57 protein-coding genes (1 of these 57 cut by a window edge) are annotated in these 54640 nt (G+C 62.5%); 31 read left to right on the forward strand and 26 right to left on the reverse strand.

From position 1 onward, the window contains the following. Window positions 1-26: 26 nt before the first annotated feature. From mdcE to BFQ01_RS00505, 6 genes are all read right to left on the reverse strand, one after another. Window positions 27-797 (reverse strand): biotin-independent malonate decarboxylase subunit gamma, encoded by a 771-nt coding sequence (gene mdcE, locus BFQ01_RS00480; RefSeq protein WP_065923833.1) that lies wholly within the window; start codon window positions 795-797, stop codon window positions 27-29. After that, on the reverse strand, window positions 794-1636 hold the full coding sequence (locus BFQ01_RS00485) for a biotin-independent malonate decarboxylase subunit beta (protein WP_065923834.1): 843 nt from the start codon (window positions 1634-1636) through the stop codon (window positions 794-796). Before BFQ01_RS00485 ends, mdcE begins: the two co-directional genes overlap by 4 nt. After that, window positions 1629-1928, reverse strand: a complete 300-nt coding sequence (locus tag BFQ01_RS00490) for a malonate decarboxylase subunit delta (protein ID WP_065923835.1) — start codon at window positions 1926-1928, stop codon at window positions 1629-1631. Before BFQ01_RS00490 ends, BFQ01_RS00485 begins: the two co-directional genes overlap by 8 nt. Continuing rightward, the gene (locus tag BFQ01_RS00495; RefSeq protein ID WP_065923836.1) at window positions 1928-2761 is read right to left on the reverse strand and encodes a triphosphoribosyl-dephospho-CoA synthase; all 834 of its coding nucleotides are present in this window, start codon (window positions 2759-2761) and stop codon (window positions 1928-1930) included. Before BFQ01_RS00495 ends, BFQ01_RS00490 begins: the two co-directional genes overlap by 1 nt. Next, entirely contained in the window at window positions 2762-4432 is a 1671-nt protein-coding gene (mdcA, locus tag BFQ01_RS00500) for a malonate decarboxylase subunit alpha (RefSeq protein ID WP_065923837.1), read from the reverse strand. A 306-nt stretch (window positions 4433-4738) separates the two neighbouring features. Further along, a complete protein-coding gene (locus BFQ01_RS00505) occupies window positions 4739-4999 on the reverse strand; it encodes a DUF6124 family protein (RefSeq protein ID WP_065923838.1) in 261 nt (86 codons plus the stop codon). 560 nt (window positions 5000-5559) lie between these two features. Between BFQ01_RS00505 and BFQ01_RS00510 the strand changes: the two genes are divergently transcribed. After that, a complete protein-coding gene (locus BFQ01_RS00510; protein ID WP_065923839.1) occupies window positions 5560-5838 on the forward strand; it encodes a type II toxin-antitoxin system RelE/ParE family toxin in 279 nt (92 codons plus the stop codon). Window positions 5839-5852: 14 nt separating this feature from the next. After that, window positions 5853-6140, forward strand: a complete 288-nt coding sequence (locus BFQ01_RS00515; RefSeq protein ID WP_065923840.1) for a HigA family addiction module antitoxin — start codon at window positions 5853-5855, stop codon at window positions 6138-6140. 164 nt (window positions 6141-6304) lie between these two features. On the opposite strand, the gene BFQ01_RS00520 is transcribed toward BFQ01_RS00515, so the two are convergent. The 6 genes from BFQ01_RS00520 to pilG form a co-directional block, all read right to left on the reverse strand. Beyond that, complete coding sequence (locus tag BFQ01_RS00520; protein ID WP_065923841.1) at window positions 6305-6760, reverse strand: chemotaxis protein CheW; 456 nt, start codon at window positions 6758-6760, stop codon at window positions 6305-6307. Further along, the gene (locus tag BFQ01_RS00525) at window positions 6753-12572 is read right to left on the reverse strand and encodes an Hpt domain-containing protein (protein WP_065923842.1); all 5820 of its coding nucleotides are present in this window, start codon (window positions 12570-12572) and stop codon (window positions 6753-6755) included. The genes BFQ01_RS00520 and BFQ01_RS00525 overlap by 8 nt, the downstream gene beginning before the upstream one ends. A gap of 97 nt (window positions 12573-12669) precedes the next feature. After that, the gene (locus BFQ01_RS00530; RefSeq protein WP_065923843.1) at window positions 12670-14721 is read right to left on the reverse strand and encodes a methyl-accepting chemotaxis protein; all 2052 of its coding nucleotides are present in this window, start codon (window positions 14719-14721) and stop codon (window positions 12670-12672) included. Further along, complete coding sequence (locus BFQ01_RS00535; protein ID WP_065923844.1) at window positions 14718-15242, reverse strand: chemotaxis protein CheW; 525 nt, start codon at window positions 15240-15242, stop codon at window positions 14718-14720. Before BFQ01_RS00535 ends, BFQ01_RS00530 begins: the two co-directional genes overlap by 4 nt. 12 nt (window positions 15243-15254) lie before the next feature. After that, window positions 15255-15620, reverse strand: coding sequence for a twitching motility response regulator PilH (gene pilH / locus BFQ01_RS00540; RefSeq protein WP_014720320.1), 366 nt, complete (start codon window positions 15618-15620; stop codon window positions 15255-15257). 46 nt (window positions 15621-15666) lie between these two features. Next, a complete protein-coding gene (pilG, locus tag BFQ01_RS00545; RefSeq protein ID WP_027606081.1) occupies window positions 15667-16074 on the reverse strand; it encodes a twitching motility response regulator PilG in 408 nt (135 codons plus the stop codon). Window positions 16075-16314: 240 nt separating this feature from the next. Here pilG and gshB point away from each other — a divergent pair, with 240 nt between their 5' ends. From gshB to BFQ01_RS00580, 7 genes are all read left to right on the forward strand, one after another. After that, a complete protein-coding gene (gene gshB / locus BFQ01_RS00550) occupies window positions 16315-17268 on the forward strand; it encodes a glutathione synthase (RefSeq protein WP_065923845.1) in 954 nt (317 codons plus the stop codon). A gap of 77 nt (window positions 17269-17345) precedes the next feature. Next, a complete protein-coding gene (locus BFQ01_RS00555) occupies window positions 17346-18251 on the forward strand; it encodes an energy transducer TonB (protein ID WP_065923846.1) in 906 nt (301 codons plus the stop codon). Window positions 18252-18339: 88 nt separating this feature from the next. Further along, on the forward strand, window positions 18340-18909 hold the full coding sequence (locus BFQ01_RS00560; RefSeq protein WP_027606084.1) for a YqgE/AlgH family protein: 570 nt from the start codon (window positions 18340-18342) through the stop codon (window positions 18907-18909). Beyond that, entirely contained in the window at window positions 18909-19346 is a 438-nt protein-coding gene (gene ruvX / locus BFQ01_RS00565) for a Holliday junction resolvase RuvX (protein ID WP_005792259.1), read from the forward strand. Before BFQ01_RS00560 ends, ruvX begins: the two co-directional genes overlap by 1 nt. A gap of 83 nt (window positions 19347-19429) precedes the next feature. Further along, entirely contained in the window at window positions 19430-19936 is a 507-nt protein-coding gene (gene pyrR / locus BFQ01_RS00570; protein ID WP_065923847.1) for a bifunctional pyr operon transcriptional regulator/uracil phosphoribosyltransferase PyrR, read from the forward strand. Between the two features lie 24 nt (window positions 19937-19960). Further along, a complete protein-coding gene (locus tag BFQ01_RS00575) occupies window positions 19961-20965 on the forward strand; it encodes an aspartate carbamoyltransferase catalytic subunit (RefSeq protein ID WP_027606086.1) in 1005 nt (334 codons plus the stop codon). Then, window positions 20962-22233 (forward strand): dihydroorotase, encoded by a 1272-nt coding sequence (locus tag BFQ01_RS00580; RefSeq protein WP_065923848.1) that lies wholly within the window; start codon window positions 20962-20964, stop codon window positions 22231-22233. The genes BFQ01_RS00575 and BFQ01_RS00580 overlap by 4 nt, the downstream gene beginning before the upstream one ends. Window positions 22234-22359: 126 nt before the next feature. Here the strand turns inward: BFQ01_RS00580 and BFQ01_RS00585 are convergent, their stop codons facing one another. Then, window positions 22360-22788: an NINE protein gene (locus BFQ01_RS00585; RefSeq protein ID WP_027606088.1), complete on the reverse strand. Its 429-nt coding sequence runs from the start codon at window positions 22786-22788 to the stop codon at window positions 22360-22362. 250 nt (window positions 22789-23038) lie between these two features. On the opposite strand from BFQ01_RS00585, the gene BFQ01_RS00590 reads away from it, so the two are divergent. Beyond that, entirely contained in the window at window positions 23039-23674 is a 636-nt protein-coding gene (locus tag BFQ01_RS00590; protein WP_027606089.1) for a C40 family peptidase, read from the forward strand. A 78-nt stretch (window positions 23675-23752) separates the two neighbouring features. Here the strand turns inward: BFQ01_RS00590 and BFQ01_RS00595 are convergent, their stop codons facing one another. Further along, a complete protein-coding gene (locus BFQ01_RS00595; protein WP_065923849.1) occupies window positions 23753-24787 on the reverse strand; it encodes a type IV pilus twitching motility protein PilT in 1035 nt (344 codons plus the stop codon). Between the two features lie 57 nt (window positions 24788-24844). Between BFQ01_RS00595 and BFQ01_RS00600 the strand changes: the two genes are divergently transcribed. The 9 genes from BFQ01_RS00600 to BFQ01_RS00640 all read left to right on the forward strand — a co-directional run bounded on the left by BFQ01_RS00600 (window position 24845) and on the right by BFQ01_RS00640 (window position 31480). Continuing rightward, window positions 24845-25531: a YggS family pyridoxal phosphate-dependent enzyme gene (locus BFQ01_RS00600; RefSeq protein WP_065923850.1), complete on the forward strand. Its 687-nt coding sequence runs from the start codon at window positions 24845-24847 to the stop codon at window positions 25529-25531. A gap of 33 nt (window positions 25532-25564) precedes the next feature. Then, on the forward strand, window positions 25565-26383 hold the full coding sequence (proC, locus tag BFQ01_RS00605; RefSeq protein WP_027606092.1) for a pyrroline-5-carboxylate reductase: 819 nt from the start codon (window positions 25565-25567) through the stop codon (window positions 26381-26383). A 25-nt stretch (window positions 26384-26408) separates the two neighbouring features. Then, a complete protein-coding gene (locus BFQ01_RS00610) occupies window positions 26409-26996 on the forward strand; it encodes a YggT family protein (protein WP_065923851.1) in 588 nt (195 codons plus the stop codon). 126 nt (window positions 26997-27122) lie between these two features. Next, window positions 27123-28262: a homoserine O-succinyltransferase MetX gene (locus BFQ01_RS00615; RefSeq protein WP_027606094.1), complete on the forward strand. Its 1140-nt coding sequence runs from the start codon at window positions 27123-27125 to the stop codon at window positions 28260-28262. Window positions 28263-28269: 7 nt separating this feature from the next. Further along, window positions 28270-28890 (forward strand): methionine biosynthesis protein MetW, encoded by a 621-nt coding sequence (metW, locus tag BFQ01_RS00620; protein WP_017735309.1) that lies wholly within the window; start codon window positions 28270-28272, stop codon window positions 28888-28890. 21 nt (window positions 28891-28911) lie between these two features. After that, window positions 28912-29346 (forward strand): DUF4426 domain-containing protein, encoded by a 435-nt coding sequence (locus BFQ01_RS00625; RefSeq protein WP_027606095.1) that lies wholly within the window; start codon window positions 28912-28914, stop codon window positions 29344-29346. Further along, window positions 29343-29939 (forward strand): RdgB/HAM1 family non-canonical purine NTP pyrophosphatase, encoded by a 597-nt coding sequence (rdgB, locus tag BFQ01_RS00630; RefSeq protein ID WP_027606096.1) that lies wholly within the window; start codon window positions 29343-29345, stop codon window positions 29937-29939. The genes BFQ01_RS00625 and rdgB overlap by 4 nt, the downstream gene beginning before the upstream one ends. Beyond that, window positions 29936-31138 carry a radical SAM family heme chaperone HemW gene (gene hemW, locus BFQ01_RS00635; RefSeq protein ID WP_065923852.1) on the forward strand — a complete coding sequence of 401 codons (1203 nt, stop codon included), beginning with the start codon at window positions 29936-29938 and terminating at the stop codon, window positions 31136-31138. The genes rdgB and hemW overlap by 4 nt, the downstream gene beginning before the upstream one ends. 18 nt (window positions 31139-31156) lie before the next feature. Beyond that, window positions 31157-31480: a DUF3392 domain-containing protein gene (locus BFQ01_RS00640; protein WP_010207241.1), complete on the forward strand. Its 324-nt coding sequence runs from the start codon at window positions 31157-31159 to the stop codon at window positions 31478-31480. A 139-nt stretch (window positions 31481-31619) separates the two neighbouring features. Here the strand turns inward: BFQ01_RS00640 and trmB are convergent, their stop codons facing one another. The 4 genes from trmB to BFQ01_RS00660 all read right to left on the reverse strand — a co-directional run bounded on the left by trmB (window position 31620) and on the right by BFQ01_RS00660 (window position 33864). Next, the gene (gene trmB, locus BFQ01_RS00645) at window positions 31620-32345 is read right to left on the reverse strand and encodes a tRNA (guanosine(46)-N7)-methyltransferase TrmB (RefSeq protein ID WP_065923853.1); all 726 of its coding nucleotides are present in this window, start codon (window positions 32343-32345) and stop codon (window positions 31620-31622) included. 9 nt (window positions 32346-32354) lie between these two features. Then, on the reverse strand, window positions 32355-33149 hold the full coding sequence (locus BFQ01_RS00650) for a thiazole synthase (RefSeq protein ID WP_065923854.1): 795 nt from the start codon (window positions 33147-33149) through the stop codon (window positions 32355-32357). A gap of 60 nt (window positions 33150-33209) precedes the next feature. Further along, a complete protein-coding gene (gene thiS / locus BFQ01_RS00655; RefSeq protein WP_049711100.1) occupies window positions 33210-33410 on the reverse strand; it encodes a sulfur carrier protein ThiS in 201 nt (66 codons plus the stop codon). A gap of 79 nt (window positions 33411-33489) precedes the next feature. Beyond that, entirely contained in the window at window positions 33490-33864 is a 375-nt protein-coding gene (locus BFQ01_RS00660) for a DUF423 domain-containing protein (RefSeq protein ID WP_065923855.1), read from the reverse strand. Between the two features lie 74 nt (window positions 33865-33938). Between BFQ01_RS00660 and mtgA the strand changes: the two genes are divergently transcribed. Further along, window positions 33939-34661, forward strand: coding sequence for a monofunctional biosynthetic peptidoglycan transglycosylase (mtgA, locus tag BFQ01_RS00665; RefSeq protein ID WP_065923856.1), 723 nt, complete (start codon window positions 33939-33941; stop codon window positions 34659-34661). A 46-nt stretch (window positions 34662-34707) separates the two neighbouring features. Here mtgA and rpoH read toward each other — a convergent pair whose 3' ends face one another. From rpoH to ftsY, 4 genes are all read right to left on the reverse strand, one after another. Beyond that, window positions 34708-35562 carry an RNA polymerase sigma factor RpoH gene (rpoH, locus tag BFQ01_RS00670; RefSeq protein WP_003176698.1) on the reverse strand — a complete coding sequence of 285 codons (855 nt, stop codon included), beginning with the start codon at window positions 35560-35562 and terminating at the stop codon, window positions 34708-34710. A gap of 129 nt (window positions 35563-35691) precedes the next feature. Further along, window positions 35692-36714: a permease-like cell division protein FtsX gene (ftsX, locus tag BFQ01_RS00675; protein WP_065923857.1), complete on the reverse strand. Its 1023-nt coding sequence runs from the start codon at window positions 36712-36714 to the stop codon at window positions 35692-35694. Next, window positions 36711-37382: a cell division ATP-binding protein FtsE gene (gene ftsE, locus BFQ01_RS00680; protein ID WP_003213784.1), complete on the reverse strand. Its 672-nt coding sequence runs from the start codon at window positions 37380-37382 to the stop codon at window positions 36711-36713. The genes ftsX and ftsE overlap by 4 nt, the downstream gene beginning before the upstream one ends. Then, window positions 37379-38758: a signal recognition particle-docking protein FtsY gene (gene ftsY / locus BFQ01_RS00685; protein ID WP_065923858.1), complete on the reverse strand. Its 1380-nt coding sequence runs from the start codon at window positions 38756-38758 to the stop codon at window positions 37379-37381. The genes ftsE and ftsY overlap by 4 nt, the downstream gene beginning before the upstream one ends. A 498-nt stretch (window positions 38759-39256) precedes the next feature. On the opposite strand from ftsY, the gene BFQ01_RS00690 reads away from it, so the two are divergent. From BFQ01_RS00690 to BFQ01_RS00705, 4 genes are all read left to right on the forward strand, one after another. Then, the gene (locus tag BFQ01_RS00690) at window positions 39257-40612 is read left to right on the forward strand and encodes a M16 family metallopeptidase (RefSeq protein ID WP_065923859.1); all 1356 of its coding nucleotides are present in this window, start codon (window positions 39257-39259) and stop codon (window positions 40610-40612) included. Further along, the gene (locus tag BFQ01_RS00695; RefSeq protein ID WP_065923860.1) at window positions 40605-42095 is read left to right on the forward strand and encodes a M16 family metallopeptidase; all 1491 of its coding nucleotides are present in this window, start codon (window positions 40605-40607) and stop codon (window positions 42093-42095) included. The genes BFQ01_RS00690 and BFQ01_RS00695 overlap by 8 nt, the downstream gene beginning before the upstream one ends. After that, on the forward strand, window positions 42095-42712 hold the full coding sequence (gene rsmD, locus BFQ01_RS00700) for a 16S rRNA (guanine(966)-N(2))-methyltransferase RsmD (protein ID WP_027606107.1): 618 nt from the start codon (window positions 42095-42097) through the stop codon (window positions 42710-42712). Before BFQ01_RS00695 ends, rsmD begins: the two co-directional genes overlap by 1 nt. 61 nt (window positions 42713-42773) lie before the next feature. Then, window positions 42774-43769, forward strand: a complete 996-nt coding sequence (locus BFQ01_RS00705) for a hydrolase (protein WP_065923861.1) — start codon at window positions 42774-42776, stop codon at window positions 43767-43769. 57 nt (window positions 43770-43826) lie between these two features. Here BFQ01_RS00705 and BFQ01_RS00710 read toward each other — a convergent pair whose 3' ends face one another. Next, complete coding sequence (locus tag BFQ01_RS00710; RefSeq protein WP_065923862.1) at window positions 43827-44681, reverse strand: sulfurtransferase; 855 nt, start codon at window positions 44679-44681, stop codon at window positions 43827-43829. A 33-nt stretch (window positions 44682-44714) separates the two neighbouring features. Then, entirely contained in the window at window positions 44715-45386 is a 672-nt protein-coding gene (locus tag BFQ01_RS00715; RefSeq protein WP_027606110.1) for a TetR/AcrR family transcriptional regulator, read from the reverse strand. A gap of 146 nt (window positions 45387-45532) precedes the next feature. Between BFQ01_RS00715 and BFQ01_RS00720 the strand changes: the two genes are divergently transcribed. From BFQ01_RS00720 to BFQ01_RS00740, 5 genes are all read left to right on the forward strand, one after another. Next, window positions 45533-46960: a coniferyl aldehyde dehydrogenase gene (locus BFQ01_RS00720; RefSeq protein WP_065923863.1), complete on the forward strand. Its 1428-nt coding sequence runs from the start codon at window positions 45533-45535 to the stop codon at window positions 46958-46960. Window positions 46961-46988: 28 nt separating this feature from the next. Further along, window positions 46989-47534: a twin-arginine translocation pathway signal protein gene (locus BFQ01_RS00725; RefSeq protein ID WP_065923864.1), complete on the forward strand. Its 546-nt coding sequence runs from the start codon at window positions 46989-46991 to the stop codon at window positions 47532-47534. Window positions 47535-47571: 37 nt separating this feature from the next. Continuing rightward, complete coding sequence (locus tag BFQ01_RS00730) at window positions 47572-49167, forward strand: GMC family oxidoreductase (RefSeq protein WP_065923865.1); 1596 nt, start codon at window positions 47572-47574, stop codon at window positions 49165-49167. Between the two features lie 114 nt (window positions 49168-49281). Then, window positions 49282-49761, forward strand: a complete 480-nt coding sequence (gene coaD, locus BFQ01_RS00735; protein WP_003176711.1) for a pantetheine-phosphate adenylyltransferase — start codon at window positions 49282-49284, stop codon at window positions 49759-49761. A gap of 114 nt (window positions 49762-49875) precedes the next feature. Then, the gene (locus tag BFQ01_RS00740) at window positions 49876-50127 is read left to right on the forward strand and encodes a YfhL family 4Fe-4S dicluster ferredoxin (protein ID WP_003195146.1); all 252 of its coding nucleotides are present in this window, start codon (window positions 49876-49878) and stop codon (window positions 50125-50127) included. Between the two features lie 111 nt (window positions 50128-50238). Here BFQ01_RS00740 and mutM read toward each other — a convergent pair whose 3' ends face one another. After that, the gene (gene mutM / locus BFQ01_RS00745) at window positions 50239-51051 is read right to left on the reverse strand and encodes a bifunctional DNA-formamidopyrimidine glycosylase/DNA-(apurinic or apyrimidinic site) lyase (RefSeq protein WP_065923866.1); all 813 of its coding nucleotides are present in this window, start codon (window positions 51049-51051) and stop codon (window positions 50239-50241) included. Between the two features lie 21 nt (window positions 51052-51072). After that, complete coding sequence (locus tag BFQ01_RS00750; RefSeq protein ID WP_169898796.1) at window positions 51073-51885, reverse strand: HDOD domain-containing protein; 813 nt, start codon at window positions 51883-51885, stop codon at window positions 51073-51075. Between the two features lie 187 nt (window positions 51886-52072). Between BFQ01_RS00750 and BFQ01_RS00755 the strand changes: the two genes are divergently transcribed. Together BFQ01_RS00755 and BFQ01_RS00760 are read left to right on the forward strand one after the other, a co-directional pair. After that, window positions 52073-53269, forward strand: coding sequence for a class I SAM-dependent rRNA methyltransferase (locus BFQ01_RS00755; protein ID WP_065923867.1), 1197 nt, complete (start codon window positions 52073-52075; stop codon window positions 53267-53269). A gap of 207 nt (window positions 53270-53476) precedes the next feature. Then, window positions 53477-54640 carry the 5' portion of an MFS transporter gene (locus BFQ01_RS00760; protein ID WP_065923868.1) on the forward strand. It continues 12 nt past the right edge of the window, so only the first 1164 of its 1176 coding nucleotides appear in the window; it begins with the start codon at window positions 53477-53479; the stop codon falls past the right edge of the window.

Consider the following 54640-nt stretch of genomic DNA (forward strand, 5'->3'; position numbering starts at 1 on the left):
CATGCCCCAGAGCAAGTCGTGGGCGTTCACCATTGTTCCCGCAGCAGTTGGCGAACCTGGCTGGAGGCTGCCCGATTAGTCGCGCCGAGGCGTCCGCGCAGATCGGCGCTGCCGATGTCCTTGATCGCATTCAGCAGGCAATCACTGACCCGCGCTACATCGTCCGCCGTGGGCTGTTCAATCTGGCTGACCGACAAGGTCTCCCACAGCAAGCCGAGGCTGGCATAGCTGTCGATGTCATAGGCCATGGGCGGCACACTGGCGGCCAGGGCTTCCAGCTCTTCGACGCTGCGCAGGGTCACCCGCGCGGCCGAGGCCTTGCCCATGGCGTGCACCATTACGCCGGGGTCGCGCAGGGCAATCAGGCGGTTGGCCTGGTAGCCATGGGCCAGGAACGCACCGGACATGGCCTTGCCCACCAGCAGCGCAATCACCGGGTGGCCGGCGAGGCGCGCGCGGGCATAGCTGTCGGCCGCAGCGGCCAGGGCCTGGTGGATGCCGAGGGCTTCTTCGCGACGGCCATAGGCTTGGCTGGGCACATCGACGATGGCGATGATGGGCCGCTTGTCGCCGCGGGCGATGGCCTCATCGACGGCCTTGGCCAGGCCCCAGCCCTCGAGCAGGCCGACTTCGCCATTGCGCGCCCGAGGGAAGCGGTTTTGCGCGTCGGTCACCACGGCGACAAAGCGCACCTGTTGCTCACCCAATACACCGTCGGCCACCCTCAGCGACGCCGGCAAATCGTCTACAACTGGAGCGCCGGCGCTCAATGCGTTGAACCACTGCAAGCCTCTCATGAGCGTTCTCCCTGATACAGCTCGCGCACCGTCGCCGGGTCGATTTGCGCTACGGCGTCCAACTCGGCCAAGCGTGTGAGGTAATAATCAGCCTGGCGACTGCGTTGTTGGGCGGGCACGCCTTGCTGCAACAACGCGCTGACCGTCTGCTGGATCTGCGCCGCATCGTCGGCCACGTAACGGTCGGCCAGGCCGCTGTTGAAACGCTGTTCGCCGCCCGTGAGGCTCCAGATAAAAGGACGGTCGCGGGAGTCGTACTCTTCCAACCCGGCTTCCTGTTCGATCACCTGCGGACCATTCAGGCCCAGGCGCGCTTCGCGGGTGACGACGAGGTAGCTGCACAGCCCGGCGGCGATGGACATGCCACCGAAACAGCCAACGCTGCCCGCCACTACGCCGATCACCGGCTGGTACTGGCGCAGGTCGACAATCGCCGCGTGTATATCGGCAATCGCGGCCAGGCCGAGGTTGGCTTCCTGCAAGCGCACGCCGCCGGTTTCCAGCAGCAGCACGGCGCGGGTCGGGATGCCCTTGCGGTTGTCTTCGGCGGCCAGTTCCAGGGCGCCGGCGATTTTCGCGCCGCCCACTTCACCGAGGCTGCCGCCCTGGAAGTTACCTTCAATGGCCGCAATCACTACGGGCAAGTCGCCGATGCTGCCCTTGGCGATCACCACGCCGTCATCGGCCTGGGGCACCACCCCTTGGCGGCTGAGCCAGGGCGACATGACCCTCTGGAACGGGTCGATCAGTTCGCGAAAGGTGCCGGCATCCAACAAGGCCTTGGCCCGCTGCCGCGCACCCAGTTCCACGAAGCTGTGTTTAGCCAGCAAGTCAGTCATGGCCGATCTCCTCGAATCCCTGTTCCAGGCGCAAACGCACCACGCCGGGGGTGGCGCCGAAATCGTGGATATCAATGTTCAGGGCGGGTGGCGTCTGCTCTTGGAAAATGCGTTCGAACAGGTGCTGCCAGCGTTGTTCGGCGCCATTCACCGAGGTCTGTACCTGGATGGTCAACGTGCCGGCCGTGCCCGGCTCCAGCAGCACTTCCAGGTCGCCCGAGCCGACGCAACCCACCAGCGCACGGCCTGTTGGCGGCTGCCCGGCGGGGAATTCAAAGGATAAGGTTTCCATCACAACGCTCCGTCGAGGCGGTCGATAAACAGGCAGGCGGCCAACAGGTCGGCGGCGCCACCGGGGGAGGCATTCAGGGCCAGCAGTTGATGGTCCAGCTCATGCAGTTGGCGGCGCCCGGCGAGGCTTGCGCTGCCGCCGGCGTCGAGCACGGCCTGGGCACCGCGCTGCATGGCATGCAGGCCTTCCAGGCCGGCGCGATAGAGCACGCAGGTGTCGGCCAGGTCGGTCATGATCGCGAGCAAGGCGTCAAGACGCGCGTTCTGTTCACCGACGTTCTGGCGGCGGCTCTGGCGCAGTTGCGGCAGACCGCGTTGGGTCACGGCGGGGAAGCCCAATTGCGCTTCTTCACGGGCACCGCGTGCGCCGTAGCGTTGCGCGACCTGGGCGCCGTGGCTCATCGATTGGGGCGCGTAACGGTCGTTGAGCAGGGCCAGTCTGGCGGCGTTCAGCGTTATGGCTCGCGGTTCCAGGGCAGCCGCTGCGGTCAGCAGGCCAAGGGCCCAGATCGCACCGCGATGGGTGTTCACGCCGTGGGTGGTGACGAGCATCGCCTGTTCGCCTTCGCGCCCGATACGGCCGAGGGCTTCGCGCAGGGGCAAGCCGACTTCACCGAGTTCAAGCGCCGCCTCGGCCATTGCCTTGAACATCGGCCACAGCGACAGCGCCGAGGCGTGCATCAGCCCCAGGTGCAAATCACTGTGGGCGCCGTTGCCGCGACGGTCCACCAGGGCGGGCTTGGGCGACAGGTCGGCTTCATCGATCAGCGCATCGACGGCCATATCCGCCAGGCGATCCGCGAGGCTGAGTTCGTGCAGTTTAAGGGCGCGCATTTACCAGCTCCTGAATTTGGCGGGCGGGTTGTACAGGCCACCGGACCACTCCACCAGGTCGGCCACACTCTTGGCGGCCAACAGCTCGCGGGTGGCGTCGGTGCGGCGGATGCCCAAATCTTCGGGCAAGGCGATCAGGCCTTCGCGGCGCATGCGTGCGGTGTCCTTGGGGTTGTGGCGCATGCCGATGGCGGTGACCCCGGCGACGGCGGCGATCATCGCCTGGCGCTCTTCCAGGGACCGCGCCTTGTACAGGTAGGCGATGCCTTCTTCGGTGAGCAGGTGGGTGACGTCGTCACCGTAGATCATGATCGGCGCCAGGGGCATGCAGCTTTTGCGCGCCACTTCGACCGCATCCAGGGTGTTGACGAAGGTGGGCTTGCCGCCTTCCTGGAAGGTCTCGACCATCTGCACCACGAGCTTTTTGCCGCGCTCCAGCAGCGCTTCCGGCGCGTCGCCGTGACGCATGTCCAGCCACGCCGGCGTGCCGTGACGACGGCCACGCGGGTCGTGGCCCATGTTCGGCGCCCCGCCAAAGCCGGCGAGGCGGCCACGGGTCACGGTGCTGGAATGGCCGTCGCCGTCGACTTGCAGGGTAGCGCCGATAAACAGGTCCACCGCGTATTGGCCGGCCAGTTGGCAGAACATCCGGTTGGAACGCATCGAACCGTCGCGGCCGGTGAAGAACACATCCGGGCGCGCGGCGATGTAGTTCTCCATGCCCAGTTCGGTGCCGAAGCAGTGCACGCTTTCCACCCAGCCGCTTTCGATGGCAGGGATCAGCGTGGGGTGCGGGTTGAGGGTCCAGTTGCGGCAGATCTTGCCCTTCAGGCCCAGGGATTCACCGTAGGTGGGCAGGATCAATTCGATGGCAGCGGTGTTGAAGCCGATCCCATGGTTGAGTGACTGCACATTGTGTTTTTCGTAGATGCCGCGGATCGCCATCATCGCCATCAATACATGCACCGGCTTGATATGGCGCGGGTCGCGGGTGAACAGCGGCTCGATGTAGAACGGCTTGTCGGCCACCACCACAAAATCCACCCAACTGGCGGGGATGTCGACGCGGGGCAAGTCGCTGACGTCATCCACCAACTGGTTGACCTGCACGATCACGATGCCATCGCTGAACGCGGCGGGTTCGATCAGAGCCGGGGTGTCTTCGGTGCTGGCGCCGGTGTAGATATTGCCGGCACGGTCGGCCATGAAACCGGCGGACAGTACGACGTTGGGGATCAGGTCCACCACCAGCCGTGCATAGAGCTCGATGTAGGTGTGGATCGCGCCGATTTCCAGCAGGCCGTCTTCGAGCAGTTGGCTGATGCGCAGGGATTGGGTGCCGGCGAAGGAAAAGTCCAGCTTGCGCGCAATGCCCTTTTCAAACAGGTCCAGGTGCTCGGACCGCCCGACGCTGGGCATGATCATGTGCAAATCGTGGAGTTTGGCCGGGTCAGTCTGGGCCAGGGAGCGCGAGAGGAAGTCGGCCTGCTTCTGGTTGTTGCCTTCCAGCACCACGCGGTCGCCGGGGAGGATCAGCGCCTCAAGCGCCTCGACAATCCTGTCACTGGGCAAAACCGCCCCGTCTGCGATTTTTTTGACCAGCCCCAGCCGCCGCTGCTTCTCGTCGCGCCGCCGCGTCCAGCGCGAGTCGGGGTTTATTGTTGTTGTCATGGTCGCTCCACGGGTTTGCTGTCGTGGGCTGTACCTTAGGAGTGATTCAGGGGGCCATCAATCAAGCTGGGCGGTGGATCGTTACGGTTGGAGTAATGGAGCATCAGCAAACGCTGACCCGAGCCAAAAGATGATCTAAATGTGGGAGGGGCGGTGCGACGATTCGACTTGCCCCCGATGGCGGTGGGTCAGCTAAGTGATGTATCAACTGACACTCAGCCATCGGGGGCAAGTCGAATCGTCGCACCGCCCCTCCCACATTTGCTCAGTAGTGCCTGTTAGATAGCGGTCCCAAAAAGGGAATGATCAGTCCCTGGCTGGGACCTCTTCCGCAGAAGGGCTGACCTGCTCCAGAGCTCTATCCACCAACAACTGCCCCAACTCGGCCATTTGCTGGATCCCAAGCATGATGGCGCGCTGGGAAGTGTCCAGGTCGAAGGCCAGGTTGCAGGTGAGTGCGTTGAGGGAGGACAGGGTTTCGCTGGCGTTGACCAGCAGGGTTTCGGTGTTTTGGTGGGGGTTTACGGTGAAGAGGCTTGCGGGCGGATTGGGGGTAGGTTTAACCATGATTTACAACTCCGATATGTGATGGAGACTGCCCTTTTCCGCTTGCACGCGAATTAAGGTGGCAGCTGTGCGCAGGTGTGCAAGACCGGGCATATCGGACCCCGGCAGACCCCGAAGGATCTCCCACGCACAGCCGCCATAACAAATACAGCAGGCATAAAAAACGCCCGTTGAATGGCTATGGGCGTTGGTGCGCCGACATGTAACCGGACTTGCACGTCCGTGTCACCGTTTTTTGTGATGACGGGACGAAGACTAGGCGCGCTGACTGCACGCGACAAGTTCATGCATAACCCAAAATCTTGCAGGAAAAATCCGAAGCCCCAGCCGCAGCCGCCAGCCAGCGCAAGGCCAAAGCCCTGCAATAGGGTGACGCGGAGCGTGGGAACGATCATCGACACTCAGAAGAGAATTATCTGACAGACTTTTCAGGTTGTTGCTCGGAACCGTTGTCCCTAGGCTTTTCGCTCCGAATAGCTACGGGCAGGCATCATGAACCCGATCGTTAATCCCGATGCAAGGCCATTGCAGAGCGTGATGTATCACATCACAATCGCGCCATGATCGTCAGCTGGAAACATAAAGGACTCAGGGCGTTCTATGAGACCGGTTCAACCAGAGGCATCAACGCAAATCATGCAAAGCGCTTGCGCCGCATGCTGCTCATTCTGGACAAGGCCGAGCACCCAGATGCACTGGATCTGCCCGGCTGGCGCTTCCACCGTTTGAAGGGCGACCTGATCGACTACTGGTCAGTCAGCATAAGTGGTAACTGGCGCATCATTTTTCGGATGTTCGACGATCAGGTCGAACTGGTTGATTATCTTGATTACCACTGAGTAGAGGTATCGATATGGGTATGCACAACCCACCTCACCCAGGTGAAATTCTGCTTGAGGACGTGGTCCCAGCCTTGGGCATCACCATCACCGAAATGGCTAAACGTCTTGGCTTTGCCCGCGAAACTTTTTCAAGGATCTTGCATGGCCACGCTCCCGTCAGCCCGGACCTTGCCGTCCGGTTGGAGCGAGCCGGCGTAAGTACTGCACAACTATGGCTATCGATGCAAAGTGCCTACGACTTGTGGCAGGCCGAGCATCGGGAGCAGCCGTTAATTGAGCGGTTTGCGCGGATTGATTGAGGGCTTGAGCAAGTCTCCCTGCGTAGCAGCTGTCGAGCCCTGGCGAGGCTGCGTCAGCGGTGTGTCAGACGGGCCGCAAGCGCAGCCTCGCCGGGGCTCGACAGCTGCTACGCAATATCACATTCAGATGCCCCTCCCACAGGGGATCCTCACATGACTTAGATTCACGCCAACCCGGACTCCACCAGCAACGCCTCGAGCCCCATCAAATCCGGCACCTTAGCCACATGTTCCCCCACCTGCACCGCCGCCAGTTCCAGCGGGCACAGCGGCACGTCCACGTAGCTCAATTCGCTATCGAGCTTGTACGACCGTGGAATCCCCTGGATCACCAGCGCAATAAACTTCAACGTGGGTCGGCCGCCCAGTGCATTCAACACCACGATCCGCGAGCGTTCGCCGGTCACGCCGGCCTCGCCGCACGCCGCTTCAAAGCTGATCAACGGGATGTGCCGATCCCGCCACGTCACTTGCCGCAAATACCACGGCGGCGCATCGCTGGCCGGTTCGCCGCGTTGGAAGTCGATCAACTCGGCGATGGCGACGTTGGGCAGTATCAGGTGGCGGTCGGCCAGGGGCAGGAGCAGGCCGGTGAGTTGGCTGGTGCGGTGGTCAAGCACGGGATTTGCTCCAGTAGGCGATGCTTTCGAGCAGCACCGATTCCTGGTACGGCTTGCCCAGGTAGTCGTTGACGCCGATGGCCATGGCGCGGTCGCGGTGTTTCTGGCCGGTGCGGGAGGTGATCATGATGATCGGCAGGCGCATCAGCCGGGGGTCGTTGCGCACCTGGATGGCGACTTCGAAGCCGTCCATGCGCGGCATTTCGATGTCGAGCAGCATCAGGTCGGGGGTATGTTCCTCGAGCACGGCAAGGGCGTCGATGCCATCCTTGGCGGTGAGTACGTTCATGCCGTTGCGCTCCAACAGGCGGCTGGTGACTTTGCGCACGGTGACCGAGTCGTCCACCACCAGCACCAGCAGCGGGCGCTTTTTCAGCGGGTCGTTGAGGATCAACGGAGCATCCACCGCCTGGGCCGGCAAGGCCGGTTGCCGGGCGCGGATGTGCGCGAGCAGGTCGATGATCAACACCACGCGCCCATCCCCCAGGATGGTCGCGCCGGATAACCCCTGCACCCCGGAAAACTGCGGGCCCAGGCCCTTGACCACAATCTCCCGGGTGCCGGCCATGGCGTCCACATGCACCGCCACGCGGCGCTCGTTGCACTGCACCAGCAACACCGGCACGGGTTGATACTGGCCCAGTAATTTCGGGCGACCGACGGTGTGCAGCAGGTCACCCAGGTAAAACAGCTCGTAGCGTTGGCCGGCATATTCATAACACGGCGGATCCTGCTGGTAGTGCCCCGCCAGCTCATGGGGCAGCACCCGCACCAGCCCTTCGATGGTGTTGAGCGGGATCGCGTATTGATCGTCCGCGCAGTGCACCATCAACGCCCGATTGACCGACACGGTAAACGGCAGGCGGATGCGAAAGTGCACGCCCTCCCCCGGTGTCGAGTCAATGAACATCGAGCCGCCGAGCTGGCGCACTTCTTCGTGCACCACGTCCATGCCCACGCCGCGCCCGGAAATCTGCGTGATCTTTTCCGCCGTGGAGAACCCCGGCTGCAGGATGAACTGCAACACATCACGGTCGCTCATCTCTTGATGAGGGGCGAGCAAACCGCGCTTGATCGCCTTGCGCCGCACCGCTTCCAGGGGCACGCCGGCACCGTCGTCGCGCATGTCGAAAACGATATCGCCGCCTTCGTGGGTCAGGTCCAGGGTGATGCGGCCCTTCTCCGGCTTGCCGGCCAACAGCCGCGCATCGCGGGACTCCAGGCCATGGTCGACGGCGTTGCGCAGCATGTGTTCCAGCGGTGCCGCCATGCGCTCCAGCACATTGCGGTCCATCTCGCCCTCGGCATTGCCGACGATGAATTCCACGTCCTTGCCCAACTCGCCCGCCACCTGGCGCACGATGCGTTTGAGGCGCGGCAGCATGCGTTCGAAGGGCACCATGCGCGTGCGCATCAGGCCTTCCTGCAACTCGGTGTTGATGCGCGCCTGTTGCTGCAACAGGCCATGGGCGTCCTCGTTGCGGCGGTCGAGGGTGTCCTTGAGGTCGAGCAGGTCGGAGGCCGATTCCGACAGCGCCCGGGACAGTTGCTGCAACTGCGAATGACGGTCCATTTCCAGCGGGTCGAATTCTTCATAGCCCAGGCGCTCGGCCTCGGCCTGTTGACGACTGAGGATGCGCCCCTGGGTTTCGGTGTCGAGGCGGCGCAGTTGGTCGCGCATGCGTTCGATAGTGGTTTCCACCTCATGCAGGGCAATGCGTGCGTCGTTGACTTGCTGCTCGATACGGCCACGGAAGATCGAGGTCTCGCCGGCCAGGTTGACCAGGTCGTCCAGCAGGTCAGCGGAAATCTTCACCATGTCGGCGCCGGGATCAACCACCGCTTCGACCTTGCCTGCGGGCAGCGCCACGGGCGTCACGGGCTCATCGCTGGGGTGCACCAGGCTCTTGATACGTTCGATGAGCTTGTCCACCGACCCCACCGGCAGCCCATCCGCCACGGCGTCGATCATCTGCGCCAGGCGGTCGTGGCAGCCCTGCAGCAACGCGAACAGTTCGGCGGACGGCGCGAGCAAACCGGCGGACAGCCCTTCGTAGAGAAATTCCAGCTCATGGGCCAGGTCACCGATCGGCCCGATCTCGACCATGCGCGCGCCGCCCTTGAGGGTGTGCAGGTCGCGCAGCAGGGTTTCGACTTCCTGGCGATTGTTCGGCTCGGCCTGCCAGCGCAGCAAGGCGCTGCCGGAGCTGTCGAGAATGTCGGCGGCTTCTTCGAGGAAGATGTCCAGCAACTCGGGGTCGGTGCCCGGCGTTTCCGCAGGTGGAGCGGCCTGTGCAGCCGGCATGCCGCCCTGGCGTAGCGCGCGCAACCTGGCGACCAGTTCGGCGCTGTCGCTCAAGGGTTGATGGTGCTGCAGTTCCTCCAGTTGCAAGGCCAGTCGCTCATGGCTGGCCATCAGCACCTGCGACAGCTCGCTGGAGTAGCTGTAGCGCCGATCCACCAGGCCTTCGTACACGCACTCCAATTCATGGGCAAGGTCGGCCACCGGTCCGATGTCGGCCATGCGCGCGCCGCCCTTGAGGGTGTGCAGGTCGCGCTGCAGGGACGACAACGGCGCGGCACTGTCCGGCTCCAGCAGCCAGCGCTTGAGCGACTGCCCCGCACTGTCGAGGATATCCACGGCTTCTTCGAGGAAGATCTCCACGAGTTCATCGTCGATCCACGTTTCATCCTGCAGTTGCGCGGTGGCGGCGCCCAGTTCGGAGATGCTCAGGGTACGGCTGCCGTCGCTTTTGATCAGGCCGGTGGCAGAAGGGTCCAGCGCATCGTCCAGCAGTTCGCGCAGGGCGTGTACACGTGCCGGAGCCGGGATGATTTCCTGGCCGGCGGCCAATTGATCGAGCATGCTGATCAGCGCCTCATGGGCCTGTTCGGCCTCATGGAAAAACCGTTCGCTGACCGCCAGGCTGCTTTCTTCCACGGCGCCGTAGAGGTCGAGCAAGGCTTCGCAGAGTTCATCGATGGCGTGCAGGTCAGCAACATGCGCGCCCTCCCCCAACGTGGTCAATTCATCCAGCAGCGCGGTGAGTTCCTGGCGTTCGCCGGGGTGTTGCTGCCAGCGGCGCAGCAGGCTTTCGGCGTCGAGCAGAATGTCCATGCCCTGGGCCAGGAAGTTGGCAATCAGTTGCGGGTCGCGCTTGATCCGCAACCCCGTGTTGGGGGCGTCGAGCAGCGCGGCCAGTTGATGGTCGAGCAGGGCCTGGGTACGGCGGATCAAGTCATCCGCGCCCTTGATCGGCACCAGGGGATCGCGGTCCAGTTGACGCAACCCGCGCTGGAACAGGCCTTCGGCTTCCAGCAGCAACTCGACTTCGTCCAGGTCCAGCGGCAGGCGATGGGCCTTGTATTCGCGGGTCAGGTGATCCAGTGGGCGCACCAGCTCGGCGATGGGCAACACGCCAGCCATGTAGGCGCTGCCCTTGAGGGTGTGCAGGGCCCGTTGCAGTTCATCGCTGACTTGCAGCGGCACATGCTCGGCGGCCTGTTGCAGGAAGTGGTTGAGGCTGTCCAGATGGCTCTGGGCTTCGTTGCGGAAGATCTCCAGCAACATCGGATCGTGGGGTTCGGCGCCTGACCCTGCGCCGTTGGCCCAGGCGTGGGCGCGGGCGGCCAGGGCGTCGACCTCATCGCGCTGGTGTTGCTCGCCCGTCGCGAAGTCGGCGATCAATGCCGGCAGCAGGGCCACGGCGTCATCCAGCACCTGTTGGATCTCGGGGCCGAGGGCCACACTGCGCTCGAGCACACGGTTCAGCAGGTTTTCCACGGCCCAGGCCAGCTCCGCCAGCACCAGGGCGCGTACCATGCGGCCGCTGCCTTTCAGGGTGTGGAAAGCGCGGCGCATTTCGCCCTGGGCGGTTTTGTCCGCGCTGTTGGGCAGGTGCCGGTGCAGCACCTCAAGGACTTCCTCGGTTTCTTCGAGGAAGACATCGCGCAGTTCATCGTCGATGGGCGCTTCATCGGCCGGCGGCGGCAGCAGGCTACCGGGGCGTTGCAAGGCCGGCGGATTGAGGCCCGAAGTGGGGTTGGCCAGTGCGTCGAACTGCGACTGGCTGGGCGCAACCTCGCTCGACAGCGCGCCATCGGGTGCTGCCAGCGCCTGGCGCCAGGGTTTTTCGGCAGGCAGGTAGCCCAGCGCAGCCAGGCTTTGGGTGGCCATTTCCAACACCCGTTCACCGGCGGCGTCCGGGTCCTGGAGCATGCGCTCGAGGTAATACTCCAGGCTGCTGATCACGTCAGCGAAATGCCCCAGTTGTACCTCCGACGGCGGGTTGTCGTTGACCATCAACTGTTCGTCGACATAATCGGTGCAACCGCGCATCAGGCTTGCCGCGCGGGGCAAGGGGATCATCGCCAGCGCGCCGCGCACCTGGCTCAGCAGTTCCGGCAGGGATTCCAGGCGCTGGCGGTCCCAATCGGCTTCGATACAGTCGATCACCAGCTCCTTGGCTTGCTGCAGGCACTGGCAGGATTCGCGGATGACCAACTGGTGGATCTGGGTCAGGTCGGTGGTGGGCAGGCGGCTCTCTTCATGGCCTTCCGGCTCGACGGTGCCGACCATTCCCGCCAGCGTGGCTTCCACATAGAGCAGCGCGCCGGCGACGTCCATCAACACCGCATCGTTGGGCTCGCGATGCCCCTGGGCCAGGCTCAATACCACGGCCAGCTGGTCGATGATGACTTTGCGCGGCTGGCCAAACCCCAGCACCGCGAGGGTATCGGCAATCTGTCGCAGGGGCGCCAGCAGCGCGTCGAGGTCGCTCGTGTGCTGGCGGTCGCTGCGCACGAACAGGTCGAGGCGCTCTTTGACCCGGACCAACTCTTCACACAACGCACCGAGCACCGAGCCCATGGCGTTGCGATCCGGCCCGGCAAGGCGCGCGCGTTCGGCGTCCACCACCGTGCTGTCGGGCAAGGCCTCATCCAGGCTGTAGCGCTCTTTCAGACTCTGCATGCGCGGGGTCGGTCGGGTGACTTTGGCGACGTAAAACAACAGGCTCTTGAGCAGTTCATCCGGTGCGGGTTGGTTGATCCCGCCGATGCCCTGTGCCAGCAGGCGCTTGAGCTGCTTGTCGCTGGCCTTGAGCAGGCTGCGCAGCGCCGGGCTGTTGGCGACTACGCCGGTGAGCATGCCCTCGACCAGCGCCGACGCCACTTGCCACAGCGGCAACAGCGGCGCGCCCTGGCACAGCGCCTCAAGGCGCGCGAACACCCGCGCCATATCTTCCAGGTTGCTCGGCCCGTGGTCTTCACGCAGCAGCCCGGCGAGGGCTTGCTGCAACAGTTGATGCCACTGGCGCAGTTGCGCCTGGAGGTCGGCCGGCGCGCGTTGAGCCAGGGCGTCATCGGCAAGCGGCGCAATCGACAGCAGTTGCGGGCTGAACAAGCTGGTTTCCGACAGCAGGCTTTCGCCGTGGGCACTGCGCAGGTCGTTGAGCAGCGGCAGCACCACCAGCGGTAAATCACGGCGAGCGCTGTGCACCCGGTCAAGGTACAACGGCAGTTGGCCCAGGGCCTGTTGCAGCAGGCGGATACTTTCCTCGCGCTGGCCGACATGCCCGGCCTGGAGCGCCAGGGCCAGTTCTTCGATCTCTTCGGCCAGCAGCGCCGCGCCGTAGAACTCGACCATTTGCAGCGCACCATGCACCTGGTGGATAGCGTCCAGGCACTGGCTGATCACGCCATCGTCGTGGGTCTCGACAAATGCATCCAGCGCCGAACGGGCCTGTTTCAGGGTTTCGGCAATGTCGCCCTTGACCCATTCGAGGGCCACGTAGTCGTGCCGATCAACCATAACTGCTCCGCTTAGAATTCGTGGGTTGCCTGGATCTCAAAGCCAATGGAGATCGAGTGTGGGAGGTGGCAAGCCCCTCCCACATTTTGACTGCATTTCAATCATCAGCCTGTTTGGCCGCTGGCAGGGTGAAACCCGACACCGACCTGCGCAACTGGCTGGCCATCTTCGCCAAGTTGCCGATGCTTTCGGCGGTAGCGGTGGAGCCCGATGACGTCTGCGTGGTGATCTGCTGGATCACGTTCATGGTCAGGGAGATCTGTCCCGCCGATGAGGTCTGTTGCTGCGCCGCGTTGGAGATGCTCTGGATCAGCGCGGCCAGGGTTTTCGATACGCCTTCGATCTCTTCCAGCGCCACCCCGGCGTCCTGGGCCAGCCGTGCACCGCGCACCACTTCGGTGGTGGTCTGTTCCATGGAGATGACGGCTTCGTTGGTGTCGGCCTGGATCGCGCGCACCAGGGTTTCAATCTGCCGGGTGGCCGCCGACGAACGTTCGGCCAGCCGCTGCACTTCATCGGCCACCACCGCAAAGCCGCGTCCGGCATCCCCGGCCATGCTCGCCTGGATCGCGGCGTTGAGGGCGAGGATGTTGGTCTGGTCGGCAATGTCGTCGATCAGGCTGACGATGTCGCCAATCTCCTGGGACGACTCGCCCAGGCGCTTGATGCGCTTGGCGGTGTCCTGGATCTGTTCGCGGATGTTGTCCATGCCGTGGATGGTGTTGTGCACCACCTCATTGCCTTTGTTGGCGATTTCCACCGAACGTTCCGCCACCGCCGATGATTCGGCGGCGTTGGCCGACACCTGGTCGATGGACTGGGCCATCTGGTTGATCGCGGTGGAGGCTTCGGCGATCTGCTGGGCCTGATGCTCGGAGGCCTGGGCCAGGTGCATGGCGGTGGCCTGGGTCTCTTGCACGGCACCCGCCACTTGCCCGGCGGTGAGGTTGATGGTGGCCACCAGGTCGCGCAGCTGGTCCACGGAATAGTTGATGGAGTCGGCGATGGTGCCGGTGAAGTCTTCAGTCACCGAGGCGGTCACAGTGAGGTCGCCGTCGGCCAGGTCTTCGATTTCATCGAGCAGGCGCATGATCGCGTTCTGGTTGCGCTCGTTCTTCTCGGCGGTCTCGTGCAGTTGGCGGTTGGTTTCGCGCACCATCACCAGGCCGATCAGGATGATCGAGGCCAGCGCCAACAGGCCCAGCACATAGCCGCCGATGGTGTCGAAGCTGCGTCCGCTGGCGAGGTTTTCAAAACCGGTGGCCAGGTGCGAGGCTTCATCGAGCAGGGTTTGCGACAGGTTGAAAATATTGCTCGCCGAGGCGCGGACCTGGAACAACTGCGGCGAGGTTTCGAGGATTTCATCCACGGAGCCGGAGACAAACTCGAACAACTCGGCGATTTCCGCCAGCCGCGCGCGGGCATCGCGGTCTTCGACCTGGGTGATGCGCAGCCCGGGGTTGCCGTTGAGCATGCCATTGAGCACCTGCCCGAAGCGATTGGCATCGCGGCCAAAGGTGTCGGCGGCCTGGACGGCGGTTTCGTCACCGGCCAGCACCGTGTTGACCGCGCCCAGGATACGTTCGGCCAGCAGCGACTGGCGCTGGGCCAAGGCCACCTGGCTGGCCGGCGCGCCGCGTTGCAGCAGGATGTCGACGACCTTTTCCGACTCCATCTGCAATTGCGGTACGGTTTCGGCGAGGGTCGCGGCCACTTGGTGCAGGGACAGCACGGTCTGTTCGCTGGCGAGGATCGCGTCGGTGTTTTTCAACAGCGCTTCCCAGTCCGTCTGCACCGCGCGCATTTCGGCGCGGACCGCACTGGGCGCAGCGGGCAGGCCGGTTTCCGGGTCGCCTTTTTTCAGGTAACCCCAGCGCTGGGCAAAATCGTTGCGCGCGTCGCCCAACAGCTTGAATGCGGCGGCCTTGCCGGCGGCGGCCTCGGTAGCGTTCTTGGCGATGCGTTGGGACAGCACGCGCAGTTCACCGGCGTGGCCGATGTACTGCTTGTCGTAGGTGGACTGGGTGTTGAGGTAAGCAAAGTTGGCGAACAGCAGCATGATGAATACGATCAGCGCGATAAACAGCACGATGATCTGTGAACGGCTGCGCGAGCCGGCCTGGGGTTTGGGCGTAGTAGCGGTGGTCATGCGGCGACATCCATGAAGCCAGGGGCCTGGGCCAGGGCGAAGGGGCTGAAGACCTGCCACAGCGGCTCGCCGTCGAATTGGCCCTGGATAAATGGCGCGCCGGGGCTGGGGCTCGCCAGCAAGGCGTCTTGTGCAAAATGCTGCATCCCCACCACCTCGTCTACCAACAGCCCGACAAACAGATCGTTGTATTCCACCACCAGCACCCGCCGTTGCTTGCGCGCCTTGGACAGCTCAAGGCCAAGGAAGCCGCCGAGGTCCATCACCGGCAGCAAACGCCCGCGCAGGTTAGCAACACCCCTGACCCAGGCCTTGACCCCGGGCATTAAAGTGCAACGCGGCTCATGCAGGACTTCGGCGACTTCGCCCATGGGCGCGACATACCAATGCTGCCCCAGGCGAAAGCCAATCCCGCTCCAGCGTTGCAGGCGGGTTTCCTGGGACGGCAGGTCGGCGGCCAGCAGGCGGCAGCGGCGGTCGATGTCCAGCAGCAACTCGAAGGCGGTTTGCGACTCGGTCATGATGGCGTGCCGTCAGCCGGCCAGCACCTTGTTCAGGGTGGCGATCAGGGTTTCCTCGTCCACAGGCTTGGTCAGGTAATCCTTGGCACCCTGGCGTGCGCCCCAGATCTTGTCGGTCTCCTGATCCTTGGTGGTAATGATGATGATCGGGATGCCGTTGGTTTCCGGCTCCTTGGACAGCTGGCGGGTGGCCTGGAAGCCATTGAGGCCCGGCATCACGATGTCCATCAGCACGGCGTCAGGCTTTTCCTGGCGGGCCAGGGCCACGCCGTCGGCGCCGTTCTCGGCCTTGAGGACCTGGTGGCCGTGCTTTTCCAGCATGCCGGTCAGTTTGTACATTTCGGTCGGCGAATCGTCGACGATCAGAACACGTGCCATGGTTTTCCCCACTACATTGGTCGGCGCCGGCCCTTGTGAGGCGGCGTCAGTGTGCTTGTTCCACTGCGGCGAACCCGGGCACATAGGCCTTGATCGCACTCAGCAGTTCTTCCTTGCTGAAAGGCTTGGTCAAAAACTGATCGACACCCACGATGCGCCCCTTGGCCTTGTCGAACAGACCGTCCTTGGAAGACAGCATGATCACCGGGATCGACTTGAACACCGGGTTGTTCTTCACCAGGGCGCAGGTCTGATAGCCATCCAGGCGCGGCATCATGATGTCGACAAAGATAATGTGCGGGTGATGATCCACAATCCGGGCCAGGGCATCAAAACCGTCGATGGCCGTGATGACATCGCAGCCCACGTTCTTCAACAGCGTCTCGGCGGTGCGGCGGATCGTCTTCGAATCGTCGATCACCATCACTCTCAAGGCGTTGGAATGCTGTTCCATATCTGCTCTACCATCGCCACAGCGAATCGGTTTTCGGTGTGTACTGCCTGATGTTGCACAGGATGAGCGCCGCAGGCCTTGGAATTCAAGGGCTGCTGCGCCGTGGCAGTCTTTTTAGCACAGTCTCGGGGAGCAATCTATCGAGGCACCCGCCCGGTGGTTTTTCCTTGACCCACAACAGCCGCAGCGCCACTCTGACGCCACTTTTATGCGCCCCAATTTTGCTAGAGGAAATCCCCCATGAGCGTTCGCGTCGGCATTGTCATGGACCCTATCGCCAGCATTTCCTATAAAAAGGACAGCTCGCTGGCCATGCTGCTGGCTGCCCAGGCCCGCGGCTGGAGCCTGTTCTATATGGAGCAGCGCGACCTTTACCAGGGCGACGGCGAGGCCCGTGCACGCATGCGCCCGCTGCAGGTGTTTGCCAACCCCGAGAAGTGGTTCGAACTGCAGGACGAAATCGACAGCCCCCTGAGCGACCTCGACGTGATCCTGATGCGCAAGGACCCGCCGTTCGACATGGAGTTCGTCTACTCCACCTACCTGCTGGAGCAGGCCGAACGTGCCGGCGTGCTGATCGTCAACAAGCCGCAAAGCCTGCGTGACTGCAATGAAAAGCTGTTCGCCACGTTGTTCCCGCAGTGCACACCGCCCACCGTGGTCAGCCGTCGTGCCGACGTGCTGCGTGAATTTGCCGCCAAGCATGGCGATGTGATCCTCAAGCCGCTGGACGGCATGGGTGGCACCTCGATCTTCCGTCACCGCGCCGGCGACCCGAACCTGTCGGTGATCCTCGAAACCCTGACCGCCCTGGGCACCCAGCAAATCATGGGCCAGGCCTACCTGCCGGCGATCAAGGACGGCGACAAACGCATCCTGATGATCGACGGCGAGCCGGTGGATTACTGCCTGGCGCGTATTCCGGCGGCAGGCGAGACCCGTGGCAACCTGGCGGCAGGCGGTCGAGGCGAAGCGCGGCCGTTGTCCGACAAAGACCGCTGGATCGCCAGCCAAGTTGGCCCGACCCTGCGGGAAAAGGGTTTGCTGTTTGTAGGCCTTGACGTAATTGGGGAAAACCTCACCGAAATCAATGTCACCAGCCCGACCTGCATTCGCGAGATCGACAACGCATTTGGCACGAACATCGGCGAAATGTTGATGGCCGCCATCGAACGCAAGCTGCAGGCCAAGTGATATAGAACAGCCGGACACACACCAACATTGCGCTATCATGCCCGACCTGTGAAACGCGCGATGTTGGTTTTCTTGTCATGACACTCCCGTCCGATCTGCCCTCCGAACTCTCCCACAGCGGCGTGCGCCCGGCTGATCGGCTCGGATTTACCCTGTTTCTTGCGGCATTGATTCACCTGGCCTTGATCCTCGGCGTGGGTTTCACCATGGTCGAGCCCAAGCAGATCACCAAGACCCTGGAAATCACTCTCGCCACGTTCAAGAGCGAAAAGAAGCCCGAGAAGGCGGACTTTATCGCCCAGGACAACCAGCAGGGCAGTGGCACCCTGGACAAGAAGGCGATCCCCAAGACCACCGAAGTGGCGCCCTTCCAGGACAACAAGGTCAATAAGGTCACACCGCCGCCGGCGCCCAAGCCTGAAGTCAAACAGGCCACGCCCAAGCCCACGGTGACCACCGTCGCACCCAAGCCGCAAAAAGCCCCGGTCCAGCGCGAGAAAACCAAGACCGAGCCGCAACCCGAGCCCGTGAAGCCGGCACCGACGTTCGACAGCTCGACACTGTCCGACGAAATCTCCAGCCTGGAAGCCGAACTGGCCCATGAACAACAGCTTTACGCCAAGCGCCCACGCATTTACCGCCTGAACGCCGCCTCGACCATGCGCGACAAGGGCGCCTGGTATAAGGACGAGTGGCGTAAGAAGGTCGAGCGCATCGGTAACCTCAACTACCCGGAAGAGGCACGGCGCCAGCAGATCTACGGCAATTTGCGTCTTTTGGTGTCGATCAACCGCGACGGCACCTTATATGAAGTGCAGGTGCTGGAGTCGTCCGGTCAGCCGCTGCTGGACCAGGCGGCCCAACGCATCGTGCGCCTGGCCGCGCCCTTTGCCCCGTTTACCGGGGACTTGAACGATGTGGACCGCCTGGAAATCATCCGCACCTGGAAGTTTGCCAAGGGTGATCGCCTTTCCAGCAACTGAACGCGCCGTCCTACAGAAAAGCCGACAGCACTGTATTCGGGTCACGTCCAGCTTGTCAGTTCGCCCCTCCAACGCCACACTAGCGGACATGAAAAATGTCAGCCCGACCTACCTCAAGCACCAATTCCTGATCGCCATGCCCCATATGGCCGACCCGAACTTTGCGCAGACCTTGACCTACATCGTCGAGCACACGGCCAATGGTGCCATGGGGTTGGTGGTGAACCGCCCGCAGGCGCTGAACCTGGCCGATATCCTTGAACAGCTGCGTCCGGAGGTCGACCCGCCGGCCCGTTGCCAGGGCGTGCCGATCTACATCGGCGGGCCGGTGCAGACCGATCGCGGCTTTGTGCTGCACCCCACCGGGCCGAAGTTCCAGGCCACGGTGGACCTGGACGGAGTCTCGCTGTCCACCTCCCAGGACGTGCTGTTCGCCATCGCCGACGGCGTGGGCCCTGAGCAAAGTGTAATCACCCTGGGTTACGCCGGCTGGGAAGCCGGGCAGCTGGAAGCCGAACTGGCCAGCAATGCCTGGCTGACCTGCCCGTTCGATGCCGACATCCTGTTCAACACCGCAAGCGAACTGCGCCTGGAAGCCGCCGCGGCCAAGCTGCGGGTCAACCTCAGCCTGCTGACCAGCCAGGCGGGGCACGCCTGATGGCCTTGCGTTTGATCCTCGGCTTTGACTACGGCACCAAGCAGATCGGCGTAGCGGTCGGCCAGGTCATCACCGGCCAGGCCCGCGAGCTGTGCACCCTCAAGGCCCAGAACGGCATACCGGACTGGAACCAGGTCGAAGCCCTGATCAAAGAGTGGAAGCCCGATGCCGTAGTGGTCGGCCTGCCCCTGAACATGGACGGCACCCCCAGCGACATGTGCCTGCGCGCCGAAAAGTTCGCCCGCCGTCTTAACGGCCGCTACAACCTGCCCTTCTATACCCACGATGAACGCCTGACCACCTTTGAAGCCAAGGGCGAACGCCGCGACCGTGGCGGCCAGAAAGGCAGCTACCGCGATAACCCGGTGGACGCCATCGCCGCCGCCTTGTTGTTACAGGGCTGGCTGGACGAAAACACTGCTTTATTTGAATCCTGACTGACGCGGCTTGCCGCGTCTTCTTACGTTTGAGCCCGGACCTTGTCGTCGCCTCCGCCGCGCAAGGCCTTGAAGGAGCCACCATGAGCCTGCCAAACCCCGCCGAACTGATCCGCCAGATGGCGGTTAGCCTCAAGACGCACCTGGAACACCGTGGCATCAGCGAACCGCGCTTTATCGGTATTCGCACCGGCGGTGTGTGGGTCGCCCAAGCGTTGCTGGACGAACTGGGCAGCGACTCACCCTTGGGTACCCTGGACGTGTCCTTCTACCGCGACGACTTCAGCCAGAACGGCCTGCACCCGCAAGTGCGCCCGTCTGCCCTGCCGTTCGAGATTGAAGGCCAGCACCTGGTGCTGATCGACGATGTGCTGATGAGCGGCCGTACCATCCGCGCCGCCATGAATGAATTGTTCGATTACGGGCGCCCGGCCAGCATCACCCTGGTCTGCCTGCTGGACCTGGACGCAGGCGAACTGCCCATCAGCCCGGACGTGGTTGGCGCCACGCTGTCCCTTGAGGCCAGCCAGCGAGTAAAATTGTCCGGTCCCACGCCGCTCGAACTCGAACTGCAAGACCTTGCCCTTTAAACCGCCTTGTAAAGAGTCCCCGCGATGACGCCTCTAGATGCCAAGCGCCCGCTGCAGCTCAATGCTCAGGGCCAGTTGCAACACTTCTTGTCCCTCGACGGTTTGCCCCGCGAACTGCTCACCGAAATCCTCGACACCGCCGACTCGTTCCTCGAGGTTGGCGGCCGGGCGGTGAAGAAAGTCCCGTTGCTGCGCGGCAAGACCATCTGCAACGTGTTCTTCGAGAACTCCACCCGTACACGGACCACCTTTGAACTGGCGGCCCAACGGCTGTCGGCCGACGTGATCACGCTGAACGTGTCCACCTCGTCGGCGAGCAAGGGCGAGACCCTGCTCGACACCCTGCGCAACCTGGAAGCGATGGCCGCCGACATGTTCGTGGTGCGCCACGGCGACTCCGGTGCCGCCCACTTCATTGCCGAGCACGTGTGCCCGCAGGTGGCGATCATCAACGGCGGCGACGGCCGTCACGCCCACCCGACCCAGGGCATGCTCGACATGCTCACCATACGTCGGCACAAGGGCAGCTTCGAAAACCTCTCGGTGGCCATCGTCGGCGACATCCTGCACTCACGGGTGGCACGCTCGAACATGCTGGCCCTGAAAACCCTGGGTTGCCCGGACATCCGCGTGATCGCACCGAAAACCCTCTTGCCCATCGGCATCGAGCAATACGGCGTGAAGGTCTACACCGACATGACCGAAGGCCTCAAGGATGTGGACGTGGTAATCATGCTGCGCCTGCAACGCGAACGCATGTCGGGTGGCCTGCTGCCGAGCGAAGGCGAGTTCTACCGCCTGTTCGGCCTGACCACCGCACGCCTGGCCGGCGCCAAGCCGGACGCCATCGTGATGCACCCGGGGCCGATCAACCGAGGCGTGGAGATTGAGTCGGCGGTGGCCGACGGCAGCCAGTCGGTGATTCTCAACCAGGTCACGTATGGCATCGCCGTGCGCATGGCGGTGTTGTCCATGGCCATGAGCGGGCAAACCGCGCAACGTCAATTCGAGCAGGAGAAGGCCCAGTGAAGCTCAGCATTCTCGGCGCCCGAGTCATCGATCCGGCCAGCGGCCTGGATCAGGTTACCGATCTGCACCTGGAGGCCGGCCGGATCATCGCCATCGGCGCCGCGCCCGGTGCTTTCAGCCCCAGCGAGACCATCGATGCCAAAGGCCTGGTGGCCGCGCCCGGCCTGGTGGACCTGAACGTCGCCCTGCGCGAGCCGGGCTTCAGCCGCAAAGGCAATATCACCAGCGAGACCCGCGCGGCCGCAGCCGGTGGCGTCACCAGCCTGTGCTGCCCACCGCACACCAAGCCGGTGCTCGACACGTCGGCCGTGACCGAGCTGATCCTCGACCGTGCCCGTGAGGCCGGCAATTGCAAAGTGTTCCCCATCGGCGCCCTGAGCAAAGGCCTGGAAGGCGAACAACTCGCCGAACTGATCGCCCTGCGCGATGCCGGTTGCGTGGCGTTCGGCAACGGCCTGGAGAGTTTCCGCAGCACCCGCACCCTGTGCCGCGCCCTGGAATACGCGGCCACCTTCGACTTGACGGTGATCTTCCACTCCCAGGACCGCGACCTGGCCGAAGGCGGCCTGGCCCATGAAGGTGCGGTCGCCAGCTTCCTCGGCTTGCCGGGCATTCCGGAAACCGCTGAAACCGTAGCCCTGGCCCGTGACCTGCTGCTGGTGGAACAAAGCGGCGTGCGTGCGCACTTCAGCCAACTGACCAGCGCCCGGGGCGTGGCCCTGATCGCCCAGGCCCAGGCCCGTGGCCTGCCGGTGACGGCAGACGTGGCGTTGTATCAGTTGCTGCTGACGGATGAGGCGCTGATCGACTTCTCCAGCCTTTACCACGTGCAACCGCCGCTGCGCACACTGGCCGATCGTGACGGTTTGCGTGCGGCAGTGAAATCGGGGGTGATCTCGGCGATTTCCAGCCACCACCAGCCCCATGAGCGCGATGCCAAGCTGGCGCCGTTCGGCGCGACGGAGCCGGGCATCAGCAGCGTGGAGCTGTTGCTGCCGCTGGCGATGACGTTGGTGGAAGACGGTTTGCTGGACCTGCCGACACTGCTGGCGCGCCTGAGCGCAGGCCCGGCCGAGGCCTTGCGCCTGCCGGCGGGCAAGCTGGCGGTGGGGGCGGCGGCAGATCTAGTGCTGTTTGATCCGGCCGGCTCCACGGTTGCGGGCGAGCACTGGCTGTCTAAGGGTGAAAACTGCCCGTTCATCGGCCATAGCCTGCCGGCGAGCGTGCGCTACACCTTGGTGGACGGGCGCATCAGCTATCAGGCTTGAGCCACTAAAACCTGTAGGAGCGAGCTTGCTCGCGAAGAACGAATAGACAATGCGGGCTACCTGATAGCGCTGCGTTATCGTTAACGTTCTTCGCGAGCAAGCTCGCTCCTACAGGTTATTTATGATCTACCGGCCGCCGTTGCGCTCGGCATTGCGGATCGAAACCTGGGTATTCAAGGTCCAGAAGTCATACAGCACTCCCACCAGGAACAAGCCGCCGGTCAGCAGGTAGATCAGGCCGGTGATCCATTTGCCCTGGTACATGCGGTGCACGCCGAACACCCCCAGAAACGCCAACAGAATCCACGCCACGTTGTATTCGATAGGCCCAGCGGTAAAACGCAGGTCCGCTTCACGGTCCATGGCCGGAATCAGGAACAGGTCGATCAGCCAGCCGATCCCCAGCAAGCCGAGGGTGAAAAACCAGATCGTTCCAGTGACCGGTTTGCCGTAATAGAAACGATGGGCCCCGGTAAACCCGAAAATCCAGAGCAGGTAACCGATCACCTTGCTGTGGGTGTCTTGCTGCGGACCAACCTGTTGATAGGTGTTCATGGAGTACCTCTTTTGCTTCGATAGATAAATTTTTTCACTTTCTTTGTGACTTTTTTACAGGCGCCCGACGTACGGCAAATGGTATCTTCCCTCCCCTGAAAGCCTTATGCCACCTGACTTGTGTAGGACAATCGCGGCGAATCGTCGCGTTTTTCCTGAGTTTGACCGCAAGGTTCAGTCGACAAACGGCCTGAGAACGACACAAAAAGCTGTTATAAAGTTGCGCGCAAACCCATAAGAGCCACGCCTAATGCGACCATTTTTAAAGACATGGCTAACCATTTGCCTATTAATGCCACTGGCCGCCCACGCCACCAATCGTGAGCAACGACTTCCGAACGTCAACGGTTTCACCCCTAAAGTCCACAGCGCGCCCAGCACTGCCAAATCGGCAAAGCCGACCGTCAGCCGCCCGACTCAACTGAGCAAGGCCCACGGTAAAGCAGTTCCAGGCCTGATGGCAGTCAACACCAGGCAAAGCAGCACCGTCCTCAGCCGCGCCGTAAACGTGCTCGGTACTCCTTATCGTTGGGGCGGCAGCAGCCCAAGTAAAGGGTTCGACTGCAGCGGCCTGGTGAAATATGCGTTTAACGACGTAGCGGCCGTGGATCTGCCGCGCACCTCCAACGCCATGGCCGCCGGTCATGGGCAGAAGGTTGAGCGCAAGGACCTGAAACCGGGTGACCTGTTGTTCTTCAAACTGAAGAGCCGCCAGGTGAACCACGTAGCCATCTACCTGGGCAACGACCGCTTCATCCACGCACCGCGCCGTGGCAAGTCGGTCAGCATCGACACGCTGAAAAAGCCGTTCTGGGACAAGAACTACGTGATTGCCAAGCGGGTTCTGCCGAAAGAGCAGAATACCTTGCGGGTAGTACAACGCTGATCTGAAGCTGGAATGCAGTAGTACATGTGGGAGGGGAGCAAGCCCCCTCCCACATTTGATGTGTGTCGTCCACACCCCTCAGATATCCCCAGGCACCCTCGCCTTCTCCCGCGCCTCTTCCCGGCTGATCACGCCTTCCGTGACCAACGCCTTCAAGCTCATATCCAACGTCTTCATGCCCAACGCGCCGCCGGTCTGAATCGCCGAGACCATCTGCGCCACCTTGTCTTCGCGGATCAAGTTACGAATAGCCGGCGTGCCCAGCATGATTTCATGGGCCGCCACCCGCCCGCCGCCAACCTTCTTGACCAGCACCTGGGACACCACCGCCTGCAACGACTCCGACAGCATCGAGCGGACCATGGCCTTTTCCCCCGCCGGGAACACGTCCACCAGCCTGTCCACGGTCTTTGCCGCCGAGGTGGTGTGCAGGGTGCCAAATACCAGATGCCCGGTCTCAGCCGCCGTCAGGGCCAGGCGGATGGTTTCCAGGTCGCGCAGTTCGCCCACCAGGATCACGTCGGGGTCTTCGCGCAGCGCCGAACGCAAGGCCAGCGAGAAACTATGGGTATCTCGATGCACCTGGCGCTGGTTGATCAGGGCGGTTTTCGGCGTGTGGATAAACTCGATGGGGTCTTCCAGCGTGAGGATGTGCTGGCGCCGATGCTGGTTGAGGTAATCGATCATCGCCGCCAGGGTAGTGGACTTGCCGGAGCCGGTGGGGCCCGTCACCAGCACCAGGCCGCGCGCAAGCTGGGCGATACGCTGGAACACTTCCCCCAGGCCGAGGTTTTCCAGGCTCTGGACCTCGGCCGGGATGGTGCGAAACACCGCGCCCATGCCGCGATCCTGCTGGAATACGTTCGCCCGGAACCGCGCCACGCCCGGCAACTCGAAGGCAAAATCCGTTTCAAGAGATGTTTCGAAATCCTTTTGTTGGTAGCGGTTGAGCAACGGGCTCAATAAATCCGCTACTTGCGGGGGTGAAAGCACCGGCCAATCCAACGGCCAGACCTCACCATCAATACGCAGCATAGGCGCCATACCGGCCGACAGATGCAGGTCGGAAGCGCCGCGACGCACGCCGGCCTGCAGTAATTCAGTGATATCCATAGGGCTTTCCATTTCCAGTAGAATGCCGCGGACTCCATATCCACGGGCGCATCTTGAATGTCGACGATAGCAGACAACATCGGCCAGGTTAGCCAGCGCATCCGCGCCGCAGCCGACGCCGTGCAACGTGACGCAAACAGCATCCACCTGCTGGCCGTGAGCAAGACCAAACCCGCCCAAGCCGTGCGTGAAGCCTATGCCGCCGGGATGCGTGATTTTGGCGAAAACTATCTGCAGGAGGCCCTGGGCAAGCAGGCCGAATTAACCGACCTGCCCTTGAGTTGGCACTTCATCGGCCCCATTCAATCGAACAAGACTCGCGCCATCGCCGAGAATTTCGCTTGGGTGCATTCCGTGGACCGTCTCAAAATTGCACAACGCCTGTCCGAGCAACGCCCGGTGGACCTGCCTGCGCTGAATATCTGCATCCAGGTCAATGTCAGTGGCGAGGCCAGCAAGTCCGGCTGCACCCCCGCCGACCTGCCGGCCCTGGCCAACGCCATCAGCGCCCTGCCGCGCTTGAAGCTGCGGGGCTTGATGGCGATTCCCGAGCCGACGGACGATCGGGCCGAACAAGACGCCGCGTTTTCCAGCGTGCGCGACCTGCAAAACAACCTGAACCTGCCGCTCGACACACTTTCCATGGGCATGAGCCACGACCTTGAGTCGGCCATCGCCCAAGGCGCCACCTGGGTGCGGATCGGTACCGCCCTGTTTGGCGCCCGCGACTACGGCCAGCCATGAAATGGCTGACATCCATCTAAGTAAGGACCTGTCATGAGCAACACGCGTATTGCCTTTATCGGCGCCGGCAACATGGCGGCCAGCCTGATCGGCGGCCTGCGGGCCAAGGGCCTGGAAGCGGCGCAGATCCGCGCCAGCGATCCGGGCGCCGAGACCCGTGCCCGCGTCAGCGCCGAGCACGGTATCGAAACCTTCGCCGATAACGCCGAAGCCATCCAAGGTGTCGATGTGATCGTGCTGGCGGTCAAGCCACAGGCCATGAAGGCCGTGTGCGAAAGCCTGCGCCCAAGCCTTCAGCCACACCAACTGGTGGTGTCGATCGCCGCCGGTATCACCTGCGCCAGCATGAACAACTGGCTCGGCGCGCAACCGATCGTGCGTTGCATGCCCAACACCCCGGCGCTGCTGCGCCAGGGTGTGAGCGGTTTGTACGCCACCCACGAGGTGACCGCCGAGCAACGTGACCAGGCCCAGGAACTGCTGTCCGCCGTGGGCATCGCCCTGTGGCTGGAACAGGAGCAGCAACTGGACGCGGTCACCGCCGTGTCGGGCAGCGGCCCGGCTTACTTCTTCCTGCTGATCGAGGCCATGACCGCCGCCGGCGTGAAACTGGGCCTGCCACAGCAAGTCGCCGAGCAACTGGCCGAGCAAACCGCCCTGGGCGCCGCGAAAATGGCTGTCTCCAGTGAAGTGGACGCTGCCGAGTTGCGCCGTCGCGTCACCTCCCCCGGCGGCACCACGCAGGCTGCCATCGAATCGTTCCAGGCCGGGGGCTTTGAAGCCCTGGTGGAAAAAGCACTGGGTGCCGCAGCACATCGTTCGGCTGAAATGGCCGAGCAGCTGGGCAAATAGTCGTCCCCCTACAAAGGAATAAATGATGCTTGGACTCAATGACGCCGTCATCTTCATCATCCAGACCTTGGGCAGCCTGTACCTGCTGATCGTGCTGATGCGTTTTATCCTGCAACTGGTGCGGGCGAACTTCTACAACCCGCTGTGCCAATTCGTGGTGAAGGCCACCCAACCGCTGCTCAAGCCCCTGCGTCGAGTGGTCCCGAGCATGTTCGGCCTGGACATGTCGTCGCTGGTGCTGGCGCTGCTGCTGCAGATCCTGCTGTTCGTGCTGGTCTTGATGCTCAAGGGCTACCTGCCTTACACCGTGCTGCTGTTGCCATGGGCACTGATCGGGATCTTCTCGTTGTTTTTGAAGATCATCTTCTGGTCGATGATCATCAGCGTGATCCTGTCCTGGGTCGCGCCGGGTAGCCGCAGCCCAGGTGCCGAGCTGGTGTCTCAGATCACCGAGCCGGTGCTCGCGCCGTTCCGCCGCTGGGTGCCCAACCTGGGCGGCCTGGATATTTCGCCGATCTTCGCGTTTATCGCGATCCAACTGATACAAGGCTGGGGCATCCCGTACCTGGCTGACTTCGCGAACATGCCCAAGGAACTGTTCGGACTGATCTGACAGGCGGAGCAAATGCAGGAGGGGCGGGGCGACGATTCGACTTGCTCCCTCCCACATTTGGCCTTTGCTTGCCGCTGGGTGCATCGGTCTTTAGACTTACGCCTCATTTAAACGAGAGCAGGGTCGATGCCAACTGCCTTCCCCCCCGATTCTGTTGGACTGGTCGTGCCCCAAGTGGCGCACTTCAGCGAACCACTGGCCCTGGCCTGTGGTCGTTCGCTGCCTGCCTATGACCTGATTTATGAAACCTACGGCCAACTGAACGCCACGGCGAGCAATGCCGTGCTGATCTGCCACGCCCTCTCCGGTCATCATCACGCCGCTGGTTTCCACAGCGTTGACGAGCGCAAGCCTGGCTGGTGGGACAGTTGCATCGGCCCCGGCAAGCCCATCGACACCAACAAGTTCTTTGTCGTCAGCCTGAACAACCTCGGCGGCTGCAATGGCTCCACCGGCCCCAGCAGCCTCAACCCGGAAACCGGCAGGCCGTTCGGCGCCGACTTCCCCGTACTCACTGTGGAAGACTGGGTGCACAGCCAGGCGCGCCTCGCCGACCTGCTGGGTATCCGGCAATGGGCCGCGGTGATCGGCGGCAGCCTGGGCGGCATGCAGGCCCTGCAATGGACCATCACGTATCCGGATCGCGTGCGCCATTGCCTGGCCATCGCCTCGGCGCCCAAATTGTCGGCGCAGAACATCGCCTTCAACGAAGTGGCGCGCCAGGCCATCCTCACCGATCCCGAGTTCCACGGCGGTTCGTTCCAGGAAGCCGGTGTGATCCCCAAGCGCGGCTTGATGCTGGCGCGAATGGTCGGGCACATCACCTACCTGTCCGATGACTCCATGGGCGAGAAATTCGGCCGTGGCCTCAAGAGCGAGAAGCTCAACTACGACTTCCACAGCGTCGAGTTCCAGGTGGAAAGCTACCTGCGTTATCAGGGCGAGGAGTTCTCCGGGCGTTTCGACGCCAACACCTACCTGCTGATGACCAAGGCCCTGGACTACTTCGACCCGGCAGCCAACCACGACGATGACCTGGCGAAAACCTTCGAGGGCGCCACGGCCAAGTTCTGCGTCATGTCGTTTACCACCGACTGGCGCTTCTCGCCGGCCCGCTCCCGAGAGCTGGTGGATGCGCTGATGGCGGCCAAGAAAGACGTCTGCTACCTGGAGATCGATGCACCGCAAGGCCATGACGCCTTCCTGATTCCGATCCCGCGCTACCTCCAGGCTTTCAGCAACTACATGAACCGCATTACTTTGTGAGAACGCCATGAGAGCCGACCTGGACATCATCCAAGACTGGATCCCCGCCGGCAGCCGCGTGCTCGACCTGGGCTGCGGCGATGGCGAACTGCTGAGCTGGCTGCGCGACAACAAGCAAGTCACCGGCTACGGCCTGGAAAACGACCCGGACAACATCGCCCAGTGCGTGGCCAAGGGCATCAACGTGATCGAGCAGGACCTGGACAAGGGCCTGGGCAACTTCGCCAGCAACAGCTTCGATATCGTGGTGATGACCCAGGCCCTGCAAGCGGTGCACTACCCGGACCGCATCCTCGACGAAATGCTGCGCGTGGGTCGCCAGTGCATTATCACCTTCCCCAACTTCGGGCACTGGCGCTGCCGCTGGTACCTGGCGACCAAGGGCCGCATGCCGGTCTCGGATTTCCTGCCGTACACCTGGTACAACACGCCGAACATCCACTTCTGCACCTTCGAAGACTTCGAAGCCCTGTGTGGCGAGCGTGAAGCCAAGGTGATCAACCGCCTGGCCGTCGATCAACAGCATCGTCACGGCTGGGCAAGCAAGCTATGGCCCAATCTGTTGGGCGAAATTGGTATCTATCGGGTCAGCAGCCCTGGCCTGACGGATCACAAGATTGCCGTCTAATCATTTTCAAGAGGGACGATCATGAGTCGCTTGGCTATTTTTCTACTGACTGCATGCCTGGGCGCCAGCGCCATGGCGGCGGACACTATCGACGCTAATCGCAAGAAAGACTTCGGTGATATCACCGTTCATTACAACACCTTCACCTCCAGCTTCCTGCAGCCGGAAACCGCCCAGAAAGTCGGCGTGGTGCGCAGCAAGGAGAAGGGCTTGATCAATGTGACCGTGATCAAGGGCGTAACCCCGGTGGCAGCGCAAGTGACAGGCACCATCAAGGACCTGGGCGGCAAGAGCGAGATCCTGACGTTCAAGCAAATCGACGAGAAAGGCGGGATCAATTACCTCGCGCCGTACTCCGTGACGCAGCGGGAATACAAGACGTTTACCATCAATGTGGAAACCGGCGGCAAAGCCCATAGCTTCCAATTCAACCAGGAACTGTTTCCGGCGGAATGATGAACCTTACTCAACTCGTATTGGCCAGCCATAACGCCGGCAAGCTCAAAGAACTCCAGGCCATGCTCGGCGAATCCGTGCAGCTGCGCTCCATCGGCGAGTTCAGCCAGGTGGAGCCGGAAGAGACCGGCCTGTCGTTCGTCGAGAACGCCATCCTCAAGGCGCGCAATGCCGCACGCATCTCGGGCCTTCCGGCGCTGGCGGACGACTCTGGCCTGGCGGTGGACTTCCTCGGCGGCGCGCCGGGTATCTACTCGGCGCGTTATGCCGATGGCAAGGGCGATGCGGCCAACAACGCCAAGCTGCTGGACGCGCTCAAGGACGTGCCGGACGCGATGCGCGGCGCGCAGTTCGTCTGTGTGCTGGCCTTGGTACGGCATGCCGATGACCCGCTGCCGATCCTCTGCGAAGGCCTGTGGCACGGGCGCATCCTGCACGCGGCCAGCGGTGAGCACGGTTTTGGCTATGACCCGCTGTTCTGGGTGCCGGAGCGCAATGTCTCCAGTGCCGAATTGAGCCCGGCCGACAAGAACCAGATCAGCCACCGTGCCCGCGCAATGGATTTGCTGCGCCAGCGCCTGGGCTTGAAATGACCCGGAACACCTCCGCGCAGCCGCTGATCCACGGTGGCGCGCAAACACCTCGGGCGGCGCTGCCGGTGCTGCCGCCCCTGGCGCTGTACATCCACATCCCGTGGTGCGTGCGCAAATGCCCTTACTGCGACTTCAACTCCCACACCGCCAGCAAGGTGCTGCCGGAAGAAGAGTATGTGGACGCCTTGCTGGCCGACCTCGATCAGGACATGCACGCGGTGTATGGGCGCGAACTGAGTTCGATCTTCTTCGGCGGCGGCACGCCAAGCCTGTTCAGCGCTGCGGCGCTGGGCCGATTGCTCAAAGGCGTGGAAGCACGCATCCCGTTTGCCGGCGACATCGAGATCACCCTGGAAGCCAACCCCGGCACGTTCGAGCAAGAGAAGTTCGTCGCCTACCGCGCGCTGGGGATCAACCGGCTGTCCATCGGCATCCAGAGCTTCCAGCAGGCAAAGCTTGAGGCCCTGGGCCGCATCCACAACGGCGACGAAGCCGTACGCGCCGCCGGGATGGCGCGCCAGGCCGGGTTCGACAACTTCAACCTGGACCTGATGCACGGCCTGCCCGACCAGTCCCTGGACGATGCGTTGAGCGACCTGCGCCAGGCCATCGCGCTCAAACCCACACACCTGTCCTGGTACCAGTTGACCCTGGAACCCAACACCGTGTTCTGGAACCAGCCGCCCGCGCTGCCGGAAGACGACACCCTGTGGGACATCCAGGAAGCCGGCCAGGCGCTGCTGGCCGAACACGGTTACGCACAATACGAAGTGTCGGCCTACGCCCAGCCCGGGCGCCCGGCGCGACATAATCTCAACTACTGGAGCTTCGGCGACTTTATCGGCATCGGCGCCGGGGCCCACGGCAAGCTCAGCCATCCGGACGGGCGCATTGTGCGCACCTGGAAGACCCGCGCGCCGAAGGACTACCTCAACCCGGCCAAAAGCTTCCAGGCCGGGGCGAAGGAGCTGACCAACGAAGAGTTGCCGTTCGAGTTCCTGATGAACGCCCTGCGCCTCACCGAGGGCGTCGACGCCACGCTCTACGCCGAACGCACCGGCCTCGACCTGGCGAGCCTCGACGAGGCGCGGCGCGAGGCAGAACAAAGTGGCTTAATGCAGGTCGAACCGTCACGCCTGGCGGCCACCGATCGCGGGCAACTCTTTCTCAATGACCTGTTGCAGAAGTTTTTGAGCTGATCGCTCTAAGGAAATCGAATGGATCTGGTACTCGACCTGCTCGCCACGGTATCCCGCTGGAGCCGCAGCAACCTGTCGGAAATCTCCCTGGCCCTTGTGGGCTGTTTGCTGGTGCTGTTTGGCGCCGACATCAAGGGCTGGGTCGAAGCACGCCTGGGCAGCGTTGCCGGCGCGTTGCGCGTACCGTTGATGGCCCTGCTGTGCATGATCGGCAGCGGTGCGGCGCTGATCTATGCGACGCCGTGGATTGTGCGGGGATTGAGCCAGTTCAATAACTACAGCCTGGCGCCGGTGCTGGTGGTGGTGCTGGTGTTGATTGGCGTCGTCGCCGATCGCCGCTGACCTCAAATCCAACACAAAACAACTGTGGGAGGGGGCTTGCCCCGATAGCTGAGGGTCAGTCGACATCAAAGTGACTGATCCACCGCTATCGGGGGCAAGCCCCCTCCCACATTGAATTGCATTTCAAGTCAGTGGCGAGTTACGCCAGCTTCTCGAACTTCAAATCCCAAACCCCATGCCCCAGCCGCTCACCACGCCGCTCGAACTTGGTGATCGGGCGTTCGGCCGGGCGTGGTACGCATTTGCCGTCTTGCGCCAGGTTGCGGTAGCCAGGGGCAACGTCCATCACTTCCAGCATGTATTCGGCATAGGGTTCCCAGTCGGTAGCCATATGCAGGACACCGCCGACTTTCAGCTTGCTGCGCACCAGTTCCGCGAAGGAGGCCTGGACGATGCGGCGCTTGTGGTGACGGCTCTTGTGCCATGGGTCGGGGAAGAACAGCATCAGGCGGTCGAGGCTGTTGTCGGCGATGCATCGGTTGAGCACTTCGATCGCGTCGCAGTCATAGACCCGCAGGTTGGTCAGGCCTTGTGTCAGCACGCCATTAAGCAGCGCACCGACACCTGGGCGGTGGACTTCCACACCGATGAAATCCTGTTCCGGCGAGGCCGCGGCCATTTCCAGCAGGGAGTGGCCCATGCCGAAACCGATTTCCAGGGAACGCGGGGCCGAACGGCCGAACACCTGGTCATAGTCCACCGGCGCATCGGCCAGGGGCAGGACGAACAGCGGCGTACCTTGCTCCAGGCCCTTTTGCTGGCCCTCGGTCATGCGGCCGGCGCGCATCACAAAACTCTTGATGCGGCGGTGCTTGGACTCGTCGCCTTCTTCCACGGTGTTCGGCGTTTCGTTTGATTCAGTCATCAATGGCTCTTACTTGATCAGACCATCCAGCGGCGAAGAGGCGCTGGCGTAGAGTTTTTTTGGCATGCGCCCGGCAAGGTAGGCCAGGCGGCCGGCGACGATGGCGTGTTTCATGGCTTCGGCCATCAGCACCGGGTGCTGGGCGTGGGCGATGGCCGAGTTCATCAGCACCGCGTCACAGCCCAGTTCCATGGCGATGGTGGCGTCGGAGGCGGTACCGACACCGGCGTCCACCAAGACCGGGATCTTGGCTTCTTCGAGGATTATCTGCAGGTTGTACGGATTGCAGATACCCAGCCCGGAACCGATCAGGCCGGCCAGCGGCATCACGGCGATACAGCCGATTTCGGCCAGTTGGCGGGCGATGATCGGGTCATCGCTGGTGTAGACCATCACGTCAAAACCTTCCTTGACCAGGGTTTCTGCGGCCTTGAGGGTTTCGATCACGTTGGGGAACAGGGTTTTCTGGTCAGCCAGCACTTCCAGCTTGACCAGGTTGTGGCCGTCGAGCAGTTCACGGGCCAGGCGGCAGGTACGCACGGCTTCGATAGCGTCGTAGCAACCGGCGGTGTTCGGCAGGAAGGTGTAGCGATCCGGCGACAGCACGTCGAGCAGGTTCGGCTCGCCCTCGATCTGGCCGAGGTTGGTGCGGCGCACGGCGAAGGTCACGATCTCGGCGCCCGAGGCTTCGATGGCCTGGCGGGTTTCTTCCATGTCGCGGTACTTGCCGGTGCCGACCAGCAGACGGGACTGGTAGGTACGACCGGCCAGGACGAAGGGCTTGTCGCTACGAACGATGCTCATGGGAAATCCTCGAAATGGGGTGAGGTTCTGCAGAATCCGGGGCTACATAAACGCGCGGGACTAGCCGCCGCCGATGGCGTGGACCACCTCGACCTGGTCACCCTCGGTGAGCGTGGTCTCGGCGTGCTGGCTACGCGGGACGATATCCAGGTTGAGTTCCACTGCGACGCGACGCCCGGTCAGGTCCAGGCGGGTCAGCAGGGCCGCAACGGTTTCACCGTCGGGCAGTTCAAGGGATTCGCCGTTCAACTGAATGCGCATGCCAGGGGCCGCCATCGTTTTTAGGGGCCAGCATTCTAGCGCGATTGGGACCTGAAGGTCAGCTTCAAGCGTCAAGCGGTCACAGTTGCAAGCGCCATGCTGCCAGCCCCAACAGGAACCAGCCAGACAGGAAGGCCAGGCCCCCGAACGGCGTGATGATGCCGAGCTTGCTGATGCCGGTCATGGTCAGCACATACAAGCTGCCGGAGAACAACAGGATCCCGACTACGAACGAGATGCCAGCCCACGTTACCAGCCGGCCCGGCAGGTGCGCGGCCAGCAACGCCACGCCGAACAGCGCCAGGGTGTGCACCAACTGATAAGTCACGCCGGTGTGAAAGATCGCCAGGTACTCGGCGCTGAGGCGGCTTTTCAGGCCATGGGCGGCGAACGCACCGAGGGCGACACCGGTGAAGCCGAAAAAGGCAGCCAGCATCAGAAAGCTACGCAGCATGAGGAACTCCAGTCAGACTCATTGGACAGGGTCTGTATAATGGCCCGCTCAACGGGTTCGGCCAAGCCATCTCTATGCTGCGTGTCCTCTTCAAACGCCTTCTCAACGTCGTGAAATGGTTTGCCATCGGCAGTGTTCTGCTGGTGCTGCTGTTCCGTGTCGTCCCGCCGCCCTTCACCGCGCTGATGGTGGAGCGAAAGGTCGAATCCTGGTTCGACGGCGAACCCATTGACCTGCAACGCACCTGGGTGCCGTGGGACGAGCTCTCCGACGACCTGAAAGTGGCGGTGATGGCCGGTGAAGACCAACGCTTCCCGCAGCATTGGGGCTTTGATTTCGGCGCGATCCAGGCAGCGCTCCTGCACAACGAGCGCGGCGGTTCGATCCGGGGCGCGAGCACGCTGAGCCAGCAGGTGTCGAAAAACCTGTTCCTGTGGGCGGGTCGCAGTTATTTGCGCAAAGGCCTGGAAGCCTGGTTTACCGGGCTGATCGAGGTGTTGTGGCCCAAGCAGCGGATTCTTGAGGTGTACCTCAACAGCGTGGAATGGGATGAAGGCGTGTTTGGCGCGCAAGCGGCGGCGCGACATCACTTTGGCGTAAGTGCCAAGGGGTTATCACGGCAGCAGGCCAGCTACCTGGCGGCGGTGTTGCCTAATCCACGGGTGTGGAGTGCCAGCCATCCGACCGCGTATGTGGCGCGACGGGCAGCCTGGATTCGCCAGCAGATGAGCCAGCTGGGCGGAGAGGGTTACCTGGTGGAACTGAACAATTCCCGCAAAGCGCCTTGGTCCGACTGATACAACACAAAACAAATGTGGGAGGGGCTTAACCCCTCCCACATGTTCAGGCGGCGATCGACAACTTCAGCTTGTTCATCGCGCTTTTCTCAAGCTGGCGAATGCGCTCGGCCGACACGTTGTACTTCTGCGCCAGGTCGTGCAGCGTGGCTTTTTCTTCCGCCAGCCAGCGCTGGTAGAGGATGTCACGGCTGCGGTCGTCCAGCACTTCCAGCGCTTCGTGCAGGTTGTGGTTGGAGTTGTCGCTCCAGTCGGCGTCTTCCAGTTGACGCGCCGGGTCGTACCGGTGGTCTTCCAGGTAATTGGCCGGCGATTGGAAAGCGCTGTCGTCGTCCGCTTCGGCGGCCGGGTCGAAGGCCATGTCATGGCCGGTCAGGCGGCTTTCCATCTCGCGCACTTCACGGGGCTCCACGCCGAGGCTTTCGGCCACGCGGTGGACTTCCTCGTTGTTCAGCCACGCCAGGCGTTTTTTCTGGCTGCGCAGGTTGAAGAACAGCTTGCGCTGGGCCTTGGTGGTCGCGACTTTCACGATGCGCCAGTTGCGCAGGATGAACTCGTGGATTTCCGCCTTGATCCAGTGCACGGCAAACGACACCAGGCGCACGCCCATCTCAGGGTTGAAGCGCTTTACAGCCTTCATCAGGCCGACGTTGCCTTCCTGGATCAGGTCAGCCTGGGCCAGGCCGTAGCCGCTATAGCTACGGGCGATATGTACGACAAAACGCAGGTGGGCGAGCACCATCTGCCGAGCCGCCCCCAAATCCTGCTCATAGTAGAGACTCTCGGCCAGTTCACGCTCCTGCTCGGGCGTCAGCAATGGAATGCTGTTGACCGTGTGCACATAGGCTTCCAGGTTCGCACCCGGGACCAAGGCATAAGCAGGTTGCAAAGAAGTGGTCATACGAAAAAACCTCCGACTCACATAACTCGTGCAGTTCAGCACTGCGAAAATTGACCGGGAACCGTAGGACAAGTTCCCTAAACCACTGATACGGTCAATACAAACGAAACCACATTACCCTGACATTAACTACTTCGGGGCCAGCTCGCGTAAATGCCGTGCGACCGCAATCCAGGCACCGATATAACCCAACAATACCGCGCCAAGCAAGAGCGACAGACCATCGGCAACCGGCACCCCGGCCAGGGCAAAATCGCTGCCGTACAAGCCGGCAAGCCCGACAACCGCGTCGTTCAGCCAGTTCAGGCCGAATGCCAGCACGCCCCAGGACAAAATCCCCGCACCCAGGCCATAAAGCGCGCCCATGTACAGAAAAGGCCGACGCACATAGCTGTCCGTGCCGCCGACCAGTTTAATCACTTCTATCTCGGTGCGACGGTTTTCAATATGAAGACGAATGGTATTACCTATCACCAAAAGTAATGCAGACACCAACAGCACCGTCAGGCCGAATACAAAGCGGTCGCCCAGCTTGAGGATCGCCGCCAGGCGCTCCACCCAGACTAGATCAAGTTGCGCCTGCTGCACCTTCGGCATCTCTGCGAGTTTTTGTCGCAGGGCTTCAAGGCCCGCCTTGTCGACTTCATTCGGCGTCACCAGCACCACGCCCGGCAGCGGGTTCTGCGGCAGCTCTTTCAGCGCCTCGCCCAGGCCGGACTGTTGCTGGAACTCCTCAAGGGCCTGGTCGCGGCTGACGTACTCGGCGTCCGCGACGCCCGGCATGTTCTTGATATCGTCCCGTAGTGCTTCGCCTTCCTTGGTGCTGGCATCCAGGTTCAGGTACAGGGAAATCTGTGCCGCACGCTGCCAGGAACCGCCCAGGCGCTCGACATTATTAAGCAGCAGCGACAAGCCCATCGGCAGGCTCAGGGCCACGGCCATCACCAGGCAGGTAAAAAAGCTGCCGATCGGCTGCTTGCCCAGGCGACGCAGGCTGTCCAGCAGGCTGGCGCGATGGCTTTCGATCCAGGCGCGCAGCAGGGTACTGAAGTCCGGGCCGTCATCGTCGTCGTGTTTTTTCTTTTTCGGCTGCGGATCGGCCGGTTTCGGCGCCACGCGCTCGGAAACCTTGGGGCTACGTGTTGCACTCATACGCCAGCCTCCCCGTCACCGATCAGGCGACCGCGTTGCAGGGTCAGCATGCGATGGCGCATGCGGGCGATCAGCGCCAGGTCATGGCTGGCGATCAGTACGCTGGTGCCCAGACGGTTGATGTCTTCGAATACGCCCATGATCTCGGCCGCCAGGCGCGGGTCGAGGTTACCGGTGGGTTCGTCCGCCAGCAGCAAGGCCGGGCGATGGACGATGGCGCGGGCAATGCCGACGCGCTGTTGCTGGCCGGTGGACAGGTCGCCGGGGTAGAGGTCGGTCTTGTCCGACAGCGCCACGCGCTCCAGAGCCGAATCCACGCGCTTGACGATTTCGGCCTTGGACAGTCCAAGAATTTGCAACGGCAGGGCAATGTTGTTGAACACCGTGCGATCGAACAGCAACTGGTGGTTCTGGAACACCACGCCGATCTGGCGGCGCAGGAACGGGATCTGCGCATTGCTGATGGTGGCCAGGTCCTGGCCCGCCAGCAGCAACTTGCCCGTGGTCGGGCGTTCCATGGCCAGCAGCAGGCGCAACAGCGTACTCTTGCCGGCCCCCGAGTGACCGGTGACAAACAAGAACTCGCCGCGACGCACTCGAAAGCTCAGCTCATGCAAGCCCACATGCCCGTTGGCATAGCGTTTACCGACCTGTTCGAATCGAATCATGAACGCTCCCGCTCGGCAAACAGTGCCTGGACAAAGGGTTCGGCTTCAAAGGTGCGCAGGTCGTCGATGCCTTCACCGACGCCGATATAACGAATCGGCAACCCGAACTGCTTGGCCAGGGCGAAGATCACGCCACCCTTGGCCGTGCCGTCGAGCTTAGTCAAGGCCAGGCCGGTCAGTTGGACCGTCTGGTTGAATTGCTTGGCCTGGCTGATAGCGTTCTGGCCGGTACCGGCGTCCAGCACCAGCAACACCTCGTGCGGGGCGTCTGCGTCGAGCTTGCCGATCACGCGGCGGACTTTCTTCAGCTCTTCCATCAGGTTGTCTTTGGTGTGCAGGCGACCGGCGGTATCCGCGATCAGCACGTCGATGTTACGAGCCTTGGCGGCTTGCACGGCGTCGAAGATCACCGAGGCGGAATCGGCACCGGTGTGCTGGGCGATGACCGGGATCTTGTTGCGCTCCCCCCAGACCTGCAATTGCTCGACGGCAGCGGCGCGGAAGGTGTCACCGGCGGCGAGCATGACTTTCTTGCCTTCCGACTGCAGCTTCTTGGCCAGTTTGCCGATGGTGGTGGTCTTGCCGGCGCCGTTGACACCCACGACCAGGATCACGAACGGCTTGTTCGGGGTGATCACCAACGGTGCTTCCACGGGTTTGAGCATCGCAGCCAGCTCGGCCTGCAAGGATTTGTAGAGGGCGTCGGCATCGGTCAGCTGCTTGCGTGCGACTTTCTGAGTCAGGCTCTGGATGATCACAGCGGTGGCTTCGACGCCAACGTCAGCGGTCAGCAGGCGGGTTTCGATGTCTTCCAGCAGCTCATCGTCGATGACTTTCTTGCCGAGGAACAGGCTGGCCATGCCTTCGCCGATGCTGGCGCTGGTCTTGCTCAGGCCTTGCTTGAGGCGGGCGAAGAAGCCGGTCTTGCTGGTTTCGGTGGAGGCGACGGGCGGTTCGATGACGGCGGGAGCGGCAACCACCGGCTCCACTAGCGCAGGCACGGGGGCGGGCGCTTCGACAACGACCGGCTGCGGCTCAACGGTCACCGGAATCGGCGGCACCACATGCTCGGCCTGCACATCTTCAACCAGCGCCACAGCCTCTTCGGGCACCGGCAGCTCAGGCCACGGCTTGTGTTCGGGCTCAGGCTCCACCTCGGCCACCGGCTGCAACACCGGCTCAGCCATCGGCAACACCACCGGCGCCGGCGCTTCGGCAACGGGCTCGGCTTCTACTATAGGCTCGGGGATCGGCTCAGCTTGAACCTGTGGCTGTTCAGCGACGGTTTCCTGCGGCTTTTTGCGCAGCCATCCGAACAGGCCTTTCTTCTCGCCAGCCGCAGCTGGGGTCTTCTTGTCGTCGTTGGAACCAAACATGGAGACGGCTATCTCAAGGTAGCGACGCGCCAAGGGGCACATCGGTAAATAAAATTCGATGCGTAACAGACTGTTTTTTAGCCAGCTCGTTCATGCGCAACATTTTGTAAGGCCTAAATAGGGCCTTAACAAGACAGCCATAGTGGCCGTCCCTAGGTCGGATCAGTATCCTAGGGCGTGTCATTCATCATTACCAGTGCCGCGTTGTCGCCTAAAAGCCAGCCAGGCAAGGCGCAGGCCGCTGGGAATGTCTTTTCCTTGCCAAGGCCTGCAACGCAGCCTGGCTGACTTTTAGGCACAACCCGAAGGGCCGGGCCTGCTAGTGTGCAGGGCTGCGTTACTCGGAGCTTATTTGGAAAAACCAAACTGCGCTCCTCGCGCCTTGCCCTGCACACTAGCAGGCTCCGGCGCGGCACTGGTAATGATGAATGACACGCCCTAACCTCCTCGCCCGCCGACGCTAAGACCAAGCGGGCAGCCCAACAGGTTTAAAAACGAATGAATGCTCTAGCCCGCCACGCCGCAGGCCTGCTGTTCAGCACAGTTTGTCTGCCCCTTTCAGCCTTGGCTGCCGACCCACAACCCACCCATGAATTCACCCTGGATAACGGCCTCAAGGTGGTCGTGCGCGAAGACCATCGCGCGCCGGTGGTGGTTTCCCAGGTCTGGTACAAGGTCGGTTCGAGCTATGAAACCCCGGGCCAGACCGGTTTGTCCCACGCCCTGGAGCACATGATGTTCAAGGGCAGCGCCAAGGTCGGCCCCGGCGAAGCCTCGCTGATCCTGCGTGACTTGGGCGCCGAAGAAAACGCCTTCACCAGTGATGACTACACCGCCTACTACCAGGTGCTGGCCCGTGACCGCCTGGGCGTTGCCTTTGAGCTGGAAGCCGACCGCATGGCCAGCCTGCGCCTGCCGGCCGACGAGTTCAGCCGCGAAATCGAGGTGATCAAGGAAGAACGCCGCCTGCGCACCGACGACAATCCCATGTCCAAGGCCTTCGAGCGCTTCAAGGCGATGGCCTTCCCGGCCAGCGGCTATCACACCCCGACCATCGGCTGGATGGCCGACCTCGACCGCATGAAGGTCGAGGAGCTGCGCCACTGGTACCAGTCCTGGTATGTACCGAACAACGCCACGTTGGTGGTGGTCGGCGACGTCACCCCGGACGAGGTAAAAAACCTCGCCCAGCGCTACTTCGGCCCGATCCCCAAGCGTGACGTACCGCCCGCCAAGATTCCGATGGAGCTGGCCGAGCCCGGCGAGCGCCTGCTGACGATGCATGTGCAGACCCAATTGCCGAGCGTGATCCTCGGCTTCAACGTACCTGGCCTGGCCACCGCCGAAGACAAGCGTTCGGTCCAGGCCCTGCGCCTGATCTCGGCCCTGCTGGACGGTGGCTACAGCGCACGGATCTCCGAGCAACTGGAGCGTGGCGAAGAGCTGGTATCCGCCGCGTCCACCAACTACGACGCCTACACCCGGGGCGACAGCCTGTTCACCCTTTCGGCCACCCCGAACCAGCAGAAGAAAAAGACCGTTGCCCAAGCCGAAGCCGGCCTGTGGCGCCTGCTGGAAGAGCTGAAGGCCAAGCCACCGACCGCCGAAGAACTGGAACGCATCCGTGCCCAGGTCATCGCCGGCCTGGTGTACCAACGCGATTCCATCACCAGCCAGGCCACGGCCATTGGCTCCCTGGAAACCGTGGGCCTGTCCTGGAAACTCATGGACACCGAACTGGCCGACCTGCAAAGCGTGACCCCGGAAGATATCCAGAAGGCCGCGCGCACCTATTTCACCCGCGAACGTCTGAGCGTCGCCCATGTTTTGCCTGAGGAGACCGCTCATGAGTGATCGCAAAAGCAGCCGCCTGATCCTGCCGGGCCTGATCGCCGTGACCCTGGTCGCGGCGAGCGCCGTGTATTTCCTGCGCCCGAGTGAGTCCGTTGCCAGCCAGGCGCTGGACAAGGCTCAATCGGCCAACAAACTGCAATCCCTGGCGGAGCTGGACGGCAAGGCGCCGACCAACCGCAAGCTCGACGTGCAAACCTGGACCACCGCCGAAGGCGCCAAGGTGCTGTTCGTCGAAGCCCATGAGTTGCCGATGTTCGACATGCGCATCCTGTTCGCCGCCGGCAGCAGCCAGGACGGCGACGTGCCGGGCCTGGCGCTGATGACCAACGCCATGCTCAACGAAGGTGTACCGGGCAAGGATGTGAGCCAGATTGCCAGTGGTTTTGAAGGCCTGGGCGCCGACTTTGGCAATGGCGCTTATCGCGATATGGCGCTGGTGTCCCTGCGCAGCCTCAGCGACAGCGCTAAACGCGAGGCCGCCCTGGCGCTGTTTGACCAGGTGATCGGCAAGCCGACCTTCCCCGCCGACTCCCTGGCGCGGATCAAGAACCAGATCCTCGCCGGCTTTGAATACCAGAAGCAGAACCCCGGCAAGCTGGCGAGCCTGGAGCTGTTCAAGCGCCTGTACGGCGATCACCCCTACGCTCACCCGAGCGAAGGCACGCCGCAAAGCGTTCCGAAGATTACCCTCGCGCAGCTGCAGGCGTTCCACGCCAAGGCTTATGCGGCGGGTAATGCGGTGATTGCCGTGGTCGGTGACTTGACCCGCGCCGAAGCCGAAGCGATGACGGCCAAAGTGTCCGCTTCGCTGCCCAAGGGCCCGGCCATGGCGAAAATCGCCCAGCCAACCGAGCCCAAGGCCGGCCTGAGCCATATCGAGTTCCCGTCCAAACAGACTCACCTGCTGTTCGCCCAATTGGGCATCGACCGCGCCGACCCGGACTACGCAGCCCTGTCCCTGGGCAACCAGATCCTCGGCGGCGGTGGCTTCGGCACCCGTTTGATGAGCGAAGTGCGCGAGAAACGCGGCCTGACCTACGGTGTTTACTCCGGTTTCTCGCCGATGCAAGTGCGTGGCCCGTTCATGATCAACCTGCAGACCCGCGCCGAAATGAGCGGCGGCACCCTGCGCCTGGTCGAAGACGTGCTCGCCGACTACCTCAAGACCGGTCCGACGCAAAAGGAACTGGATGACGCCAAGCGCGAGCTGGCCGGCAGCTTCCCGCTGTCCACCGCCAGCAACGCCGATATCGTCGGGCAGCTGGGCGCCATGGGTTTCTACAACCTGCCGCTGAGCTATCTGGAAGATTTCATGAAACAATCCCAGGCCCTGACCGTAGAGCAGGTCAAGGCGGCCTTGAACAAACACTTGAGCGCCGACAAGATGGTCATCGTGACCGCCGGCCCAACGACTGCGCAAAAGCCACTACCGCCCCCCACTGATAAACCTGCCGAGCAGCCGCTCGGGGTTCCGGAGCATTAATGGCCAGTTCATCTCGCCCGAAAAAACCTGTCCACAACGTGCATAACGGTGTGGGCCAGCTGCGCATCATTGGCGGCGAATGGGGCAGCCGCAAGCTGAGCTTCCCCGACGTCGTGGGCCTGCGCCCGACGCCGGACCGCGTACGTGAAACCCTGTTCAACTGGCTGGCGCCGTACATTGCCGGCGCCAAGGTGCTGGACCCGTTCGCCGGCAGTGGCGCGCTGTTCCTGGAGGCGCTGTCCCGTGGCGCGGCCCAGGCCCAGGCGCTGGATGCCAGCAATGTCGCGGTGTCCAGCCTCAAGGAACACCTGGGCACCCTGCGCTGCACCAATGGCCAGGTGCAGACCGCCGACGCCCTGCGCTACCTGGAAACCCAGGCGCCCAGTGCCTACGACGTGGTGTTCCTCGACCCACCGTTCAACCAGAACCTGTTGCCGACCGTGTGCGCCTTGCTCGAAGAGCGCCAATGGCTGGCACCGGACGCGTGGATCTACACTGAAAGCGAGACCGCGCCGTCTACCCTGGGCTTGCCGGGCGCCTGGCGCCTGCACCGGGAGCAGAAATCCGGTCGTGTGTATTACGCGTTGTGGCATCGATTGGTCGAAAGCGTCGCTTAAAATCTGTGGTGAGCAAGCCCGCTCACCACAGACAGTGAGTCAGCTCAAAACTGAGAGTGTCATGACACCGTCCTCCGACCAGTTCACCCCCGCCTTCGGCCTCGGCAACCCTCACCTGCAAACGCTGTGGGGGCCGCTGTGGCGGCCGACTACCCATATCGAACGCCAACGCGAACGCCTGTGGCTGGAAGACGGCGATTTTCTTGACCTCGACTGGCATGGCCCGCATGACGCGCAGGCGCCGTTGGTGCTGGTGCTGCATGGGCTGACCGGCTCATCCAATTCCCCCTATGTGGCCGGCCTGCAAAAAGTCCTTGGCGCCCAAGGCTGGGCCAGTGCGGCCTTGAACTGGCGCGGCTGTTCGGGCGAGCCCAACCTGCTGGCGCGCAGCTATCACTCCGGCGCCAGCGAAGACCTCGCCGCCGCGATTGCGCACCTACGCGCCAAGCGGCCGTTGGCGCCGCTGTATGCGGTGGGTTATTCGCTGGGGGGCAATGTGCTGCTCAAGCACCTGGGGGAAACCGGCGAGGCGTCCGGGCTGCAAGGCGCAGCGGCGGTGTCGGTGCCATTTCGCCTGGATCAGTGTGCAGACCGGATCGGGATAGGTTTCTCGCGGATTTATCAAAAGCACTTCATGAGTGAAATGCTCGCGTATATCCGCGTCAAACAAAGCCGTTTTTTACAGGATGGCCGCGCGGACGGGCTGAAAACCCTGGAAGCGCTTGGCTCGCTGGAGAAGATGCGCACCTTCTGGGACTTCGACGGCCGGGTCACCGCGCCGCTGCATGGGTTCTTGAGTGCCGAGGACTATTACCGTCGCGCGTCGAGTCGCTACTACCTAGGCGCGATCCGCACACCGACGCTGATTATCCAGGCGGCCGACGACCCGTTCGTGTTTGCCCACAGCTTGCCCGAGGCCAGTGAGCTATCGGCGTGCACCGAGTTTGAGCTGACGGCCAAGGGCGGGCACGTGGGCTTCGTCGATGGCTCGCTGAAACGCCCAGGCTACTACCTGGAGCGGCGCATACCGCAATGGTTATTGGCACGACACGGTTAAACATGTGAGAGGGGCAGGCCCCTCCCACATTCGGATTGGGTTTACACGACCGGGAACTCAGTCCCCCGTAGCGATTGCCCGCGTCGGATCGGTAATCCACTCGCTCCACGACCCCGCATACAACTTGCCCAACGGGTAACCCGCCAGGCTCAGGGCGAACAGGTTGTGGCAGGCCGTCACGCCCGAGCCGCAATACGCCACCAGTTCCTCCGGCGAGCGCCCCTGCAACTGCGCGGCGAAGCGCTGCTTGAGTTGCTCGGCCGGGAGGAAACGCCCGTCACTGCCCAGGTTTTCGTTGAACGCCGCACATTGCGCACCGGGGATATGCCCGGCAATGGGGTCGATAGGCTCCACCTCGCCGCGAAAACGCGCTTGAGCGCGGGCATCGATCAGGGTCAGGCCGGGTTGGCCCAGGCGTTTTTGCAGATGTTCGGCATCCAGCAGCAAGTGATTGTCCGGCGTGCCATCGAAAGTCCCACGCTCGATTACCGGCGCATCCAGGCTCAACGGGAAACCCGCGGCATGCCAGGCCTTGAGGCCGCCGTCCAGGATAAACACACCGTCACGCTTGCCCAGCCAGGCCAGCAGCCACCAGGCACGAGCCGCATAAGCGCCAGGGCCGTCGTCATACAGCACGATATCGGTGTCAGCATGGATACCCCATGCCCGCAGTTGCTCGGCGAAGGTGCCCGCCGCCGGTAACGGGTGACGACCGGTCACACCTTTGATCACCGGCCCGCTGAGATGGCGCTCCAGGCCGGCATATTGCGCACCGTCGATATGCCCTTCAGCGTAGCTGCAACGCCCGTAATCCGGGTCTTCCAAGGCAAAACGGCAATCCAGGATCACCAACCCCGCCGACGTCTGGCGCTCGGCCAATTGCTGGGGGCTGATCAGTTGGGCAAGCGGCATGATGGACTCCTGTGAACAGATTCGGGAAAGGTCCTACTTCACGTCTTCCAGTGCCTGGTTCAACGGCACGTAAAATTCTTTGAACAATGCATCCACCGCCTCTTTTGCCTGGGGCGTGACAAAGCCCGCCTCCAGCACCAGCACCTGATACACCCCGCGCTTGATGGCTTCGGCGCTCAGGTGGGCGGAATTTTCATTGGTGGTGCACAGGAAACGCACCCAGGAGGTGAGGATGATCCAGGCATTGAGGGTCAGGGCTTCGGTTTGCACCGGGTCCATGTTCAGGATGCCTGCATCGACAAACCCCTGGTAGATGGCGCCGCCCTGGATCAGGCAACGCTGGGAAAAACGCCGATAGCCGGTGGCCAGCTCCGGGTCGCTCTCCAGCAGGTGTTCAAGGTCGCGGTGCAGAAAACGGTAGCGCCACATGCCGGCCAGTACGGCCTGGAGATAAAAGCGCTTGTCTTCCACCACCATGGCCCGCCCCTGGGGCGGACGCAGGAAACTGTCCACCAACGCTTCATATTCGCGAAACAGCACGGAGATGATCGCTTGCTTGTTGGGGAAGTGGTAGTACAGGTTGCCCGGCGAAATTTCCATATGGGCGGCGATATGGTTGGTGCTGATACTGCGCTCGCCCTGCTGGTTAAAAAGCTCCAGGCTGGTTTGCACAATACGCTCGCTGGTCTTTACTCGTGGTGCCATAGGGGAATCAGCTTCTGTACACGTGATAGGGCATCTTACGGCCTATCCTTGCCAGGATAAATCTGCATGTTGCTGCAATGTTATTTGACAATTTAGAGTAATGACTCTAAAAATCCACGCAGACCAATAACAATCGGTGCTGCGCCATGTCTGCCAACGTTGCCTACCTGCAAGATGCCCAGGCGCTGGATCAACTCCAGGACCTGTTCGACGCCCAACGCCGCGCCTACGCCGCCAACCCGATGCCGCCAGCTGCACAGCGCCAGCAGTGGCTGAAGGCCTTGCGGGATGTGCTCAGTGACGAGCGCCAGGCACTGATCCATGCGATCAGCCAGGATTTCAGCCAGCGCAGCGCCGACGAAACCCTGTTCGCCGAACTGATGCCCAGCCTGCATGGCATTCACTACGCCAGCAAACACCTAAAAGGCTGGATGAAACCTTCCCGCCGCGCTGTAGGCCTGGCCTTCCAACCCGCGTCAGCCAAAGTCATTTACCAACCCCTGGGCGTGGTCGGCGTGATCGTGCCGTGGAACTACCCGCTGTACCTGGCCATCGGCCCACTGGTCGGTGCGTTGGCGGCAGGCAACCGGGTGATGCTCAAGCTCAGCGAATCCACGCCCGCTACCGGCGAACTGCTCAAGGCGTTACTGGCGAGGGTTTTCCCCGAGGACCTGGTGTGCGTGGTGCTCGGCGAGGCCGAGGTGGGCATGGCGTTTTCCAAGCTGCGCTTCGATCACCTGCTGTTTACCGGCGCGACCAGTATTGGCAAGCACGTGATGCGCGCCGCTGCCGAACACCTCACGCCGGTCACCCTGGAACTGGGCGGCAAGTCGCCGGCCATTGTCTCCGCCGACGTACCGCTCAAGGACGCCGCCGAACGCATCGCCTTCGGCAAAGCCTTGAACGCCGGGCAAACCTGCGTGGCCCCGGACTACGTGCTGGTGCCGGAGGACCGCGTGGAGGGTTTCGTCGAGGCCTACAGCAAGGCGGTTCGCGGGTTTTATCCGACGCTGGCCGACAACCCGGACTACACCGCCATCATCAATGAGCGTCAATTGGCCCGGCTCAATGCCTACGTCAAGGACGCCACCGACAAGGGCGCCACCCTGATCCGGCTGTACGACCAGGGCCAGGCACGGCGCATGGCCCATAGCCTGCTGCTGAATGTCAGCGATGACATGACCGTGATGCAGGACGAAATCTTCGGCCCGGTGCTGCCGATCGTGCCTTATCGCGGCATCGACCAAGCCTTTGCCTACATCAACCAGCGCCCTCGCCCGCTGGCCCTGTATTACTTCGGCTACAACAAGCGCGAGCAGGACCGGGTCCTCCATGAGACCCATTCCGGCGGTGTCTGCCTGAACGACACCCTCCTGCACGTGGCCCAGGACGACATGCCCTTTGGCGGCATCGGCCCGTCGGGCATGGGCCACTACCACGGCCATGAAGGGTTCCTGACGTTCAGCAAGGCCAAGGGCGTGCTGGTGAAACAGCGCCTGAACGCGGCGAAATTGATCTACCCGCCCTACGGCAAATCGATCCAGAAACTGATCCAGAAGTTGTTTGTCCGCTGACACCGCCACCCACGGGATAACAATAACAATGAACCCTAGCCTCACGGATTCACCCGCGCTATCACGGCGCGGCGTCTTGAAAATCGGTCTGTGTGCCAGCGCCTTCCTGGCCACGGCCGGATTGGGCGCCAGCCTCAGCGGCTGCTCCAGCAGCACCCCGGCCAGCGGCTTTGCCATGTTGCGCAGCAGTGACCTGCCGTTTCTGCGCGCGGTGATCCCGGTGCTGCTCGAAGGCGTGGCCAGCGCCCAGGACGTGGTCGCCGGGATTGAAGACACGCTGAAAAAACTCGACTACAGCCTGCAGCACCTGTCGCCGGAGATGTTCAAGCTCACCCAGCAGCTGTTCGATGTGCTCGGCATGGGCATTACGCGTGGCCCGTTGACCGGCATCTGGGGCAGCTGGGAAAACGCCAGCGCGGAACAGATCCGCAACTTCCTGCACCGCTGGGAAAACAGCTACCTGAACCTGCTGCGCATGGGCCAGGGCTCGCTGCTCAAGCTGGTGATCATGGCCTGGTACTTCCGGCCCGCCGCCTGGGCGCATTGCGGCTACCCCGGCCCGCCGAAGATCTGATTTGCATCCCTCACAATAAAAACAAGAGACGACCCTGATGCCCGTACCCGATCTGTTCCGCGACGGCCTGGCCCGCGGCTGGAAAACCCACAATGGCGCCGCCCTCGACAGCGACCTGACCCTGGAGGCCGACGTGGCCATCATCGGCAGCGGCGCCGGTGGCGGCACCACTGCCGAGATCCTCAGCGCCGCCGGCTACAAAGTGCTGTTGATCGAAGAAGGCCCGCTCAAGACCAGCAGCGACTTCAAGCTGCTGGAGGACGAGGCCTACGCCAGCCTGTATCAGGAAGGTATCGGCCGCATGAGCAAGGACGGCGCCATCACCATCCTGCAAGGCCGCGCGGTGGGCGGTACCACGCTGATCAACTGGACCTCCAGCTTCCGCACCCCGGACGCCACCCTCAGCCATTGGGCCAGCGAGTACGCGGTAAAAGGCCACAGCAGTGCAGAGATGGCACCGTGGTTCGAAAAGATGGAGCAGCGCCTGGGCATCGCACCGTGGGCCATCCCCCCGAATGCCAACAATGATGTAATCCGCAAAGGCTGCGAAAAGCTCGGCTACAGCTGGCATGTGATCCCGCGCAACGTCCGTGGCTGCTTCAACCTGGGTTATTGCGGCATGGGCTGCCCGGTCAACGCCAAGCAGTCGATGCTGGTGACCACCATCCCGTCTACCCTGGAAAAAGGCGGTGAACTGCTCTACCTGGCGCGCGCCGAGCAGCTCAAATACAGCGGCGACACCATCAGCAGCCTGGAATGCGTAGCGATGGACGCGCGCTGTGTGGCGCCTACCGGGCGCAGGATCAGCGTGAAGGCCAAGCATTACGTGCTGTCGGGCGGCGGCATCAACAGCCCGGCGCTGCTGATGCGCTCGGGTGCCCCCGACCCGCATTCGCGGCTGGGCAAGCGGACCTTTTTGCACTTGGTGAACTTCTCCGCCGCATTGTTCGACGAGGTGATCAACCCGTTCTACGGCGCGCCGCAGTCGATCTATTCCGACCACTTCCAATGGCAGGACGGCACCACCGGCAAAATGTCCTACAAGCTTGAAGCGCCGCCCTTGCATCCAGCATTGGCCAGCACCTTGTTCGGCGGCTATGGCACGCAGAACGCCCTGGACATGGGCCAATTGCCGCATACCCACGCCATGCTCGCGCTGTTGCGTGACGGCTTTCACCCCGACAGCCAGGGCGGCAGCGTGGACTTACGCGGTGACGGTACGCCGGTGCTCGACTATCAGGTCTCGCCCTATGCCTGGGACGGCCTGCGCCGGGCCTTCCACAGCATGGCCGAAATCCAGTTCGCGGCGGGCGCCAAATCGGTCAAGCCCATGCACCATGACGCACGGTTCGTGAACACCTTGGCCGAGGCACGCAGCGTCATTGAGGGTTTGAATCTGGAATTGCACCGGACAACCCTGGGCAGCGCCCATGTGATGGGCGGTTGTGCCATGGGCGAAGATCCCAAAAATGCGGTGGCTGACAGCCTCGGTCGCCATCACCAATTGCGCAACCTGTCGATCCACGACGGTTCGTTATTCCCCACCAGTATTGGGGCCAACCCGCAATTATCGGTGTACGGATTAACCGCTCAACTGGCGACAGCCTTGGCCGAACGTCTGAAAACAGCGTGAAAAAACACGCTATTCACGGTGTCTATACGGCTTTCTTATGCATAAGTTGACTTGGCCGACCGGGATGGCTGCGATACCATCCGGTTCCCCAACGGACTCCGCCAGGACGACGCGATGAACCGAGTGTTGTACCCAGGTACCTTCGACCCGATTACCAAAGGCCATGGCGATCTGGTCGAACGCGCCTCTCGTTTGTTCGACCATGTGATCATCGCAGTCGCGGCCAGCCCCAAGAAAAACCCGCTGTTCCCCCTGGAACAGCGCGTGGAGCTGGCGCGTGAGGTCACCAAGCACCTGCCCAACGTGGAAGTGGTGGGCTTTTCCACGTTGCTCGCGCATTTCGCCAAAGAGCAGAACGCCAATGTGTTCCTGCGTGGCCTGCGCGCGGTGTCGGACTTCGAATACGAATTCCAGTTGGCCAACATGAACCGCCAACTGGCGCCGGACGTGGAAAGCCTGTTCCTCACGCCGTCGGAGCGTTATTCGTTCATTTCCTCGACGTTGGTGCGTGAAATTGCCGCTTTGGGCGGGGATATCACCAAGTTCGTGCACCCGGCCGTGGCTGATGCGCTGACGCTGCGCTTCAAGAAGTAATGTGGTGAGCGGGCTTGCCCCGCTCACCACAGCTCGCACTGCGGGCGCCAATGCGGCACAATTGCGCGCATTAGTTTTCAGATGCCTTGGCTGACAGCCCTGGCAGGAGTTTCCATGTCCTTGATCATCACCGACGATTGCATCAATTGCGACGTCTGCGAACCCGAGTGCCCGAACGCCGCCATCTCCCAGGGCGAAGAGATCTACGTGATCGACCCCAACCTGTGCACCCAGTGCGTCGGTCACTACGACGAGCCACAGTGCCAGCAAGTGTGCCCGGTGGATTGCATTCCGCTGGATGAAGCCCATCCGGAGACGGAAGAGCAGTTGATGGAGAAGTACCGGAAGATTACCGGTAAGGCCTGAAGTCCTTCAGGGCCTCATCGGGGGCAAGCCCTCTCCCACTTGATTTGTGAATACGTTCAAAATGTGGGAGGGGGCTTGCTCCCGATAGCGATATCAGCCCTCACACAGCAATCAGCTCTGGCACCTGGGGCAAAACACACTCGCCCGCTGCCCCAGCACCACGTTGCGCAATTCGCTCCCACAGACCTTGCACGCCTCGCCACCGCGGCCGTAGACGAACAATTCCTGCTGGAAATACCCTGGCTGCCCATCCCCCCCGATAAAGTCCCGCAGCGTGGTGCCGCCACGCTCGATTGCCGCCGCCAGAATGCGCTTGATCTCGATCGCCAGCTTCAAATAACGCCCGCGTGAAATGCCGCCGGCCGCGCGACGTGGATCAATCCCCGCCGCAAACAACGCCTCAGTCGCATAGATATTGCCTACGCCCACCACCACCGCGTTATCCATGATGAACGGTTTCACCGCCATCGACTTGCCGCGGGACAGTTGGAACAACCGCTCACCGTCAAACAGCTCGGTCAACGGCTCCGGCCCCAGGCGAATCAGCAGTTCATGGTTGTGCGGGTCCTGGCTCCAGAGCATCGCGCCGAAACGCCGAGGGTCGGTGTAGCGCAGGGCCAGGCCGGATTCCAACTCGATATCCACATGTTCATGCTTGGCCGCCGGCATGCCGACCTCGACCAGGCGCAAGTTGCCCGACATGCCCAGATGGCTGATCAAGGTGCCCACTTCGGCATTGATCAACAGGTACTTGGCCCGCCGCTCCACCAGCACGATGCGCTGGCCGGACAGGCGCACATCCAGGTCTTCCGGGATCGGCCAGCGCAGGCGCCGCTCACGCACCACCACGCGACTGACCCGCTGGCCTTCCAGGTGCGGCGCAATCCCACGCCGGGTGGTTTCGACTTCTGGTAACTCGGGCATGTGTACCTCGTGAAGGGGGGATCAGTGCGCGCCCAGTTCGCGGATCGACAACTTCAGGCTTTCGAAGTCGTAGTCCGACAGGCCCACGTAGTCCAGCACCAGGTGGCCGATGGCATTCCACTCATGGTCCACCGACTGGTTGCCCAGCACGCGGCAGGACGAGCAGATGTGCTCGGCCATCTTCAGGATCGCCAGCAGGTTCTTCAACTGAGGATTGCGCGACGTCTCATCGCTGAAGATCGCCAGGGCATTGTGGTGGTTGGCGATGGCGTCGGTCACATGCTCCGGCAGGCGCCAGGACTTGGCGGTGTAGTAGCCGACCACCGCATGGTTGGTGTTGAACGCGTTGTTTTCGGTGTCGACCACGCGGCAGTCGGGGCCGGCATTGGCGTAGGCCTCTTCGAGCACCGTCATGTAGTTGGGGAAACGCTTGAGCATCAGCGGCACGCCGCAGTCGTGGAACAGCCCCAGGGCATAGGCCTCGTCCACCGCCTGGGCGCCGGTGCGCTTGGCCAGGGTGAGGCAGGTCATGGCCACGTCCTGGGCGGTGTCCCAGAAGCGGTTGAGGGTGACGATGGTGTCGTCGCTCATCTCGCCCCTGATCGACAGGGCGTTGATCAGGTTGATGATCGAGCGGCTGCCCAGCAGGTTCACCGCGCGCTGGATCGAGGCGATCTTGTTGCTCAGGCCGTAATAGGACGAGTTGACGATCTTCAGCAGCGCGCCGGAGAGGCCCGGGTCCTGGGAGATCAACCGCGCGATCACTTCCAGGTCCGGGTCGGGCATGTACTGCTCCATCTGCAAATCCACCATGATTTGCGGCTGGGGCGGCACGCTGATGCCTTGGAGGGCCTGCTGGATCTGTTCGGCGGAAAGCTCTTGGGACATAAGTACACACTCTGGGCTAGGTGGGGATTCTAACCCTTATCTCCCCCCGGCTGACACCTCCCCGCACATCCGGCAGCCCGGCCATTTCCTACATAACAAGGTATACTCCCGCTCTTTTTTCCGGAGCGACGTCATGTCCCTGCCAAGCCTGCGTCTCAAAGCCAACGCCGATCGTCGTTTGCGCAACGGCCACCTGTGGGTCTACAGCAACGAAATCGATGTGGCGGCCACCCCTCTGCACGGCTTCCAGGCGGGCGACCAGGCCATCCTGGAAGCGGCCGGCGGCAAGACCCTGGGCATCGTGGCCATGAGCCCGAACAACCTGATCTGCGCACGCCTGCTGTCGCGCGACATCAAGTTGCCACTGGACAAGTCGCTGCTGGTGCACCGCATCAACGTCGCCCTGTCCCTGCGTGATCGCCTGTTCGACAAGCCGTTCTACCGCCTGGTCTACGGCGATTCCGACCTGCTGCCGGGCCTGGTGGTCGACCGTTTCGGCGATATCCTGGTAGTTCAGATCGCCTCGGCGACCATGGAAGCCCATAAAGACGACGTGATCGCCGCCCTGACCCAAGTGCTCAAGCCGAGCGGCATCCTGTTCAAGAACGACTCCGCCGCGCGCGACGCCGAAGGCCTCAACCGCTACGTCGAAACCGTGTTCGGCCTGGTGCCGGAGTGGGTGGCGCTGGAAGAAAACGGCGTGAAATTCGAAGCCCCGGTGATCCACGGCCAGAAAACCGGCTGGTTCTACGACCACCGCATGAACCGCGCGCGCCTGGCCCCATACGCCAAAGGCAAACGCGTACTCGACCTGTACAGCTACATCGGCGGCTGGGGCGTGCAGGCCGCGGCCTTCGGCGCCAGTGAAGTGTTCTGCGTCGATGCCTCGGCCTTCGCCCTCGATGGCGTGGAGCGCAACGCCGCGCTGAATGGCGTTGCCGAGAAGATGACCTGCATCGAAGGCGACGTCTTCGAAGCCCTCAAGGAATTGAAAGCCAGCGAAGAACGCTTCGACGTGATCGTCGCCGACCCACCGGCCTTCATCAAACGCAAGAAAGACATGAAAAACGGCGAAGGCGCCTACCGCCGCCTGAACGAGCAAGCCATGCGCCTGCTCAGCAAGGACGGCATCCTGGTCAGCGCCTCGTGCTCCATGCACCTGCCGGAAGACGACCTGCAGAACATCCTGCTGACCAGCGCCCGCCATCTGGACCGCAATATCCAGATGCTGGAACGTGGCGGCCAGGGCCCGGATCATCCGGTGCATCCGGCGATTGCCGAGACGCGGTATATCAAGAGCATTACGTGCCGGTTGTTGCCCAATAGCTAAGACGTGAACCCTCTGTAGGAGCGAGCTTGCTCGCGAAAAACGCATATGCAACGCGGGCTACCTGATAGCGCTGCGTTATCGTTGACGTTCTTCGCGAGCAAGCTCGCTCCTACATTGCTACGGGAAGCCTCCCACAGTAGTTTTGATTGAATTCCACTTTTCGCAGACTAGTATCGGTTTCTGGTTTTACTCCGGAAAACAAAAACAATGTCTGGGCCCACCCTCTCCCGCTTCATCCTCATCACCTGCATCTCACTGATCAGCTTTTTCCCGATCAATATCCTGCTCCCGTCGTTCCCCGCCCTGTCCGCCCGGTTCGACACGCCCAGCGCAGACATCGCACTGTCCATCAGCCTGTTCACCCTGGTCTTTTCCATCTCCCAACTGCTCGCCGGTCCGCTTTCGGATAAATGGGGGCGCAAGGAAGTCCTGCTCGGCTGTATCACGCTGTCGATCCTCGGGGCGATAGGTTGCGCCATGGCGCCGGATTACCTGACCTTCCTGCTGTTCCGCACGGTCCAGGCCATGGGCTGCGGCTTCTTCGTACTGGGCCATGCACTGGTGGAAGACCTGTTCGACGAACAGGACCGAGCCCGGGTGCGCCTCTATTACATGACCCTGAGCGGCTCGTTTGTCGCGCTGTCACCGCTGATCGGCTCCTGGCTGCAAACCACCTTCGACTGGCAAGGGAGCTTCTATGGGTTTGCGCTGATGGCATCGGGCATGTTGATCCATGCGCTCTGTATCCTGCCGTCGAAGTCCTCCAGCCCACACCGCGAACCGGTATCCATCATCGGCACACTCAAGGCCGTGGCGCGCAATCGGGACTTCCTGCGCTATTGGTGGATCGCCGCCCTGGTATTTGCCTGCTACTTCGCCTTGATCAGCGTGACGCCGCTGATTTTCATGGATGCGCTGAAGCTGTCCGAATACCAATATGCGCTGGTACTGGTGGTGTACGGCCTGGCCTACCTGCTCGGCGGCGTTGCTGCCTCGTACCTGCAAAAACGCATGGCGCTGTCCCGGCAAATCAATATCGGTCTTGGACTATTGCTCGTCGCGGGTGTGTTGCTGACGTTGATCATTATTTTTGAAGCCATCACCACCTTGACTCTGCTGATCCCGATACTGATCAGCGCCCTGGCCGTCACCCTGGTTCGTCCGGCGGCGATTTCGGCGGCGATGCGGCTGTTCTCAAGGAGCGCGGGCACCGCTGCATCGGCCGGGAACAGCATCATGTTCCTCACGGCCGCCATCAGCAGTGCGGCCTTGGCACAAACCGGAACGCATCTGCTGCTGACCATCGCGGTCAGCTTCATCGTGTTCAGCCTCTGGGGCTGGTTGACTAATTTACGGAGCGGGCACTCACGC

The organism is Pseudomonas sp. 8 R 14, from assembly GCF_900005955.1.
GTDB lineage: Bacteria > Pseudomonadota > Gammaproteobacteria > Pseudomonadales > Pseudomonadaceae > Aquipseudomonas > Aquipseudomonas marginalis.

What these genes read in the sequence shown, in the direction of transcription:
- mdcE (WP_065923833.1), bottom strand. Translation starts at nt 797, where the DNA reads ATGAGAGGCTTGCAGTGGTTCAACGCATTGAGCGCCGGCGCTCCAGTT.
- BFQ01_RS00485 (WP_065923834.1), bottom strand. Translation starts at nt 1,636, where the DNA reads ATGACTGACTTGCTGGCTAAACACAGCTTCGTGGAACTGGGTGCGCGG.
- BFQ01_RS00490 (WP_065923835.1), bottom strand. Translation starts at nt 1,928, where the DNA reads ATGGAAACCTTATCCTTTGAATTCCCCGCCGGGCAGCCGCCAACAGGC.
- BFQ01_RS00495 (WP_065923836.1), bottom strand. Translation starts at nt 2,761, where the DNA reads ATGCGCGCCCTTAAACTGCACGAACTCAGCCTCGCGGATCGCCTGGCG.
- mdcA (WP_065923837.1), bottom strand. Translation starts at nt 4,432, where the DNA reads ATGACAACAACAATAAACCCCGACTCGCGCTGGACGCGGCGGCGCGAC.
- BFQ01_RS00505 (WP_065923838.1), bottom strand. Translation starts at nt 4,999, where the DNA reads ATGGTTAAACCTACCCCCAATCCGCCCGCAAGCCTCTTCACCGTAAAC.
- BFQ01_RS00510 (WP_065923839.1), top strand. Translation starts at nt 5,560, where the DNA reads ATGATCGTCAGCTGGAAACATAAAGGACTCAGGGCGTTCTATGAGACC.
- BFQ01_RS00515 (WP_065923840.1), top strand. Translation starts at nt 5,853, where the DNA reads ATGGGTATGCACAACCCACCTCACCCAGGTGAAATTCTGCTTGAGGAC.
- BFQ01_RS00525 (WP_065923842.1), bottom strand. Translation starts at nt 12,572, where the DNA reads ATGGTTGATCGGCACGACTACGTGGCCCTCGAATGGGTCAAGGGCGAC.
- BFQ01_RS00530 (WP_065923843.1), bottom strand. Translation starts at nt 14,721, where the DNA reads ATGACCACCGCTACTACGCCCAAACCCCAGGCCGGCTCGCGCAGCCGT.
- BFQ01_RS00535 (WP_065923844.1), bottom strand. Translation starts at nt 15,242, where the DNA reads ATGACCGAGTCGCAAACCGCCTTCGAGTTGCTGCTGGACATCGACCGC.
- pilH (WP_014720320.1), bottom strand. Translation starts at nt 15,620, where the DNA reads ATGGCACGTGTTCTGATCGTCGACGATTCGCCGACCGAAATGTACAAA.
- pilG (WP_027606081.1), bottom strand. Translation starts at nt 16,074, where the DNA reads ATGGAACAGCATTCCAACGCCTTGAGAGTGATGGTGATCGACGATTCG.
- gshB (WP_065923845.1), top strand. Translation starts at nt 16,315, where the DNA reads ATGAGCGTTCGCGTCGGCATTGTCATGGACCCTATCGCCAGCATTTCC.
- BFQ01_RS00555 (WP_065923846.1), top strand. Translation starts at nt 17,346, where the DNA reads ATGACACTCCCGTCCGATCTGCCCTCCGAACTCTCCCACAGCGGCGTG.
- BFQ01_RS00560 (WP_027606084.1), top strand. Translation starts at nt 18,340, where the DNA reads ATGAAAAATGTCAGCCCGACCTACCTCAAGCACCAATTCCTGATCGCC.
- ruvX (WP_005792259.1), top strand. Translation starts at nt 18,909, where the DNA reads ATGGCCTTGCGTTTGATCCTCGGCTTTGACTACGGCACCAAGCAGATC.
- pyrR (WP_065923847.1), top strand. Translation starts at nt 19,430, where the DNA reads ATGAGCCTGCCAAACCCCGCCGAACTGATCCGCCAGATGGCGGTTAGC.
- BFQ01_RS00575 (WP_027606086.1), top strand. Translation starts at nt 19,961, where the DNA reads ATGACGCCTCTAGATGCCAAGCGCCCGCTGCAGCTCAATGCTCAGGGC.
- BFQ01_RS00585 (WP_027606088.1), bottom strand. Translation starts at nt 22,788, where the DNA reads ATGAACACCTATCAACAGGTTGGTCCGCAGCAAGACACCCACAGCAAG.
- BFQ01_RS00590 (WP_027606089.1), top strand. Translation starts at nt 23,039, where the DNA reads ATGCGACCATTTTTAAAGACATGGCTAACCATTTGCCTATTAATGCCA.
- BFQ01_RS00595 (WP_065923849.1), bottom strand. Translation starts at nt 24,787, where the DNA reads ATGGATATCACTGAATTACTGCAGGCCGGCGTGCGTCGCGGCGCTTCC.
- BFQ01_RS00600 (WP_065923850.1), top strand. Translation starts at nt 24,845, where the DNA reads ATGTCGACGATAGCAGACAACATCGGCCAGGTTAGCCAGCGCATCCGC.
- proC (WP_027606092.1), top strand. Translation starts at nt 25,565, where the DNA reads ATGAGCAACACGCGTATTGCCTTTATCGGCGCCGGCAACATGGCGGCC.
- BFQ01_RS00610 (WP_065923851.1), top strand. Translation starts at nt 26,409, where the DNA reads ATGCTTGGACTCAATGACGCCGTCATCTTCATCATCCAGACCTTGGGC.
- BFQ01_RS00615 (WP_027606094.1), top strand. Translation starts at nt 27,123, where the DNA reads ATGCCAACTGCCTTCCCCCCCGATTCTGTTGGACTGGTCGTGCCCCAA.
- metW (WP_017735309.1), top strand. Translation starts at nt 28,270, where the DNA reads ATGAGAGCCGACCTGGACATCATCCAAGACTGGATCCCCGCCGGCAGC.
- BFQ01_RS00625 (WP_027606095.1), top strand. Translation starts at nt 28,912, where the DNA reads ATGAGTCGCTTGGCTATTTTTCTACTGACTGCATGCCTGGGCGCCAGC.
- rdgB (WP_027606096.1), top strand. Translation starts at nt 29,343, where the DNA reads ATGATGAACCTTACTCAACTCGTATTGGCCAGCCATAACGCCGGCAAG.
- hemW (WP_065923852.1), top strand. Translation starts at nt 29,936, where the DNA reads ATGACCCGGAACACCTCCGCGCAGCCGCTGATCCACGGTGGCGCGCAA.
- BFQ01_RS00640 (WP_010207241.1), top strand. Translation starts at nt 31,157, where the DNA reads ATGGATCTGGTACTCGACCTGCTCGCCACGGTATCCCGCTGGAGCCGC.
- trmB (WP_065923853.1), bottom strand. Translation starts at nt 32,345, where the DNA reads ATGACTGAATCAAACGAAACGCCGAACACCGTGGAAGAAGGCGACGAG.
- BFQ01_RS00650 (WP_065923854.1), bottom strand. Translation starts at nt 33,149, where the DNA reads ATGAGCATCGTTCGTAGCGACAAGCCCTTCGTCCTGGCCGGTCGTACC.
- thiS (WP_049711100.1), bottom strand. Translation starts at nt 33,410, where the DNA reads ATGCGCATTCAGTTGAACGGCGAATCCCTTGAACTGCCCGACGGTGAA.
- BFQ01_RS00660 (WP_065923855.1), bottom strand. Translation starts at nt 33,864, where the DNA reads ATGCTGCGTAGCTTTCTGATGCTGGCTGCCTTTTTCGGCTTCACCGGT.
- mtgA (WP_065923856.1), top strand. Translation starts at nt 33,939, where the DNA reads ATGCTGCGTGTCCTCTTCAAACGCCTTCTCAACGTCGTGAAATGGTTT.
- rpoH (WP_003176698.1), bottom strand. Translation starts at nt 35,562, where the DNA reads ATGACCACTTCTTTGCAACCTGCTTATGCCTTGGTCCCGGGTGCGAAC.
- ftsX (WP_065923857.1), bottom strand. Translation starts at nt 36,714, where the DNA reads ATGAGTGCAACACGTAGCCCCAAGGTTTCCGAGCGCGTGGCGCCGAAA.
- ftsE (WP_003213784.1), bottom strand. Translation starts at nt 37,382, where the DNA reads ATGATTCGATTCGAACAGGTCGGTAAACGCTATGCCAACGGGCATGTG.
- ftsY (WP_065923858.1), bottom strand. Translation starts at nt 38,758, where the DNA reads ATGTTTGGTTCCAACGACGACAAGAAGACCCCAGCTGCGGCTGGCGAG.
- BFQ01_RS00690 (WP_065923859.1), top strand. Translation starts at nt 39,257, where the DNA reads ATGAATGCTCTAGCCCGCCACGCCGCAGGCCTGCTGTTCAGCACAGTT.
- BFQ01_RS00695 (WP_065923860.1), top strand. Translation starts at nt 40,605, where the DNA reads ATGAGTGATCGCAAAAGCAGCCGCCTGATCCTGCCGGGCCTGATCGCC.
- rsmD (WP_027606107.1), top strand. Translation starts at nt 42,095, where the DNA reads ATGGCCAGTTCATCTCGCCCGAAAAAACCTGTCCACAACGTGCATAAC.
- BFQ01_RS00705 (WP_065923861.1), top strand. Translation starts at nt 42,774, where the DNA reads ATGACACCGTCCTCCGACCAGTTCACCCCCGCCTTCGGCCTCGGCAAC.
- BFQ01_RS00710 (WP_065923862.1), bottom strand. Translation starts at nt 44,681, where the DNA reads ATGCCGCTTGCCCAACTGATCAGCCCCCAGCAATTGGCCGAGCGCCAG.
- BFQ01_RS00715 (WP_027606110.1), bottom strand. Translation starts at nt 45,386, where the DNA reads ATGGCACCACGAGTAAAGACCAGCGAGCGTATTGTGCAAACCAGCCTG.
- BFQ01_RS00720 (WP_065923863.1), top strand. Translation starts at nt 45,533, where the DNA reads ATGTCTGCCAACGTTGCCTACCTGCAAGATGCCCAGGCGCTGGATCAA.
- BFQ01_RS00725 (WP_065923864.1), top strand. Translation starts at nt 46,989, where the DNA reads ATGAACCCTAGCCTCACGGATTCACCCGCGCTATCACGGCGCGGCGTC.
- BFQ01_RS00730 (WP_065923865.1), top strand. Translation starts at nt 47,572, where the DNA reads ATGCCCGTACCCGATCTGTTCCGCGACGGCCTGGCCCGCGGCTGGAAA.
- coaD (WP_003176711.1), top strand. Translation starts at nt 49,282, where the DNA reads ATGAACCGAGTGTTGTACCCAGGTACCTTCGACCCGATTACCAAAGGC.
- BFQ01_RS00740 (WP_003195146.1), top strand. Translation starts at nt 49,876, where the DNA reads ATGTCCTTGATCATCACCGACGATTGCATCAATTGCGACGTCTGCGAA.
- mutM (WP_065923866.1), bottom strand. Translation starts at nt 51,051, where the DNA reads ATGCCCGAGTTACCAGAAGTCGAAACCACCCGGCGTGGGATTGCGCCG.
- BFQ01_RS00755 (WP_065923867.1), top strand. Translation starts at nt 52,073, where the DNA reads ATGTCCCTGCCAAGCCTGCGTCTCAAAGCCAACGCCGATCGTCGTTTG.